Origin of the sequence: Sphaerotilus uruguayifluvii (assembly GCF_013294065.1) — a bacterium.
In the GTDB taxonomy this organism is placed as follows: domain Bacteria; phylum Pseudomonadota; class Gammaproteobacteria; order Burkholderiales; family Burkholderiaceae_C; genus Sphaerotilus; species Sphaerotilus uruguayifluvii.
Genome location: NZ_JABSNM010000003.1, coordinates 229,459 through 285,437, shown reverse-complemented (window position 1 = coordinate 285,437; position 55,979 = coordinate 229,459). Strand labels below are relative to the sequence as shown.

The 55,979-nt window shown below is 73.1% G+C and carries 47 protein-coding genes and 1 riboswitch (1 of these 48 running past the window's edge); of the genes, 27 read left to right on the top strand and 20 right to left on the bottom strand.

Going from position 1 to position 55,979, the window contains the following annotated elements; genetic code table 11:
- Positions 1–629, bottom strand: the 5' portion of a protein-coding gene (locus HNQ01_RS05265; RefSeq protein WP_173804318.1) for a LacI family DNA-binding transcriptional regulator. 400 nt of this gene lie to the left of the window's left edge; 629 of the gene's 1,029 nt are visible here — the first part of the coding sequence; its start codon is at positions 627–629; its stop codon lies beyond the left edge, outside the window.
- An 87-nt stretch (positions 630–716) separates the two neighbouring features.
- On the bottom strand, positions 717–1,451 hold the full coding sequence (locus tag HNQ01_RS05260) for a helix-turn-helix domain-containing protein (protein ID WP_173804317.1): 735 nt from the start codon (positions 1,449–1,451) through the stop codon (positions 717–719).
- A gap of 142 nt (positions 1,452–1,593) precedes the next feature.
- Between HNQ01_RS05260 and HNQ01_RS05255 the strand changes: the two genes are divergently transcribed.
- The 5 genes from HNQ01_RS05255 to HNQ01_RS05235 all read left to right on the top strand — a co-directional run bounded on the left by HNQ01_RS05255 (position 1,594) and on the right by HNQ01_RS05235 (position 6,572).
- Positions 1,594–2,085, top strand: a complete 492-nt coding sequence (locus HNQ01_RS05255) for a YiaA/YiaB family inner membrane protein (protein ID WP_173804316.1) — start codon at positions 1,594–1,596, stop codon at positions 2,083–2,085.
- A gap of 26 nt (positions 2,086–2,111) precedes the next feature.
- A complete protein-coding gene (locus HNQ01_RS05250) occupies positions 2,112–2,555 on the top strand; it encodes a hypothetical protein (RefSeq protein WP_173804315.1) in 444 nt (147 codons plus the stop codon).
- Positions 2,552–3,370: a DUF2145 domain-containing protein gene (locus tag HNQ01_RS05245; RefSeq protein ID WP_173804314.1), complete on the top strand. Its 819-nt coding sequence runs from the start codon at positions 2,552–2,554 to the stop codon at positions 3,368–3,370. Before HNQ01_RS05250 ends, HNQ01_RS05245 begins: the two co-directional genes overlap by 4 nt.
- 116 nt (positions 3,371–3,486) lie before the next feature.
- Entirely contained in the window at positions 3,487–5,436 is a 1,950-nt protein-coding gene (locus tag HNQ01_RS05240; protein WP_173804313.1) for an MFS transporter, read from the top strand.
- A complete protein-coding gene (locus HNQ01_RS05235) occupies positions 5,433–6,572 on the top strand; it encodes a GNAT family N-acetyltransferase (protein ID WP_173804312.1) in 1,140 nt (379 codons plus the stop codon). Before HNQ01_RS05240 ends, HNQ01_RS05235 begins: the two co-directional genes overlap by 4 nt.
- A 19-nt stretch (positions 6,573–6,591) precedes the next feature.
- Here the strand turns inward: HNQ01_RS05235 and HNQ01_RS05230 are convergent, their stop codons facing one another.
- Both HNQ01_RS05230 and HNQ01_RS05225 read right to left on the bottom strand, forming a co-directional pair.
- Positions 6,592–7,080, bottom strand: a complete 489-nt coding sequence (locus HNQ01_RS05230; protein ID WP_173804311.1) for a hypothetical protein — start codon at positions 7,078–7,080, stop codon at positions 6,592–6,594.
- Between the two features lie 28 nt (positions 7,081–7,108).
- Positions 7,109–10,846 (bottom strand): DUF748 domain-containing protein, encoded by a 3,738-nt coding sequence (locus tag HNQ01_RS05225; RefSeq protein WP_173804310.1) that lies wholly within the window; start codon positions 10,844–10,846, stop codon positions 7,109–7,111.
- A 140-nt stretch (positions 10,847–10,986) separates the two neighbouring features.
- Positions 10,987–11,129: riboswitch (TPP riboswitch) on the top strand.
- 98 nt (positions 11,130–11,227) lie between these two features.
- Between HNQ01_RS05225 and thiC the strand changes: the two genes are divergently transcribed.
- From thiC to HNQ01_RS05200, 5 genes are read left to right on the top strand one after another with little or no spacing between them, the layout of a single operon-like run.
- A complete protein-coding gene (gene thiC, locus HNQ01_RS05220) occupies positions 11,228–13,081 on the top strand; it encodes a phosphomethylpyrimidine synthase ThiC (protein ID WP_173804309.1) in 1,854 nt (617 codons plus the stop codon).
- Positions 13,082–13,084: 3 nt separating this feature from the next.
- The gene (locus HNQ01_RS05215) at positions 13,085–14,245 is read left to right on the top strand and encodes an FAD-dependent oxidoreductase (RefSeq protein WP_173804308.1); all 1,161 of its coding nucleotides are present in this window, start codon (positions 13,085–13,087) and stop codon (positions 14,243–14,245) included.
- Positions 14,242–14,442, top strand: coding sequence for a sulfur carrier protein ThiS (gene thiS / locus HNQ01_RS05210; RefSeq protein ID WP_173804307.1), 201 nt, complete (start codon positions 14,242–14,244; stop codon positions 14,440–14,442). The genes HNQ01_RS05215 and thiS overlap by 4 nt, the downstream gene beginning before the upstream one ends.
- 4 nt (positions 14,443–14,446) lie before the next feature.
- Positions 14,447–15,274, top strand: a complete 828-nt coding sequence (locus HNQ01_RS05205; protein WP_173804306.1) for a thiazole synthase — start codon at positions 14,447–14,449, stop codon at positions 15,272–15,274.
- Between the two features lie 8 nt (positions 15,275–15,282).
- Positions 15,283–16,977, top strand: a complete 1,695-nt coding sequence (locus HNQ01_RS05200; RefSeq protein WP_173804305.1) for a bifunctional hydroxymethylpyrimidine kinase/phosphomethylpyrimidine kinase — start codon at positions 15,283–15,285, stop codon at positions 16,975–16,977.
- Here the strand turns inward: HNQ01_RS05200 and HNQ01_RS05195 are convergent.
- Entirely contained in the window at positions 16,887–18,302 is a 1,416-nt protein-coding gene (locus tag HNQ01_RS05195; RefSeq protein WP_173804304.1) for an EAL domain-containing protein, read from the bottom strand. The two genes, HNQ01_RS05200 and HNQ01_RS05195, sit on opposite strands and share 91 nt — an antisense overlap.
- 254 nt (positions 18,303–18,556) lie before the next feature.
- Between HNQ01_RS05195 and HNQ01_RS05190 the strand changes: the two genes are divergently transcribed.
- Positions 18,557–19,564 carry a hypothetical protein gene (locus tag HNQ01_RS05190; protein ID WP_173804303.1) on the top strand — a complete coding sequence of 336 codons (1,008 nt, stop codon included), beginning with the start codon at positions 18,557–18,559 and terminating at the stop codon, positions 19,562–19,564.
- Here HNQ01_RS05190 and HNQ01_RS05185 read toward each other — a convergent pair whose 3' ends face one another.
- Both HNQ01_RS05185 and HNQ01_RS05180 read right to left on the bottom strand, forming a co-directional pair.
- Positions 19,565–22,339, bottom strand: coding sequence for a CHAT domain-containing protein (locus HNQ01_RS05185; protein ID WP_173804302.1), 2,775 nt, complete (start codon positions 22,337–22,339; stop codon positions 19,565–19,567).
- Positions 22,336–23,313, bottom strand: coding sequence for a caspase family protein (locus tag HNQ01_RS05180; RefSeq protein ID WP_173804301.1), 978 nt, complete (start codon positions 23,311–23,313; stop codon positions 22,336–22,338). Before HNQ01_RS05180 ends, HNQ01_RS05185 begins: the two co-directional genes overlap by 4 nt.
- Before the next feature lie 307 nt (positions 23,314–23,620).
- On the opposite strand from HNQ01_RS05180, the gene HNQ01_RS05175 reads away from it, so the two are divergent.
- Positions 23,621–24,598, top strand: coding sequence for a GMP reductase (locus HNQ01_RS05175; RefSeq protein WP_173804300.1), 978 nt, complete (start codon positions 23,621–23,623; stop codon positions 24,596–24,598).
- Positions 24,599–24,637: 39 nt separating this feature from the next.
- Here the strand turns inward: HNQ01_RS05175 and HNQ01_RS05170 are convergent, their stop codons facing one another.
- From HNQ01_RS05170 to HNQ01_RS05160, 3 genes are read right to left on the bottom strand one after another with little or no spacing between them, the layout of a single operon-like run.
- A complete protein-coding gene (locus tag HNQ01_RS05170) occupies positions 24,638–25,510 on the bottom strand; it encodes a hypothetical protein (protein WP_173804299.1) in 873 nt (290 codons plus the stop codon).
- Between the two features lie 28 nt (positions 25,511–25,538).
- Positions 25,539–26,393: a segregation and condensation protein A gene (locus tag HNQ01_RS05165; RefSeq protein WP_173804298.1), complete on the bottom strand. Its 855-nt coding sequence runs from the start codon at positions 26,391–26,393 to the stop codon at positions 25,539–25,541.
- A complete protein-coding gene (locus tag HNQ01_RS05160) occupies positions 26,393–26,593 on the bottom strand; it encodes a DUF3460 family protein (protein WP_173804297.1) in 201 nt (66 codons plus the stop codon). The genes HNQ01_RS05165 and HNQ01_RS05160 overlap by 1 nt, the downstream gene beginning before the upstream one ends.
- A gap of 72 nt (positions 26,594–26,665) precedes the next feature.
- On the opposite strand from HNQ01_RS05160, the gene HNQ01_RS05155 reads away from it, so the two are divergent.
- Positions 26,666–27,643: a CYTH domain-containing protein gene (locus HNQ01_RS05155; RefSeq protein ID WP_173804296.1), complete on the top strand. Its 978-nt coding sequence runs from the start codon at positions 26,666–26,668 to the stop codon at positions 27,641–27,643.
- On the opposite strand, the gene HNQ01_RS05150 is transcribed toward HNQ01_RS05155, so the two are convergent.
- Positions 27,603–29,387, bottom strand: a complete 1,785-nt coding sequence (locus HNQ01_RS05150; RefSeq protein ID WP_286180493.1) for a SulP family inorganic anion transporter — start codon at positions 29,385–29,387, stop codon at positions 27,603–27,605. The two genes, HNQ01_RS05155 and HNQ01_RS05150, sit on opposite strands and share 41 nt — an antisense overlap.
- A gap of 268 nt (positions 29,388–29,655) precedes the next feature.
- On the opposite strand from HNQ01_RS05150, the gene HNQ01_RS05145 reads away from it, so the two are divergent.
- Positions 29,656–29,856 (top strand): DUF2256 domain-containing protein, encoded by a 201-nt coding sequence (locus tag HNQ01_RS05145; protein WP_173804294.1) that lies wholly within the window; start codon positions 29,656–29,658, stop codon positions 29,854–29,856.
- A 12-nt stretch (positions 29,857–29,868) separates the two neighbouring features.
- Here HNQ01_RS05145 and otnI read toward each other — a convergent pair whose 3' ends face one another.
- A complete protein-coding gene (gene otnI, locus HNQ01_RS05140; protein ID WP_173804293.1) occupies positions 29,869–30,681 on the bottom strand; it encodes a 2-oxo-tetronate isomerase in 813 nt (270 codons plus the stop codon).
- A gap of 41 nt (positions 30,682–30,722) precedes the next feature.
- Here otnI and HNQ01_RS05135 point away from each other — a divergent pair, with 41 nt between their 5' ends.
- Positions 30,723–33,149, top strand: a complete 2,427-nt coding sequence (locus HNQ01_RS05135) for a fatty acid cis/trans isomerase (protein WP_173804292.1) — start codon at positions 30,723–30,725, stop codon at positions 33,147–33,149.
- A gap of 12 nt (positions 33,150–33,161) precedes the next feature.
- Here HNQ01_RS05135 and HNQ01_RS05130 read toward each other — a convergent pair whose 3' ends face one another.
- Positions 33,162–33,770: a PH domain-containing protein gene (locus HNQ01_RS05130; protein WP_173804291.1), complete on the bottom strand. Its 609-nt coding sequence runs from the start codon at positions 33,768–33,770 to the stop codon at positions 33,162–33,164.
- Positions 33,771–33,882: 112 nt separating this feature from the next.
- Between HNQ01_RS05130 and HNQ01_RS05125 the strand changes: the two genes are divergently transcribed.
- Positions 33,883–34,437: an isochorismatase family protein gene (locus tag HNQ01_RS05125; protein ID WP_173804290.1), complete on the top strand. Its 555-nt coding sequence runs from the start codon at positions 33,883–33,885 to the stop codon at positions 34,435–34,437.
- Positions 34,438–34,465: 28 nt separating this feature from the next.
- Here the strand turns inward: HNQ01_RS05125 and metG are convergent, their stop codons facing one another.
- Positions 34,466–36,535 carry a methionine--tRNA ligase gene (metG, locus tag HNQ01_RS05120; RefSeq protein ID WP_173804289.1) on the bottom strand — a complete coding sequence of 690 codons (2,070 nt, stop codon included), beginning with the start codon at positions 36,533–36,535 and terminating at the stop codon, positions 34,466–34,468.
- A 105-nt stretch (positions 36,536–36,640) separates the two neighbouring features.
- Between metG and HNQ01_RS05115 the strand changes: the two genes are divergently transcribed.
- From HNQ01_RS05115 to apbC, 3 genes are all read left to right on the top strand, one after another.
- Positions 36,641–36,922, top strand: a complete 282-nt coding sequence (locus HNQ01_RS05115) for a 2Fe-2S iron-sulfur cluster-binding protein (RefSeq protein ID WP_286180492.1) — start codon at positions 36,641–36,643, stop codon at positions 36,920–36,922.
- Positions 36,923–37,076: 154 nt separating this feature from the next.
- A complete protein-coding gene (locus HNQ01_RS05110; RefSeq protein WP_173804287.1) occupies positions 37,077–38,903 on the top strand; it encodes a sensor domain-containing diguanylate cyclase in 1,827 nt (608 codons plus the stop codon).
- A 58-nt stretch (positions 38,904–38,961) separates the two neighbouring features.
- Positions 38,962–40,056 (top strand): iron-sulfur cluster carrier protein ApbC, encoded by a 1,095-nt coding sequence (gene apbC / locus HNQ01_RS05105; protein WP_173804286.1) that lies wholly within the window; start codon positions 38,962–38,964, stop codon positions 40,054–40,056.
- 21 nt (positions 40,057–40,077) lie between these two features.
- Here apbC and HNQ01_RS05100 read toward each other — a convergent pair whose 3' ends face one another.
- Complete coding sequence (locus HNQ01_RS05100; RefSeq protein WP_217427407.1) at positions 40,078–40,593, bottom strand: hypothetical protein; 516 nt, start codon at positions 40,591–40,593, stop codon at positions 40,078–40,080.
- Positions 40,594–40,794: 201 nt separating this feature from the next.
- Here HNQ01_RS05100 and HNQ01_RS05095 point away from each other — a divergent pair, with 201 nt between their 5' ends.
- The 5 genes from HNQ01_RS05095 to HNQ01_RS05075 are packed head-to-tail and all read left to right on the top strand — an operon-like array spanning position 40,795 to position 47,128.
- Positions 40,795–41,799 (top strand): LysR family transcriptional regulator, encoded by a 1,005-nt coding sequence (locus tag HNQ01_RS05095; RefSeq protein WP_173804284.1) that lies wholly within the window; start codon positions 40,795–40,797, stop codon positions 41,797–41,799.
- A gap of 37 nt (positions 41,800–41,836) precedes the next feature.
- Complete coding sequence (locus HNQ01_RS05090) at positions 41,837–42,298, top strand: NAD(P)H-dependent oxidoreductase subunit E (protein WP_173804283.1); 462 nt, start codon at positions 41,837–41,839, stop codon at positions 42,296–42,298.
- Positions 42,295–43,917 carry an NADH-ubiquinone oxidoreductase-F iron-sulfur binding region domain-containing protein gene (locus HNQ01_RS05085; RefSeq protein WP_173804282.1) on the top strand — a complete coding sequence of 541 codons (1,623 nt, stop codon included), beginning with the start codon at positions 42,295–42,297 and terminating at the stop codon, positions 43,915–43,917. The genes HNQ01_RS05090 and HNQ01_RS05085 overlap by 4 nt, the downstream gene beginning before the upstream one ends.
- A complete protein-coding gene (gene fdhF / locus HNQ01_RS05080) occupies positions 43,914–46,844 on the top strand; it encodes a formate dehydrogenase subunit alpha (RefSeq protein WP_173804281.1) in 2,931 nt (976 codons plus the stop codon). Before HNQ01_RS05085 ends, fdhF begins: the two co-directional genes overlap by 4 nt.
- Positions 46,841–47,128 carry a formate dehydrogenase subunit delta gene (locus HNQ01_RS05075; RefSeq protein WP_173804280.1) on the top strand — a complete coding sequence of 96 codons (288 nt, stop codon included), beginning with the start codon at positions 46,841–46,843 and terminating at the stop codon, positions 47,126–47,128. Before fdhF ends, HNQ01_RS05075 begins: the two co-directional genes overlap by 4 nt.
- Here HNQ01_RS05075 and HNQ01_RS05070 read toward each other — a convergent pair.
- Together HNQ01_RS05070 and HNQ01_RS05065 are read right to left on the bottom strand one after the other, a co-directional pair.
- Positions 47,091–48,797, bottom strand: a complete 1,707-nt coding sequence (locus tag HNQ01_RS05070; RefSeq protein WP_173804279.1) for a S8 family peptidase — start codon at positions 48,795–48,797, stop codon at positions 47,091–47,093. The two genes, HNQ01_RS05075 and HNQ01_RS05070, sit on opposite strands and share 38 nt — an antisense overlap.
- Positions 48,798–48,947: 150 nt before the next feature.
- A complete protein-coding gene (locus tag HNQ01_RS05065) occupies positions 48,948–49,517 on the bottom strand; it encodes a dihydrofolate reductase family protein (RefSeq protein WP_173804278.1) in 570 nt (189 codons plus the stop codon).
- 131 nt (positions 49,518–49,648) lie between these two features.
- On the opposite strand from HNQ01_RS05065, the gene fdhD reads away from it, so the two are divergent.
- A complete protein-coding gene (gene fdhD, locus HNQ01_RS05060; RefSeq protein WP_173804277.1) occupies positions 49,649–50,533 on the top strand; it encodes a formate dehydrogenase accessory sulfurtransferase FdhD in 885 nt (294 codons plus the stop codon).
- On the opposite strand, the gene HNQ01_RS05055 is transcribed toward fdhD, so the two are convergent.
- Both HNQ01_RS05055 and HNQ01_RS05050 read right to left on the bottom strand, forming a co-directional pair.
- A complete protein-coding gene (locus HNQ01_RS05055; RefSeq protein WP_173804276.1) occupies positions 50,520–51,260 on the bottom strand; it encodes a response regulator transcription factor in 741 nt (246 codons plus the stop codon). The genes fdhD and HNQ01_RS05055 overlap by 14 nt on opposite strands.
- Complete coding sequence (locus HNQ01_RS05050) at positions 51,257–52,876, bottom strand: PAS domain-containing sensor histidine kinase (protein ID WP_173804275.1); 1,620 nt, start codon at positions 52,874–52,876, stop codon at positions 51,257–51,259. Before HNQ01_RS05050 ends, HNQ01_RS05055 begins: the two co-directional genes overlap by 4 nt.
- Positions 52,877–53,081: 205 nt before the next feature.
- On the opposite strand from HNQ01_RS05050, the gene HNQ01_RS05045 reads away from it, so the two are divergent.
- Both HNQ01_RS05045 and HNQ01_RS05040 read left to right on the top strand, forming a co-directional pair.
- Complete coding sequence (locus tag HNQ01_RS05045; RefSeq protein ID WP_173804274.1) at positions 53,082–54,722, top strand: acyl-CoA synthetase; 1,641 nt, start codon at positions 53,082–53,084, stop codon at positions 54,720–54,722.
- 37 nt (positions 54,723–54,759) lie between these two features.
- Entirely contained in the window at positions 54,760–55,221 is a 462-nt protein-coding gene (locus HNQ01_RS05040) for a MaoC family dehydratase (protein WP_173804273.1), read from the top strand.
- Between the two features lie 176 nt (positions 55,222–55,397).
- Here HNQ01_RS05040 and HNQ01_RS05035 read toward each other — a convergent pair.
- A partial coding sequence (locus HNQ01_RS05035) for a hypothetical protein (protein ID WP_217427406.1) occupies positions 55,398–55,979 on the bottom strand: 582 nt, incomplete at its 5' end.

Here is a 55,979-nt window from a genome sequence, read left to right as displayed (position 1 = left end):
CCGGCCGCGCCGAGCGTGTCGAGAAAGCCGTGCAGCCGCGCCTCGTTGTCGGGCGCATGGTGCGGGCCGCTGATGATGGCGACCTCGCGGTGCCCGGCCTCGAGCAGGCACTGCGCGGCCAGCCGGCCGCCGAGCTCGTGGTCGCTCGAGAAGCACACCGATTCCAGCCCGGGCACGATGCGGTTGAGCACCGCGATCTGCGGCATCTGCGCATGCAGCTGGCGGAGGTCGTCGTCGTGCAGCTCGTGGCTCATCAGCAGCAGGCCGTCGCATTCGCGCTGGCGCAGGAAGTCGATGCCGTCGAGCGCCTGCAGCCGCGCGTCGCCGCAGGCGCCGCCGCTGGCGGTGACCATGTGGCGGTCGACCTCGCGCAGCTCGCGCCCGATCGTCTCGAGCACCGCGCCGTGGAACAGGCCCTGGTACTGCGGCACGTACACGCCCAGCATGTCCAGGCTCTTGCGCGACAGCGCGCGCGCGATGCTCGAGGGCCGGAAGCCCAGCGTCTCGATGGCCTGCTGCACCCGTGCGGCCGTCTCCGGCGCGACCGGGCCCTTGCCCGAGATCACCCGCGAGGCAGTTCCGACACCCACGCCCGCCAGGCGGGCGACATCCTTGATCGTGCTGGCCATTGTGCTTGTCGTGCTCGTCGCTGCAGGAGTGGAGGGCAATGCAAGAGGAAAAGGGCCGATTCTGGCCTGCCCAGGGGCGCGCTGGCCTTACGGCCGACGCAGATCGCGGAACGGCCCGAACAGCCACGAGCGCATGCCCAGCACCATCGTGAAGGGCTGCTTCTGGTCCTCGGGCAGGCGCTGGTCGGCCAGGTGCTGGCGCGCGAAGTCGGCGCCGATGCGCGCCAGGCGCTCGTTGAAGACCGGCGCCAGCGCGCGGTTGATCTCGCCGTGCACCAGCATCAGCTGCTCGCCCTCGCCGTCGAAGCCGCCGCGGAAATAGTCCGGAACCACCTCGGCGCGGAAGAACTGCATCACCGGCCCGTGCGGACGCCAGCGGAAGGTCTTGCTGACCTTGAGCCGGTAGCGGTTGTGCTCGCGCAGCTCGATGATGCCCAGCCGGTCGAGCTGCAGCAGCAGCCCCACCAGCTCGGCCGGCTCGTAGCGGTAGCTGGCGAGCATCTGCTCGAAGGTCCACTGGCTCAGGCAGCAGATCGCCGCCAGCAGCAGGCGCCGGTCGGCCACGACGGCGCGCTCCTGCTCCTGCGTCAGCTCCATGCGCGCGGGCTGCTCGTCGGCGAGCCGGCGCGAGAGCTCGGCGAAGTCGGTGCGCAGCACCCGGCAGATCGCGTCGATGCGCGACAGCGGCATGTCGCCCTGCGCGAACATGCGCTTGACGCTGGATTCGGCCAGCCCGAGCTCCTGCCCGAGCTGCGCGTAGGTGATGCCGGCGCCGCGGAGCTCGGTCTTCAGGAGGCGGATCAGGTCGGCGGTGCTGCTCATCGTCGGGGTGGAGGGTGGTCGGGTATCGTCTGATGATACCCAAGGTGGATTGGGGCAGCCGATCGGGGCATGTCGTTGAACCCGGCGGGCCGTCGGCGCACCATGAGCCCATCTTCAACGCACGCACCGAAAGGTCCACGCCATGTCCTCCGCCACCGCGTCCGCCCCGTCCGCCCCGACCGCCGCCGACCTGCCGACCGAACTGCCCGCGGTCCGCTCTCGCCGCCTGTCGTCCGGCCGTCCGCAGCGCGACAGCCGCGCCTGGCGCGCCCAGGTCTGGATCTCCTTCGGCCTGGCGGTGGCGCTGTGTGCCGGCGGCCTGGCCGGCCTGCCGGGCCAGAGCCTGGACCGCGCCTTCATGGTGATGGGCTACCTGTTCTGCCTGTGCTCGGCCTTCGTGCTGTCGAAGTTCGTCCGCGACCGCGAGAGCCGCCCGGATGCCGACACGCCGATGTGGGCCTGGGTGGTGCGCGGCGGCTTCGCGATGGCGATGGGCCTGACCGCCTGGGGCCTGTGGCGCATGCAGGTCGACGACGTCTGGAAGGCCTACCTCGGCGTGAGCTGGCTCTACCTGATCTCGTCGGTGTTCACGCTGGCCAAGACGCTGCGCGACGCCTGGGAAGCCGAACGTTGAACCGTGATCCAGCAAGGAGAAGCAGGATGAAGACGAGCAGAACGCATCGGGCCGCGCAGGCCCTGACCCTGAGCCTGGCGCTGCTGCTGGGCGTGACCGGGCCGGCCGCGGCGCGCGGCGAATCGGAGGCGAGCGCGGCCTCGTCCGGGCTGTCGATCGGCGTGCCGGTGGCGGTGTCGGTGACGGCGCCCTCGGCGGTGCTGGCCGCCGGAGCGGTGCTGACGGTGGTCAGCGTGCAGGTGGTGGCCTCCGGCACGGTCTGGGTGCTCGAGCGGGCCTCGGACGGCGCGCGGGTGGTGCTGAACTTCAGCGCCGCCGGCGTCGAGGCGGCCTCGATGGTCGCCGGCACCGCGGTCCTCGTGACCGCGATCAGCGCCGGCTGGATCCTGTCGAGCGCTGGCCGGGCGCTGTGCTTCCTGCCCAGCGAGCGCGGCGCCGCGCTGCTGCACCATGAAAGGATCTCGCGATGAACGCCGCGCCTGCCCTGAATCCGGCCCTGGCCGTCCTGGTGGTGGCCGGTGCGCTGCTGGCGACGACGAGCCCGCCGGCGCAGGCCGGTCGCGGCTGCGAGACGAAGCCGGTCAGCACCGAGACGCTGGTGCGCTCGCTGGAACTGGCCGAGCGCACCGCGCGCTGGCTCGACACCAGCGGCGCCGGGGTGGTGCTGCTGGCGCGGCGCGGCCAGAACCTCGATGCCTACGGCGTGCAGTGGTCGCACCTGGGCTACGCCTACCGCGACGAGCGCGCCAGGGCCTGGCGGGTGGTGCACAAGCTCAACCACTGCGGCACCGCCGAGTCGGCGCTGTACCGCCAGGGGCTGGCGGAGTTCTTCTCGGACGATCTCTACCGCTTCGAGGCCGGCGTGCAGGTGCTGGCGCCGGCCGCGCAGAAGGCGCTGCGCCCGCTGCTGGAGGACAACGCCCGCGCGGCCACGCTGCACGAGCCGGCCTACAGCATGGTCGCCTTTCCGTGGGCGACCCGCTACCAGCAGAGCAACCAGTGGGCGCTGGAGACGCTGGCGCTGGCGATGGAGCCCTCCGCGACCGACCGCGCCCGCGCGCAGGCCTGGCTGCAGTTCAAGGGCTATGTGCCGACGACGCTGCGCATCGACGCGATGAAGCGCCTGGGCGCGCGCGTCGGCAGCGCGCACATCGCCTTCGACGATCACCCGAACGCGCAGCGCTTCGCCGACCGCATCGACACCGTGACCGTCGACTCCGTCTTCCGCTTCGTGCAGAGTGCGGGTCTGGCCAGTCCGGCGCAGACGCTGCCCTCGGTGCCCTGAGCGGCCGCCGGAACAGAACTGAACCGGCAAAACCGTTCTTTCCGCGCGCGGCTTTTTCCGGATTGCCGCGATCATCGGCACGGCACCCGCCGTGCGCCTGAAGCCCGATCGCGATGATGTCCTCCGACACCCCGTCAACGCCTGCCGCCGAGCCGAGCCAGTTCGCCCTGCTCGGCCAGCGCCGCTTCGCGCCCTTCTTCTGGACCCAGTTCCTGGGGGCGGCCAACGACAACCTGTTCAAGTTCGCCTTCACGGTGCTGGTGACCTACCAGGTGCAGCTGGCCTGGCTGCCGCCGGCGCTGGCCGGGCTGGCGATCGGGGCGCTGTTCATCCTGCCCTTCGTGCTGTTCTCGGCCACCGCCGGGCAGCTGGCCGACAAGCTCGACAAGGCGCTGCTGATGCGCTTCGTCAAGTCGCTCGAGATCGGCATCATGGCGCTGGCCGGCTGGGCCTTCGTGCAGGGCGACGACACGGTGCGGGTGGCCACGCTGCTGGCCTGCGTCTTCGGCATGGGGCTGCACTCGACGCTGTTCGGCCCGGTCAAGTTCGCCTACCTGCCGCAGCACCTGTCCGAGCGCGAGCTCACCGGCGGCAACGGCATGGTCGAGATGGGCACCTTCGTGGCCATCCTGCTCGGCAATGTCGCCGGCGGCCTGCTGATCGGCCTGTCCGGCACGGGGCCGGCGGCGGTGGCGGCGGCCTGCGTGGCGCTGGCGCTGCTGGGCCGGCTGGTCGCGCAGCAGGTGCCGCCGACGCCGGCGACCGATCCGGGCCTGCGCATCAACCTGAACCCGCTGACCGAGACCTGGCGCAACCTGAAGCTCGCGCACGGCAACATCGTCGTGTTCCGCTCGCTGCTGGGCATCTCGTGGATGTGGTTCTTCGGCGCGGTCTTCCTGAGCCAGTTCCCGTCCTTCGCCAAGGAGGTGCTGCACGGCGACGAGCGGGTGGCCTCGCTGCTGCTGGTGGTGTTCTCGCTGGGCATCGGCACGGGCTCGCTGCTGTGCGAGGTGCTGTCGCGCCGCCATGTCGAGATCGGCCTGGTGCCGCTGGGCGCGATCGGCATGACGGTGTTCGCGGTCGACCTGTACTTCGCGTCGAGCGGCCTGGCCGCGCCGGCCGCGCCCTGGGGCGTGGCGGGCTTCCTGGCGCAGCCGGCGCACTGGCGGGTGATGCTCGACCTGGCGCTGATGGCGCTGTCGGCCGGCCTCTACAGCGTGCCGATGTACGCGCTGATCCAGCTGCGCGCCCCGAAGAGCCACCGCGCGCGCATCATCGCCGCCAACAACATCCTCAACGCGCTGTTCATGATCGCCAGCTCCCTGCTGGCCGGCGCGATGCTGTCGGCCGGCGCCAGCGTGCCGCAGGTCTTCCTGGCCACCGGCCTGGCCAACGCGCTGGTGGCGGGCTACATCTTCCTGCTGGTGCCGGAATACCTGCTGCGCTTCGCCGCCTTCGTGCTGACCCATGTCGTCTACCGGCTGCGGGTGATCGGCGCCGAGCACATTCCGGCCGAGGGGCCGGCGGTCATCGCCGCCAACCATGTGAGCTTCGTCGATGCGCTGGTGCTGGCCGCGGCCAGCCCGCGACCGATCCGCTTCCTGATGGACCACCGCATCTTCGCCACCCCGGTGCTGGGCGCGCTGTTCCGGCTGGCCGGCGCGATCCCGGTGGCGCCGCAGAAGGAGGATCCGGCCGTCTACCAGCACGCCTTCGACGCGGCCTCGAAGGTGCTGAAGGAGGGCGACCTGCTGGGCATCTTCCCCGAGGGCGGCATCACCCGCGACGGCCGGCTGCAGCCCTTCCGCGGCGGCATCGCCAAGATCCTCGAGCGCGATCCGGTGCCGGTCGTGCCGGTGGCGCTGCTCGACCTGTGGGGCTCGAGCTTCTCGCGCATCGAGGGGGGCCGCGCGCTGGCGCGGCCGCTGCGCCGCGGCCTGTCCAGCCGCATCGGCGTGGCCGCGGCCGCGCCGGTGCCGCCCGCCGAGGTCACGCCGGAGCGGCTGCAGCAGCAGGTGCAGCGGCTGCTCGACACCCATTCCCTTTCCAGACCATCGACTCCATGAACGTCTCCGCTCCTGCCCCCCTGGCCTCCGCCACCGAACTGGCCGTCAGCGTCGTGCGCGACACCGACGGGCTGACCGCGCTGCGCACCGACTGGGAAATGCTCGAGCGCCGCGCGGTGCATGGCAGCCCCTTCGTGCGCTGGCGCCATGTGCAGCTGGCCGCGCGCCACCTGCTCGGCGCCGGCGACGAGCTGCATGTCATGACGGTGCGTGCCGACGACGAGCGCCTGGTCGGCGTGCTGCCGCTGCTGCGCACCAGCGAGCGCCACTACGGCATGACGCTGAAGGTGCTGCGCCAGATCGGCATCCTGGAGGGCGACCGCCCCGGCGTGCTCGCGCTCGACGACGCCGACGCGGTCTGGGCGGCGCTGTGGCGTCATCTGAAGGCGAACCGGGCCGACTGGCAGGTGCTGGACCTGCGCGAGCTCGAGCCGGACTGCTGGCCGCTGCGCGAGCTGGCCGAGCCGGGGGCGGGCTTCCATGCGGAGGTGCACGACGACGTGCTGTCGACCTTCCAGCGCCTGGACGGCAGCTGGAACGCGCACCTGACGCGCCGGCCCGAAACCCTGCGCGAGCAGCGCCTGCAGGCCCGCCAGCAGCTTGCCGCGGCGATGCCGCGGCTGTGCGTGGCGGTGGCCGACACGCCGCAGGACATCCTGGCCGCCTTCGATCGCTACCTCGCGCTCGAGGCCGGCCTGCGCGAGCAGGACAACGGCGTGACGATCGGCGGCGACGAGCGCCGCGTCGCCTTCTACCGCGACTGGCTGCCGCGCCTGGCGGCCGACGGCGATGCGGCGGTCTGGCTGCTCGGCAGCGTCGAGCAGGGCGAGGCCGCCGGCCTGCTGCGCCTGCGCAGCGGGCATGTCTGGATCGAGCGCCATGCCTGCTTCGACCCGGCGCGCGCGGCGCAGACGCCCAGCCTGCTGCTGCTGCTCGAGGCGCTGCAGCACGGCTTCGGCACCACCGCGACCGAGAGCCGGCTGGTCAACCTGCGCGAGCCGCAGCCGGCCGCCGCCTCGGTGATGTCCTGGTACGACGACTGCATCCAGACGCAGCGCCTGTCGGTCTGGAACCTGCACTCGAAGCTGGCGCCGGTGGCCTTCCTGAAGGGGCTGGGGCGGCGGCTGCGCGGCTGATCGGCCTCGTGCGGGGCGGTCAGTCGCGCAGCCAGCGCCGGGTGCGGCGCCGGAGCTGCCGGCGCATCGCCCGCGCGACGCGCCACGGCACCGAGGCGCGCAGCCGTGCCAGCACCATCGCCTTCCAGGCGATCCAGCGCGCGTGCAGCCGCGCGAACCAGGCCAGCTGCAGCAGCGCCGGCTGCACCAGCTGGTACAGCCGCGCCACCAGCGCGGTGCCGACCAGCTTGGCCGCGACGATCAGCGCGATGCCGGCCACCACATGGCCCTGCGCGACCAGCGCGACCGCGCCGAGCTTGACCGGCAGCAGCATCAGCCCCGGCAGCGCGAACACCGCCAGCGCCGCGTGCGGCGACAGCCCCGCGATCCGGGCCTCCAGCCGGCCCAGCAGCGGCAGCCGCGCGAGCCGGGCCGCCCACCGCGCCAGCGGCTCCCAGCCCCATTCCTCGAACAGCAGCACCAGGCCGACCGTCCAGTGCAGCAGCGCGCGCAAGCCTCTTGCCAGCATCGTCGTCTCCGGGGGGGGCGTGGCGCCTTCAGCGCGCCGACAGCGTCATGCCGACCTGCGGCGACCCGCCGGCCTGTCCCGCCAGCAGCTTCGGCGCGGCGACGAAGACCCGCTCGTTGGCCAGGCCGCGCTCGCGCAGCGCGTCGCGCACCGCCTCGGCGCGCGCGGTGGCCAGCTCGCGCCAGTCCTCGTCGTCGACCGGCTCGGCCGCGGCCAGCGCGGCGGTGGCGGTGCTGCCGGCGGGCACGCCGCCCTTGAGCCGCTGCGTCACCAGCAGCGCGAGCAGGCGCTGGCGCTCGGCATCGGTCATCGCTCGGGCGGTCTCGTCGGCGAGATCGGCGCGCGCGCCGGCGCGGGCCAGCTCGCGCCGGTGCAGCGCCTGCAGCCGGCGCTCCAGCGCCGCGGCCTGCCAGGCGGCGCGCTCGGCCTCGCGGTCGGCCTCGCCGGCCAGCGTCACCGTCAGGGCCGGCCGGTCCGCCAGCGAGCGCGCGACGCGGTCGAGCAGCGCCGGCGCGTCGGGCTGAAGCTGCGCCAGTCCGGGCAGGAAGGCCACCCGGCTCAGGTCCTCGCCGCTGCCGCCCGACAGCAGCGAGAACGGCGCGGTCAGCGCCTTGGTCAGCACGTTGCCGAGGACCTTGAGCACCAGGCCGAAGACGCTGAACTGCGGGTCGTTCAGCGAGCCGCCGATCGGCAGATCCAGGTCGATGACGCCGTGGCGGTCGCTCAGCAGCGCCACCGCCAGCCGCACCGGCAGCTTCGTCGCGTCGGGGCTGTCGACCGCCTCGCCGAAGGTGAGCTGGTTGAGCACCAGCCGGTTCGTCGCGTCGAGACGGCCGCTCTCGTCGATGCGGTAGGCCACGTCCATCGACAGCTTGCCGCGCTCGATGCCGTAGCCCGCGTACTTGCCGGAGTAGGGCGACAGCGGCGCCAGCTCGATGTCGCTGGCGCGTGCCTGGATGTCGAGCGCCGGCGGGCTGGCCAGCGGCTGCAGCCGACCCGACACCGACAGGTCGCCGGTGCGCGCGACCTTGCCGGCCAGCGTCAGCGTGGCCATCTCGCGCGAGCCGCTGCGCCAGGCCCCGAGCTGGCCGTGCAGGTCGTCGAGGTCGGCGCTGTAGTTCGGGCGGATGAAGCGGTCCTCGAAGTCGATGCGCGCGCGGCTCAGCCGGGTCGGGCCGATGTCGAGGTCGACTGGCAGCTCGGCCGGCGTGCCCGCCGCCGGGCGCGAGGCGGGTGCGGACGCCGCCGAGGCCGCCGCGGATGCCGCCGCCGGCGCGGACGTGACGGCGACCGGCCGCTCGCCGGCATCGCGCAGGTTGAAGCGGCCCTCCGGCGTGATCATCAGCCGCGCGAACAGGCCGTCGAGCGCGGTCTCGCGCAGGCGCACCTTCGGGCGCGCGCCCGGCTGCAGCGCCACGTCCAGGCCCTGCAGCGAGAGCGTCTGCCAGCTCAGCAGCTCGGCGCCGTCGTCGCCTTCGGTGCTGCCGCTGCTGGCGCTGCCGCCGCGCTGCCGGGTGTGCAGCTGCAGGTCGGCGAGCCGGCCGTCGCCGCGCAGCGCGAGCTGCAGGCCGGCGGCGGGCTGGCGCAGCGTCAGCTCGCCGTCCCAGCCCAGCCGCGCGCGCACCAGCTCGACGCCGGGCATCGGCGGCGCGTAGGGCGCGAGCAGGTGCAGCGGCAGCGCCTGCAGCTTCAGCCGTGCCGACACCGCCAGCGGCTCGAGCGCGAGCTGGCCGCGGGCGTCGATCACCGGCGCGGTCGGGCCGGCGCGGCGGGTGCCGCCTTCGCCGCGCAGGTCGGCGGCAAGCTGCCAGCGCAGCGGCGCGCCCAGCCGGTCGCCGCGCCACTGCAGGTCCTGCACGCCGAGCTGCAGCCGCTCGATCTCGAGCGCGACATCGTCCTCGGGCTGCAGGTCGCGCCAGCCCAGGCGGCCGTCCTCGAGCTGCAGCGTGCCGAGCCGCAGCGACCAGCCTGGCGTCGGCGGCTCGACGGCGGCCGGCGCCGACGCGGGCGTCGCAGGAGGCGCGGCCAGCCAGTCGGCCAGATTCAGGCGACCTTGCGCGTCGCGCTCCAGCCGGGTGCTCGGCTGCAGCAGCCGCAGCCGGCCGATCTCGACCTGGCGGGCGTTCAGGTCGATCTGGCCCGCCTCGATCTCCAGGCGTTCCAGCGCCGCCAGCGGCGGCGTGGCGGCCGGGGCGTCGGGCGTGCTCAGCTTCAGCGCGGTCAGCTCGCCGCGTTCGAGCGCAATGTTCAGCGCCGGCGCGTCGCCCGCCTGCCAGCGCAGCCGCGCCTGCGCCGCCAGCCGGCCGTCGAGCCGCGGCTTCAGCACCGGGCGCAGATAGGGCGCGAAGGCCTCCAGCCCGAGCGCGTCGATCTTCAGGGCCAGATCGGCCGCACCCGGATCGGCCTGGCCCTCGACGGCCAGCGTGCCGCGCGCCGGTGCGGCCAGCGCGGCCTCGAGCTTCAGCCGCGCGGGCTGCTGCATCGGCCAGGCCAGCGCGCCGGTCTCGAGCGACAGGCGCTCGAGCGCGAGGCGGGCGGCGGGCTGCGTCGTCGCGTCCTGCCAGCCGATGCGGGTGTCGTGCAGCGCCAGCGCCTCGACGCTGACCTGCCAGGCCGGCGCCTCAGGGGCGATGGCGGCGGAGGCGGCCGCGGATGCCTGCGGTGCCGGCGCGGCGGCCGGGGTCGGGCTGTCCGGCGCGGCCAGCCGGGCGAGATTCAGCCGCCCCTGCGCGTCGCGTGCCAGGTCCAGCGTCAGCCCGTCGAGCGTGATCGCGCCGAAGGCCAGGCGCCGCGCCAGCGGCTGCACGTCGCGCAGCGCGATGTCGAGGTCGTTCCAGCCCAGCAGCGCGTGGCCGTCGCGGTCGGCGAAGGCCAGCTCCTGCGCCTGCACCCGGCCGCTCAGGCGCACCACCGGCGTGGCGCCGGCGGGCGCGTCGAAGTCGAGCTTCAGCTCGGTGCCGATGCGCCCGCGCAGCAGCCGCACCGGCAGCGCCGCCGGCCAGTGCCCCAGCCACGGCGCCAGGTCGAGCTGCGGCAGCGAGAAGCTGGCCTGCGTGGTGCGGTGGGGCGCGAACGGCCGGCCCTGCGCCTGGCTGTCGAAGCGCGCGCCGTCCAGCACGAAGGCCAGCCGCGGCGCCACCTCGATCTCGACCTGCGAGGGCAGCGTCGACAGGAAGGGCAGCGTCAGCGTCAGCTCGCCGAGCTGGTGGACCTGACCGGTCGGCCGGTCGTCGAAGCGCACCGAACCGCCGCTCAGGCGCAGGTTGTGCAGCGCGAAGCGCGCCGGGCCGCGGTCGGGCTGCGGCGCGGGCGAGGGCGCCGCCAGCCGGGCGATCAGGTCGTCGATGTCGTAGCGGCCCTCGGCGGTGCGGGTCAGGCGCAGCGCCGGCGCCTCGATCTCCAGCGCGGCCACCACCGGCGCCAGCTGCCACAGCGAGGCCGCGTCGAGATCGGCATGCAGCCTCGCGACCTCCAGCAGCGGCTCGGCCGGGGTCGTGCCGGCTGCGGCGCCGATGCGCAGCCGCTCGATGGCCAGGTCCATCGCCCAGGGCCGGAAGCGGACCCGCTCGAGCGTGACCGGCCGCCCCAGCGCCTGGCTGGCCTGCGTCTCGACCAGCGACTTCAGCAGCGGCGGCAGCGCCAGCCAGGACAGCAGCCACAGCAGCAGCAGGCCGCCCAGCGCGATCGCGGCCGCACGCAGCAGCCGCCGGGCGCGGGCGGGCGGGGTCGGGGCAGGGCGGGTGTCTTCGGGGGCGTCGGAAGTCATCGGCGGCGGCGGGATCGTTCTTCGGGCGGTTCTGTTCGATGCAACGCGCGAGTGCGGTCGCGCGCGGACCGTGATCGTGACACGGTCCTGTTGCTGCATGACCCCGGCTTGACGCCTGGAAGACGTGTCACCACAATGCGCCCCACGCTCCGGGGTGCCCCGGGTCGGCAAAGCCTCGTCCGGGACGAGGTGCTGCGGATCCGACGTGCTGAGATGGTCGAAGACCGAACCCGCTGTACTTGACCCGGTTAATACCGGCGTAAGAAGAGCCTGCACCTCGGCCCCTGTCGGTCGTCGCCTCTCTCGCGGCGACGGGCATCGCGGCCCCGGGAGTCCCTTCGGAGCGTGCCTCGACCGCCTGAAACCGAAGGAACCCCGCCGATGAACGCCCCCGACAAGCTCCAGGAACTGCTCACGCTGACCCGCGAGCCGTTCCCCGCCTCGACCAAGGTCTATGCCGAGGGCAGCCGCCCGGACCTGCGTGTGCCGATGCGCGAGATCGCGCTGACCAGCGGCGAGCGCGTCACCGTCTACGACACCTCCGGCCCCTACACCGACCCGAGCGTGGCCATCGACGTGCGCAAGGGCCTGGCGCCGGTGCGCGCCGGCTGGATCGAGGCGCGCGGCGACACCGAGAGCTACACCGGCCGCCAGCGCGTGGCGCTGGACGACGGCGGCAAGCATGAAGAACGCGACGGCAGCCGCATCGAGGCCCTGCGCGCCGAGGCCGCCGGCCTGCAGCGCCAGCCGCGCCGCGCCAAGGCCGGCGCCAACGTCAGCCAGATGCACTACGCGCGTCAGGGCATCGTGACGCCCGAGATGGAATACATCGCCATCCGCGAGAACGGCAAGCGCGAGTGGATGCGCGAGTACCTGCAGGACGCCGAGCGCGAAGCCCGCCTGAAGGGCAACGCCATGGGCGCCCGCATCCCCGACATCATCACGCCCGAGTTCGTGCGCGACGAGGTGGCCCGCGGCCGCGCGGTGATTCCGGCCAACATCAACCACCCGGAAGTCGAGCCGATGATCATCGGCCGCAATTTCCTGGTGAAGATCAACTCGAACATCGGCAACTCGGCCGTCACGTCGAGCATCGAGGAAGAGGTCGAGAAGCTGGTCTGGTCGATCCGCTGGGGCGGCGACACGGTGATGGACCTGTCCACCGGCAAGAACATCCACACCACCCGCGACTGGATCCTGCGCAACTCGCCGGTGCCGATCGGCACGGTGCCGATCTACCAGGCGCTGGAGAAGGTCGGCGGCATCGCCGAGGATCTGACCTGGGAGATCTTCCGCGACACGCTGATCGAGCAGGCCGAGCAGGGGGTGGACTACTTCACCATCCACGCCGGCGTGCGCCTGCCCTTCATCCCGATGACCACGAAGCGTCGCACCGGCATCGTCAGCCGCGGCGGCTCGATCCTGGCCAAGTGGATGATCACGCACCACAAGGAGAACTTCCTCTACACGCACTTCGAGGAGATCTGCGAGATCATGAAGGCGTACGACGTCACCTTCTCGCTGGGTGACGGCCTGCGCCCGGGCTCGGGCGCGGACGCCAACGACGAGGCCCAGTTCGCCGAGCTGCGCACGCTGGGCGAGCTGACCGAGATCGCCTGGAAGCACGACGTGCAGACCATGATCGAGGGCCCGGGCCACGTGCCGATGCACATGATCCAGGCCAACATGGACGAGCAGCTCAAGCACTGCAAGGAAGCGCCGTTCTACACGCTCGGCCCGCTGACCATCGACATCGCGCCCGGCTACGACCACATCGCCTCGGCCATCGGTGCGGCCATGATCGGCTGGATGGGCACCGCGATGCTGTGCTACGTGACCCCGAAGGAGCACCTGGGCCTGCCCGACCGCGACGACGTCAAGGCCGGCATCATCGCCTACAAGATCGCCGCGCACGCTGCCGACGTGGCCAAGGGTCACCCGGGCCAGCGCGCCCGCGACGACGCGATGAGCAAGGCGCGCTTCGAGTTCCGCTGGCGCGACCAGTTCGCGCTCGGCCTGGACCCGCAGACGGCCGAGGCCTACCACGACGAGACGCTGCCGAAGGACTCGTCGAAGGAGGCGCACTTCTGCTCGATGTGCGGCCCGAAGTTCTGCTCGATGAAGATCACGCAGGACGTGCGCGACTATGCCGAGAAGGGCATGGCCGAGAAGTCGGCCGAGTTCAAGGCGGCGGGCGGCGAGTTCTACATCCCGATCCAGCCGGCGAAGGGCTGAGCCATGCTGCTGCGCATCGGCATCGCCGGCGCGGGCGTGCTGGGCCGCCTGCTGGCCTGGCAGCTCTCGCACGCCGGACACGCGGTCGAGGTCTTCGATCCGGCCGCGGGCCCGGAGCCGCGCGGCGACGGCCTGGGGCCGGCGGGCTTCACGGCCGCGGGCATGCTCAGCCCGCTGGCCGAGCTGGACGCGGCCGGGCCGGAGGTGGCGCTGCTGGGCCTGCGCTCGGTGCCGCTGTGGTCCGAGGTCGCGCAGCTGCTGGCCGTGCTGGATGGTGCGGGCGATGCGGCGCGCTACTTCCGCCAGCGCGGCAGCCTGATGCTGGCCCACGGGCCGGACCTGGGCGCGGCGCAGCGGGTGCTCGCGCGCCTGTCGACCGCACCGGCCGGCCTGGTCGAGCCGCGCCGGCTGACCCGCCCGGCGCTGCTCGAGCTGGAGCCCGCGCTGCTGCCCGGCCTGCACGCCTGGTTCCTCGACGGCGAGGGCCAGGTCATGCCGCAGGCGATGCTGCCGGCGCTGGTCGCCCACGCGCGTGACGTGCGCTGGCACTGGGGCCGCACGGTGGCGTCGACCGCGCCCGGCGCGATCACGCTGGACGACGGCTCGGTGCACGGCTTCGACCTGGTGTTCGACGTGCGCGGCCTGGGCGCCCGATCCCGCCCCCCCGCCGTCATTCCCGCGAAGGCGGGATCCCACGATGAAGCACCCGCGTCGCCTGCGTGGGTTCCCGCTTCCGCGGGAATGACGGGGGGGGCGGCGGCCCTGCGCGGCGTGCGCGGCGAGGTGATCTGGCTGCATGCGCCCGGCGTGCCGCTGTCGCGCCCCTTGCGGCTGCTGCATGCGCGCCACCGCGTCTACATCGTGCCGCGGCCGGACGACCGCATCGTCATCGGCGCCAGCGAGATCGAGAGCGAGGACCGCTCGCCGGTGAGCCTGCGCAGCGCGGTCGAGCTGATGGCCGCCGCGCACAGCGTGCTGCCGGCGCTGGCTGAGGCGCGCATCCTGCACATGGAAACCAATCTGCGTCCGGCGCTGCCGGACAACGCACCGCAACTCGACATCGAACCCGGCCGCGTCGCGATCAACGGCCTGTTCCGCCACGGCTGGCTGCTCGCGCCGGCCCTGATCGAGCAGGCGCTGCAACACCCCGCCTTGTCATCATGAAGATCCACGTCAACGGCGACCCCGTCGAGCTGCCCGAGGGCACGACGCTGGCCGAGCTGCTGCAGCGCCTGGGCCACACGCCCGAGGCGGTCGGCAGCGCGGTCGATGGCCGCCATGTGCCGCGCGCCGCCCGCGTCGCGCGGGTGCTGGCCGACGGCGAGTCGGTCACGCTGTTCCAACCCATCGTCGGAGGCTGAAGCCATGGACGCCGCCCTGCTGAACCCCACGCCGAACCCGTCCGCCTGGCACGCCTACGGCGTGACGCTGAACAGCCGCCTGCTGCTCGGCACCGCCGGCTACCCCTCGCCGCAGGCGCTGCACGAGGCCATCGTCGCCTCCGGCACCGAGGTGGTGACCGTCGGCCTGCGCCGCGTCCATGCGGGCGCCGGCGGCGGCGACAACGGCCACATCGCCGCGATCCGCTCGGCGCTGCGCGAGCAGGGCGCCCGGCTGCTGCCCAACACCGCCGGCTGCCGCACCGCCCGCGAGGCCATCGAGCTCTCGCACATGGCACGCGAGCTCTACGACACCGCCTGGATCAAGCTGGAGGTCGTCGGCGACGAGCAGACGCTGCAGCCCGACCCGTGGGAGCTGGTGCTGGCCGCCGAGGAGCTGGTGCGCGAGGGCTTCCAGGTCTTCCCGTACTGCACCGACGACCTCGTCACCTGCCAGCGCCTGCTCGACGTCGGCTGCGAGGTGCTGATGCCCTGGGGCGCGCCGATCGGCTCCGGCCAGGGGCTGATCAACCCGTGGGCGCTGCGCACGCTGCGCGAGCGGCTGCCGCATGTGCCCCTGATCGTCGACGCCGGCATCGGCGCGCCGGCGCACGCGGTGCAGGCGATGGAGCTGGGCTATGACGCGGTGCTGCTGAACTCGGCGGTGTCGCAGGCGCGCGACCCGGTGCGCATGGCCGCCGCCTTCGGGCGCGCGGTGCAGGCCGGGCGGCTCGGCTTCGAGGCCGGCGTGATGGCGCCGCAGGCGATGGCGGTGGCGACCACGCCGGTCAGCGGCCGGCCCTTCCTGCTGTGAGCGCCGGCATGGATCGACCGGTCGTCTGGAGCGTCGCCGGCAACGACAGCGGCGGCGGCGCCGGCCTGAGCGCCGACGCGCGCGCCGCCGAGGGCTGCGCGGTCCACCTCTGCCCGGTGGTCGCGTCGATCACGGCGCAGAACTCGCTGGGCGTCGCTCGCGTCGTGCCGGTGGCGGCGGATGTGCTCGACGCGCAGCTCGCCGCGCTGGCGGCCGACCTGCGCCCGAGCGTCATCAAGACCGGCCTGATCGGCAGCGCCGAGGGCGTGGCGGTGCTGATGCGCTGGCTGGATCGCTTCGACGCCGAGGGCGGACTGCGCGTGCGCCTGGTGGTCGATCCGGTGCTGGGCGCCAGCGCGGGTGGCGCGGCTTTCTGCGATGACGCGCTGCTGGCGGCCTACCGCGAACGGCTGCTGCCGCGCGCCGACCTGATCACGCCGAACCGGCGCGAGGCCGCGCGGCTGCTGGGCCTGCCCGAGGCCATGACCCTGGCCGAGGTGCCGGCGCAGGCCGCTGCGCTGCGCGCGCTCGGGGTCGGCGCGGTGGCGATCACCGGCGGCGACAGCGCGGACGGTGCCGCCGACCGCACCGATGCGCTCGACTGGATCGACACGCCGCTGGCCCGCGGCTGGCTCGCGCTGCCGCGCCTGGACGCGCGCCACACGCACGGCACCGGCTGCACCTTCGCGACCAGCGCCGCCGCGGCGATGGCGCGCGGCTTCGTCACCGCCGACGCGCTGGTGCTGGCCAAGATGGCGACCACCGCGGCGATCGCCGCCGGCCATGCGGCGGGCCAGGGCGCCGGGCCGGTCGGCTTCGATGCGGGCTTTGCGGGCGACGCACGCCGGCTGCCGCGCCTGGGCTGCGACGAGACGCCGCCGGGGCCGGTGCGCGTGCCGGCCGAGCCCTGGCCGAGCGGGCTCTACGCGATCAGCGACGCGTTCGCGCAGGCCGCGCCGCTGCTGGCGGCGGCCGCCGAGGTGCCGGGCCTGTGCGCGCTGCAGCTGCGCATCAAGCGCGCCGCGCACCGCGGCCTGGACGATGCGGCCTTCGCCGAGGCGCTGCAGGCGCAGATCGGCCAGGCGCAGGCGGCGATCGCGGCGCTGCCGGCCGCGCGCCGCCCGGTGCTGGTGATCAACGACCACCACGCGCTGGTGCTCGACGCCATCGAGGCCGGCCGGCTGGACGCGGCGTCGATCGCGCTGCACCTGGGCCAGGAGGACATGCTGGCGCTGGGCGCGGCCGGGCGCGCGCGGCTGGCCGCGGCCCAGGCGCGCGGGCTGCGGCTGGGCCTGAGCTCGCACAGCCTGTGGGAGCTGGCGCGGGCGACTGCGCTGCAGCCGGCCTATGTCGCCTGCGGCCCGGTCTGGGCGACGACGACCAAGGACATGCCGTGGACGCCGCAGGGCCTGCACAACCTCGGCTGGTGGGCACGCATGGCGCCGGTGCCGGTGGTCGGCATCGGCGGCGTGCTGGATGAGGCGCAGGTCGAGGCGGTCATGGCCGCCGGTGCCGCCGATGTCTGCCTGGTGCGGGCGCTGGCGGCGCAGCCGGGGGATGCCGATCCGGCCGCCGCGCAGCGCGAGCGGCTGGCGCGGATGGCCGCGGCCTGTCAGTGCGGGCGCGAGCGCTCGGGCAGCGCGGCCGCGCCGCTCTGGCCGCGGCCCAGCCTCGATCCGGCCGGCGCGCGCGCACCGGCCTGAGCGGCCGGGCCGGCCTCGCCGCGGCGTCCGGCGCACCAGGCCGGCACCTGATCGGCCGGCAGCTCGCGTCCGCAGGCCTGCCCGTGCGCGGCATCGCAGCCCAGCTCGGCCAGCCAGGCGCGGGTGACCAGATCGTCGACGCCGGTGGCGACCACCCGGGCCTGCCAGCCCTGCGCCAGCGCGACCAGCGCTCGCACCACCGCGGCGCGCTGCGCCTCGCTGCGCAGCAGGCCCAGCGCGCCGGCATCGAACTTCAGCTCGGCCACCGCCGCCGGCGCGGCCATCGCCAGATGCAGCGCCAGGCCGTCGCCCTCGTCGTCGATCGACAGCGGCACGCCGGCGGCGCTCAGCGCCTCGATCACCTCGGCGCCGCGCTGCATGATCGCGGCGCTGCGGGCCTCGACCGTCAGGTCGGGCGCCGGCCAGCGGTGGCGGTCGAGCAGCGCCAGCAGCGCCGGCGCGAGCGTCGGCTCGTCGAGCAGCCGCCCGGGCAGCGGCAGCGACAGCCGCACCGGCAGCCCCTGGCGGCGCCAGCCGCTGGCGGCCTCGAGCGCGCGGTCCAGCATGCGCAGCAGCCGGCGCAGCTGCGCGCAGCGGTCGCCGCGCGGGCCCGCGCCGATGGCGGTCGGCGCGAAGTCGGTGCCGCCGCCGCTCAGGCCGGTGACGATCTGCAGCCGCAGCAGGCCGCCTTCCTTCAGGTCGATCACCGGCACGAAGCCGGGCGCGGACAGGTCGTCCTCGCCGGTGGAGGGCGGCTCGCAGCGGGTCGCGGTGCCCAGGCCGCGCGGCTCGTACAGCGCGGTGATGACCTGCGCGCTGCGCGCCTGCTCCAGCGCGGCGCAGGCCTGCTGCAGCAGCACGCCCGCGTCGGCCGCATGGCGCGGGCACAGCGCCACGCCGATGTGCACCTGCAGCCGCCCGGCAAAGCCCGCGGCGATCTTCTGGCCCATGGCCATCAGGCCGGCGACCGACGGGTTGCCGGGAATCAGCGCCAGGAATTCGTCCGGCCCGCTGACCGCGAAGCTGTCGGTGTGGCGGCTCATCGCCAGCAGCTGGTGCGCGAACTCGTCGCGCAGCGCCTCGGCCGGCTCGCCGCGGCCCGGCCCGGGCGGGCCCGGCGGCACCGCGACGCCGATGCACATCAGCGCGAAGGCCGCACCGCCGCGGCTGACCGCGGCCGCCGCCTGTCCGAGGCGGTCGAGCAGCAGGTCGCGATGCGGCAGGCCGGTGCGCGGATCGATCAGGCCGAGCTGACGCAGCGTCGCGTCGTGGTCCTGCTCCTGCAGGGGGCCTTCTTCCATCACCACGATGCGCAGCTGGTTCATGGGTGTCTGTGAACCGGGGAGGGTTCGAGAAGCAGAACGATGTTGCAACGGTAGCACCCGGAAAAGGAAAAAACCTTGAGCAGCGCTTTCCCTCACCGGTCCCGCGACGGACGTGATCAGGTCCCGTTCACCTTGTGGCGTGATTTCTTTCGCAAGATCGAATCTGTTTCACATTGTTACTTTGTCGACAGGCCTGCGCAACCCGGGTCCTCACCGAGGCGGCCGGGCCGGGCGGCGAAGTCAAGGAGATCGAGGTGACGGAGCTGTTCGGACTGTTCGGGGTGATGTGGTGGCTGGACCTGCTGCTGGTGGGCGCGTGTGCGCTGCTGGCCGGCGCCGGCCTGGGGCGGCTGGTGATGCGCCGGCAGGTGGAGCGGGCGCTCGATGCGGTGCACCGGCGCTGCTGGCAGGCGCAGGACGACTGGCTGGCCGAGCATGAGGCGCGCCTGCACGGGCTCGGCGCCGAGGCGGACCGGCTGAAGGCGCTTGTCCAGGAGGCCGAGAGCCGCGAGGAGGCGCTGCGGCGCGAGATCGATGCGTCCCGTGCCAGCCACCGCCAGGCCGAGCAGGCGCTGTGCCAGCAGCTGCTCGGGCTCGACCGCCAGGTCGCCGCCGAGCGCGAGGCCCATCGCCGCGAGATCGGGGCGCTGCGCGACCAGACCGGCCTGATGCGGGCCGAGATCACCCAGCTGCTCGGCCTGATCGAGGAGGGCGACGGCGCGCGCGCGCTGCTGCAGAAGCAGCTCGCGCAGGCGCATGCCCAGGCCCAGCCCCGCGCGCTGCGGCGCGACGTCGAGGGCGCGCGTGCCGGCGTGGCCGCCCGCCCGCTGCTGCGCGGCACCGGCGTGACCGGCACCGGCGCGGCCTCGGAGCTCGACCGGCCCGAGGAGGCGGTCATCGTCGGCGAGGCGGCGATGCGCGCGCCCGCGGCGCTGCAGCGCGGCAGCGACAGCCCGCCGCCGGACGATCTGGAGCGCATTCACGGCATCGGTCCGGCGACGCAGACCTGGCTGAACCGGCGCGGCGTCTGGTATTTCCGCCAGATCGCCGAATGGCAGGCCGGCGAGCTGCGCTGGCTGGCGCGCCACCTGCCGCATGTCGGCCACCGTGCCGGCCGCCAGGACTGGATCGGCCAGGCGCGGGTGCTCGCCGGGCTGGCGCGGCCGCCGCAGGAGCGTCGGGTGCGGGTGGTGCCGCTGCCGCCCGGCGCGATCGACCGGCGGGTGGCGCCGGCGGGCGCCTGGCGCCGGGTGCGGGCCTGATCAGGCGGGCGCGCCCGGCGCCTCCGAAGCCTGCGTCGTCGCCTTCAGCATCCCCTGCAGCTGCCCGAGCTCGCGCGCCAGTGCGCGGGGGCGGTCGCCGGCGTCTGCCGGCAGCGCCAGCGCGCGGGCGATCCAGACCAGGTCCTCGAGCCGGGCCAGCGCGTCGGCGTGCTGCGCCAGCGACAGCGCGCGCTGCGTCAGCGCCTGATGCCAGAGCGCCTGCAGCGTCTCGATCGGCCGGGCCGGCGCGCCGCGGCCGGTCGGCGCCGGATGCGGCTGCAGCAGCCACTCGGCCAGCCGGGCCCGCGGCTCCCGCAGCGGATCGACCGGTGCGCCTGCCGGGCGGCCGGCCCGCCGCGCTGCCTGCAGCTGCCGGCGCCAGGTGGCGGCCTGCGGCGGCGTCTGCGGCGCGCGCAGCGCGGCCAGCGTGATGCGCTCGGTCAGCGCCTCGTCGCCGGCCAGCAGCGCGGCGCCCTGGTCGAGTGAAGCCTGCAGCCGGCGCAGCGCCGCAGCCTGCGCGGCGCCAGGGGGCGACGCGAGCAGCGCACGCGCCTGCAGCGCCGCCACGCCCAGCCGTGCCGCGGCCAGCGCCTGCTCGGCGCCGGCCGGCTCGCCGCGCTCGCGCCGCAGCAGCGCCAGCCGCTGCAGCCGGCGCAGCGCGGTGCGGGCCAGCGCGAGGTCGTCGTCGCGGCGTGCCAGCATCAGCTCGGCGCCGGCCAGCTGCTCGACGCCCTGCAGCGGCAGCGTCGCGCCGCGACAGGCCAGCGCACGGCGCAGCAGCGCCACCGCCGGCGCGGCCTGACCGAGCTCGGCCCAGGTGCGGCCGAGCTCGGCCTGCACCGTCGCCCGCTCCAGCCAGTCCGGCGGCACCTGATCGACCAGCGCCTGCAGCGCGGCGCGCGGCCGCTCGCCGTCCGGATCGCCCGGGTCCCGGCCGGCGCCGCGGCGCAGGTCGCGCAGCGCCTCGATCAGCTCGTCGGTGCCCAGCAGCTGCGGCTCCGTGGCGCCGGCACAGGCGCTGCGTGGCTCGGCGGCCGTCCGGCCGGCCCGCCAGGCCGGATCGCCATAGGCCTGGAAGGCGCCCCAGGTCGCGTCCCGGCCCTGGCCGGCCTCCCAGGTGGCCCGGCGCGCGGCGAAGACCGCCTCGCCGAAGGCCCGGCCTTCGCCCAGCAGCGCCTCGTAGAAGGTGCGGCCGAAGCAGCGTGCGCCCTCGTCGTCGACCGCCCAGCCGGCGGCGATGACGCAGCGCACGCCGATGCCGATCAGCGCCTGTGCCAGGCTGGCGGCCAGGCCGGGCGGCGTCACGCCCGGCGGCGCCGGCGCGTCGATGCGGCCCAGGTGGCAGCAGTTCAGGAAGACCAGCTCCGGCACCGGGTCCATCGCCGCCAGCTCGACGGCCGTCAGCACCAGCCCGCCGGAGAGCACGACGCCGGTGCGCCGCGAGCCGTCGGGCTGCGGCTCATCGACGACGCCGTGCGCGCTCAGGTGCACGAGGCGCAGCGGCTGGCGGTAGAGCTGGCGCAGCACCCGGTCGGCGCTGGCGTCGGCGCCGCTCAGCCGCACCGGCTCGTGGTCGCAGCGCTGCAGCACCTGCTCGATCTCGACGGCCTCCTGCTCGGCCCCGGGCAGGTCCGGCAGGTCGGCGCGGTCATGCCGCGGGTTGCCGACGACCAGCGCGGCGCGCCCGGCGCTGCGCCGCACCTGGCGGCGCCAGACCTCGCCGGCGAGCTGGCGCACCAGCGGCGCCTCCAGCGCGAGCGCGGGCGGCCGGGCCGGCCGGTCCGCCGGCGCGCCGCGGCAGCCGCCGTCCTCGTCGGCGAGCAGCATTTCCCAGGGAATGGCCGCGCTGCGCGCATCGACCACCAGCACCATCTGGCCGAGCTGGCGCGCCACGTCGCGCATTTCCGGCGGCACCAGCAGGTGGAAGAGCATCCGGCCGAGATCGTCGTCCCGGCCGCCGCCGGGCTGCAGCAGCGCGCCGAGCAGGCCGGGCTGCAGCGGTTGGCCCCGCGCCTCGGCGCGGGCGCGGGCGCCCAGGTGCAGGAAGTGCAGCTGGCCGCCCTCGAGGCCGACGAGCAGGCGCGGCCAGTAGCTCGCGCCGCGCGCCTCGCCCAGGCGCGGGCGGCGGCCCTCGCCCTCGACCAGCGTGGCGGCGCAGTCCAGCCGCAGGCCCTCGCGCCAGGCGGCGGTCCGCAGCGCCGTCTCGAGCCGCTGCAGCACCCGCGCGGCCGACAGCGCGATGTCGGTGTGCAGCTCGATCAGGTCGAGCCGCTCGATGCGGATCGCCGGGCCGGCCACCTCGGCGAAGCGCCGGCCGGCCTCGATCACGCCGCGAACCAGCGCCTCGACCACTGTCTCCAGGCTCAGCGTCGCCGAGGAGTTGTAGCCGATCAGCAGCGAGCCCAGCGCCAGCGCGCGCTCGCCCGGTCCGAACTGGTCGCGCACCTGCAGCAGCAGGCGCAGCGCGCCGGTGCGCACCGCCTCGGTCAGCTCGCGCGCGCCCAGCGTGCCGTCATACGGGCCCAGGCCGGTGACGACCGCGCCCTGCAGCCCGGCCCCCGGACGCGGCGGCGGCAGCACGACGGTGGCGCTGCCCAGCGCGCCGGCGTACAGCCCGAGCCGGTGGCGCTCGCCCAGCGCGCCGCCGAGCAGCTCGCGGTCGATCAGCGCCTGCGGCCCGGCGATCGGGTCATGCTCGTAGTGCCCGACCAGCAGCGGCACGCCGGCATCGCGCAGGTCGCCGGCGCAGACCCGCACCTGCAGCCGCGGGCTCACACCGTGAAGGGCTTCTGCGCCAGGAAGCTCGTGCAGGGGCCGAGCACGAACAGGTTGGGCGTCTGCGTCGGCGCCATGCCGGCGACGATGACGTTGCGGAACTGGGTGTAGTTGCCGCCGAAGCTGCCGCGGTTCCAGACCTGCAGCAGCCGGCCGGTGAAGGCGCCGTTGAACTCGCCGTCCATCGAGGTCTGGTTGTCCTGGCAGCCAGAGATCAGGATGACCGACGGCGCGAAGCCGGTCACGACGCCGGTCAGGCGCGGGCTGTCGACGCGCACCTGCGCCAGCGCGGCGTCCGGCTCGACGACGCCGCCGGCCCGGGCCGCCTCGGCGGCGACCTCCTTCTGCAGCCGGTCGTAGAAGTCGCGGTGGTCGCGGTAGGTCTTCTGCGCGATCTGCGGCGGCATCAGGCGCGGGCGCGGCAGGCCTGCCGGCGGCGCCGGCGGCGGCATCTCGCGGGTGACGCTGCCGCTGTGGCAGCTGTCGGACAGCACCAGCACGCGCACGCCGGCGGCGAAGCGGCTCAGCTCGAGGTAGAGCTCGTCGTCGATCAGCTGGCCGTCCCACAGGCACCAGGTCTCGTCCTGGCGGTCGGGCTCGTCGCCGCTGGTGTCGGGCACCTGGCCGCCGTGGCCGGAGTAGGTCAGCAGGAAGAAGTCGCCCGACTTCAGCGCCTTGGCCGCCGAGCGCAGCGCTGCCAGCACCGCCGCGCGGGTGGCCTGCGCCGTCAGCAGCACGGTCGGCCGCAGGCCCTTCGACACCGCGATCGCCTTCATGTCGTTCGCGTCGGCCTCGCAGGCGGCGAGCTCGCCGCTCCAGCCCGCATAGCTGGCCGGGCTGACGGCATTGAGGCCGATGTGCAGCGACAGCGCGGTGCGCCGGGCCGCGGCCGGCGCCGCCGCGGGGGTGGCGCGGGGGCTGGCGCCGGCGCTGGAGGTCTTCTTCGGGGCCGGGGTGGGAGCAGGGGCACTCATCGGTCACTTCCTTCCTGGAGTCTGGGGATCGATCCGGAAAATCCGGAAAATCGCGCGCTTGAAGCGAAGAGGAAGTGGAAAATTCCGGCGCTTTTCTGTCCATCGGGGCGTGGCGGGAATGCCCCTTCGTGGTGCCGAGGATGTCACGACCCCGCGTAGAATCGTTCATCGGGCCCAAATTCTGCGGCCCGGTGCCGGCGGCTTCCCCAGCCGCCTCCGACCGGTCCCCAGGTCAAGCGCTCGCAGTCCTGCGGCGGCACTGCGTTCACGTCGCCGCACCCCACCGACTCCGAGAGCCTTTCCCGTCATGGACATCTTCGACTACGACAACGTGCTGCTGCTGCCGCGCCAGTGCCGCGTGGACAGCCGCAGCGAGTGCGACACCTCCGTCGTCTTCGGCGGCCGCCGCTTCCACCTGCCGGTCGTGCCGGCCAACATGAAGACCGTGCTCGACGAGCCGCTGGCCGCCTGGCTGGCGGCGAACGGCTACTTCTACGTCATGCACCGCTTCGACCTCGATGCGGTCGCCTTCGCGCGGCGCATGCGCGAGCAGGGCCTGTTCGTGTCGATCAGCTCGGGCGTGAAGCCGCACGACTTCGCGGTGATCGACCGCCTCGCCGCCGAGGGCCTGGGCGCCGACTACATCACCATCGACATCGCGCACGGCCACGCCGAGTCGGTGCGCCGCACCATCGAGCACATCAAGGCGCGGCTGCCGCAGACCTTCGTCATCGCCGGCAACGTCGGCACGCCCGAGGCGGTGATCGACCTGGAGAACTGGGGCGCCGACGCCACCAAGGTCGGCATCGGCCCGGGCAAGGTCTGCATCACCCGGCTGAAGACCGGCTTCGGCACCGGCGGCTGGCAGCTCTCGGCGCTGAAGTGGTGCGCGCGCGTGGCGACCAAGCCGATCATCGCCGACGGCGGCATCCGCCACCACGGCGACATCGCAAAGAGCGTGCGCTTCGGTGCGGCCATGGTGATGATCGGCTCGCTCTTCGCCGGCCACGAGGAGTCGCCGGGCAAGACGGTCGAGGTCGACGGCCGGCTCTTCAAGGAGTACTACGGCTCGGCCAGCGACTTCAACAAGGGCGAGTACCGCCATGTCGAGGGCAAGCGCATCCTGGAGCCGGTCAAGGGCCGTGTCGCCGACACGCTGCGCGAGATGCAGGAGGACCTGCAGAGCTCGATCTCGTACGCCGGCGGCACCCGGCTGGCCGACATCCGCCGCGTCAACTACGTGATCCTGGGCGGCGACAACGCCGGCGAGCATCTGCTGATGTGAGCCGGCGCGGCCGGGCCGGGCCGCGCCGTCCGGCTCCGCTCAGCGCGCCCTGGCCGTCGGCGCCAGCGACCTCGGGCTCGACCAGGGGCCGTGGCCTCCGCCGGGCGGCAGCGGCCGGATGCGCAGGTGCAGCGGCCCTCGCAGCGTCGGCGGCGGGGGCGGCAGCTCGACCCGGTCGCCGGCGCGCGGCTCGTCGAGCAGCACCTCGAGGAAATCCTCGTCGGCGGCGATCTGCAGCTGCACCAGCGCCTCGGGCTCGACGCCGGTCCACTGCAGCCGCAGCCGTCCGTTCGCGGCCAGGCTCGGCTCGAGCAGCTCGGGCAGCGGCCAGGGAACGTTGAGCGTGCGGCTCGGGCCGAAGTCGCCGGTCTCCCGGCAGAGGTCGGCCGTGCAGGCCAGCGCGGCGATGCGCCACTGGTAGCGGCCGGGCGGCAGCGGCGGCGACTGCCACTGCGGCCGCTCGACATCGACCTGCTCGATCAGCGTCTGCGCCGAGAAGGCCGGCAGGCCGGACAGATCCGGCGCCCGCGCGAGCTGCAGCCGGAAGCGGTCGGCGCCTTCGGGGGCGCTCCACTGCAGCAGCGGTCGCCCCGAGGGCATCCAGCCTTCGTCAGGCGGCAGCAGCGGGCGCGGGGCCTCGATCGCCGCCGGAGCGTCGGCCCCGGTCCCGGTCGCCAAAGGCATCGGCATCGGCCGGATCAGCGGAACGAGCGGCTCGGCGGCGGGCCGCGGTGCCGACGGCGCGCGCTGCAGCCGCCTGGCGGGCGGGCGCCGGCCCGGCGGCCGGTGCGCCTGACGGCGAACGGACTCGCGCGCGCCGGGCGCGGCCGCGGGCGCATGCTCCGCGACGGCCGGTCGTGCCGGTCCCGCCGCCAGCAGGCCGGCCAGCAGCAGGGCCGCCAGGCACGACATGGGGGGGCGGGCAGGGCGCATCAGGGCGTCAGGCCGGCTGCCAGCTCAGCCGCACGTAGATCGGCGCGAAGGCCTCGGCCTGGGTGATCTCGAGCAGGCGCTCGCGCGCGAGCTCCAGCATCGCGACAAAGGTGACCACCAGCACCGGCAGGCCGCGCTCGATCTCGAACAGCTCGTGGAACTCGACGAAGCGCCGGCCCTGCAGCCGGCGCAGCACCAGCGTCATGTGCTCGCGCACCGAGAGCTGCTCGCGGCTGATGCGGTGGTGCTGGGTCAGCCTGGCGCGGCGCACGATGTCGGCCCAGGCCGCGCGCAGGTCGTCGGCATGGACATCGGGAAAGCGCACCGGCGTGCTCTGCTCGATGTGGACCTGCGCGACCAGGAAGTCGCGCCCGCGCAGCGGCAGCTCGTCGATCTGCATCGCGCCGAGCTTGATGCGCTCGTACTCCAGCAGCCGGCGCACCAGCTCGGCGCGCGGATCCTCGGGCTCGCCGCCGTCCTCGCTGACGCGCACGGGCAGCAGCAGCCGCGACTTGATCTCGATGAGCATCGCCGCCATCACCAGATAGTCGGCGGCGAGTTCGAGGTTGCTGCGGCGGATCTGCTCGACATAGCCCAGGTACTGCCGGGTGACCTCGGCCAGCGGGATGTCGAGGATGTTGAAGTTCTGGCGCCGGATCAGGTAGAGCAGCAGGTCCAGCGGGCCCTGGAAGGCCTCGAGGAAGACCTCCAGCGCCTCCGGCGGGATGTAGAGGTCCTGCGGCAGGTCGAGCAGCGGCTCGCCGTAGAGCAGTGCGCGCGCCGCGGGCGCGCCGGCGCTGTCGGGGGCGGCGCTGCCGTGGCCGTCACCGGCGGCCTCGCCGGCAACGGCTGGAGCGCTCATCAGGCCTTGGTCTGGTAGACGTAGGCCTGCTGGGCCACGCGGGCGTCGTTGAAGCCGGCCTGGGCGTCGCGGTCCTGCTCGCGGTCCCACAGCAGCGCGCGGCCTTCGCGCTGGCGCTGCTCGAGCTGCGGATCCTTCTTCTTCAGGCTCTCGATGAACTGGGTGGCGTCGGACTGATAGGGCTTCCAGAAGAGCGGCATGGCGGCGGTGAAGTGAAGGGGTGGACGAAGGGTTAGAGTAGCCCCCGATTCTACAAACCATCCTTGTCACTCATGCCATCCATGCAAGAGATCGAGCTGAAGTTCCAGATTCCGCCGCGCGGGCGCGACGCGCTGGCGAGCACCGTCGGCGAGGACGGCGCGGTGAGGGCGGTGCGGCTGCAGGCGCGCTACTTCGACACCGCGGCGCGCGACCTGGCCGGCGCGGCCTTCGCGCTGCGGCTGCGCCGCGAGGACGAGGGCTGGGTGCAGACGCTCAAGGGCCGCGGCGACGGCATGATGCGCCGGCTCGAGCACAACGCGCCGGTCGACCTGCCGCCGCGCGCCGGCGCCGATGCGGTGCCGGCCCTGTCGCTCGGGCGCCACGCCGGCACGCCCGCCGGCATCGCGCTGGCGGCGCTGCTGGCCGGCCGCGGCCTGGGCGAGGCCGATCTGGCGCTGCAGTTCTCCACCGACATCGAGCGCCTGAGCCGCGAGATCGAGGCCGAGGGCGCCCGCGTCGAGCTGGCGCTGGACATCGGCACGATCGAGGCGGGCAGCGCGACGCTGCCGGTGCACGAGATCGAGTTCGAGCTGCTGGAGGGCTCGGCGCACGGGCTGCTGGCGCAGTCCTACCTGTGGGTCGAGGCCTTCGGGCTGTGGCTGGACGTGCGCAGCAAGGCCGAGCGCGGCGACCGGCTGGCGCGCGGCCTGATGGTCGCGCCGATGCCGGAGTTCGTGGCGCCGGCCGAGGACGCGCCCTTCGGTGCGCGGGTGGCGGCGCTGCTGCGCCCGGTGCTGGCGCTGGCGGCCGAGGTGGCCGACGAGCAGGCCACGCCGGCGCACCAGGTCGCGCTGGCGCAGGGCATGAGCGCGCTGGCCGGCCTGCTGCGCGAGGCCGGCGCCGAGGCCTGGCTGACCGACACCGCCACGCTGCTGGCCGGCCTGGCCTTCGAGCCCGGCGCCTGGCGCCTGGCCGACACGCAGCGCCTGTGGCTGGCGCTGATCGGCTTCACGCTGCCGGACGAGGAGGAGGCGCCACCGGCGGCATGACCGCGGCGGCGGCCATCGCCGCGGCCAGCGTCGGCGCCAGGCCGTGCGGGCCCAGCAGCGCGACGAAGCCCGAGCGCTCCAGCAGCGAGCGCGGCTGCGCGTTGAGCGCCGCGACGATCAGGCGCACGCCGCGGCGCTGCAGCTGGCGGTGCAGCTGCACCAGCGCGTCGACGCCGGAGGTGTCGATCGAGATCAGCCGGTGCATCTCCAGCACCAGCACCCGGGTGTCGGGGCGCAGCCGCTCGGGCAGCGCCTCGACCTTGCCGATCGCGCCGAAGAAGAGCGTGCCGTAGAGGCTGTGCACCTCGACGCCGTCGGGCGCCCCGGGCAGCGTGTCCTGGAAGGTGGTGGTGTCGATCTCCGGCGCCGGCGCCAGGCGCTCGATCGCGAAGAGCTGGCTCATGCGCCAGATGAAGAAGCCGCAGGCCAGCAGCAGCCCGACCTCCACCGCCACCGTCAGGTCGAAGACCACCGTCAGGAAGAAGGTGCCCAGCAGCACCGAGCGGTAGGGCAGGCGGAAATGGCGCAGCCGCACGAACTCGTGCCACTCGCCCATGTTCCAGGCGACGAACAGCAGGATGCCGGCCAGCACCGCCAGCGGCACATGCAGCGCCAGCGGCGCGGCCGCCAGCATGATCAGCAGCAGGATGAGCGCGTGCAGCATGCCCGCCACCGGCGAGGTGGCGCCGGCGCGCACGTTGGTCACGGTGCGCGCGATCGTGCCGGTGGCCGGGATGCCGCCGAGGAAGGGCGCGACGAAGTTGGCCACGCCCTGCGCCATCAGCTCCTGGTTGGGGTCGTGGCGGGGGGCGTCGATCATGTTGTCGGCTACGCGCGCGCACAGCAGCGACTCGATCGCGCCCAGCAGCGCGATGGTCAGCGTGGGCATCAGCAGCTGCTTGGCGGTGGCCCAGTCGAAGTCGGGCGGATCGAAGGCCGGCAGCGACTGCGGAATGCCGCCGAAGCGCGAGCCGATCGTCGCCACCGGCAGCTCCAGCAGCCGGCTCAGCAGCGTCAGCGTCACCAGCGCGACGATGGGTCCCGGCACGCGTGAGATGACGCGCCCGCTGCGGCCCTCGACCAGCTCGCGCGGCAGCGGCGTGCCCGGCTTGAACAGGCGCGCCCAGACGAAGAGCCCGCCCAGGCAGCCCGCGCCCAGCGCGAAGGCCCAGGGATTGAAGCTCTCGCGGTGCAGCCACAGCGTGCGGATCTGCGCGAAGAAGTCGGCCGGCATCTTCGCGATGTCCAGCCCGAACAGGTCGCGCAGCTGCGACAGCGCGATCAGCACCGCGATGCCGTTGGTGAAGCCGATGACGATCGACACCGGGATGTAGCGCACCAGCCCGCCCAGCCTGAGCAGTCCCATCAGGAAGAGCAGCACGCCGGCGAGCATCGTGGCGATCAGCAGGTTGGCCAGGCCGTGGCGCTCGATGATGCCGTAGACGATGACGATGAAGGCGCCGGCCGGCCCGCCGATCTGCACGCTCGATCCGCCCAGCAGCGAGATCAGGAAGCCGGCGACGATGGCGGTGTAGAGACCCTGCTCGGGCTTGACGCCGCTGGCGATCGCGAAGGCCATCGCCAGCGGCAGCGCCACGATGCCCACCGTGGCGCCGGCGCCGAGGTCGGCCAGGAAGCGGCTGCGCTCGTAGCCGCGCAGGCTGTCGAGCAGCCGCGGATGAAAGGGATGGAGCCGCGCGGCCCAGGCGGGCAGCACGGCACGGAGATCGGACAGAGAGGACAGCGACACGGTCACTCCGGAAGGCCAGAGGGAATGCGGCGTCCGCAGGCGGGACGCCGGGCGGGGCTTCAGCGGGAGTGCGGCGCGGGCGGACCGCAGTGGTGCCTCAGCGCGATGAAGCGCCGCCGTCGGCTGATCGGGCGGATCCGGGTGCGCGCAGGTGTCGCGGTGGACATGGTGTCCTGATTGTGCATCGCGATGGCAGGGCGCAGGCTTGGTGAATTCGCGCGCCTGTCGCCGCGGGCGGCGGTGATCGCCGACGATGCGCGCCATGTCCTCGCGCACCTCGTCTTCCCGATCGTCGGCCCGGCCGGTCTCGCCGGACCGCTTCCGCGGCAACAAGTCCTTCCTGCCGAGCAAGCCCTGTGCCGCCTGCGGACGCACGATGAGCTGGCGCCGCGCCTGGGCGCGCTGCTGGGACGAGGTGAAGTTCTGCTCCGAGGCCTGCCGGCGCGGCGGGCCGCGGCGCTGAGGCGCGCCGGACTCAGCCGCGGCGCGCGCGCAGCCAGCCCAGGCCGGCCGAGGTGCCGCCGGCAACGGCGCCCCGCGCCGGCCGGTACTCGCAGCCGATCCAGCCCTGCCAGCCGCAGGTGGCCGCGACCTCGTCGATGAGGTCGAACAGGTAGGGGAAGTTCAGCTCGCCCAGGTCGGGCTCGTGGCGCATCGGCACGCCGGCGATCTGGAAGTGGCCGATGCGCCCGCCGGGCAGGTGCTCGCGGATGCGCGTGGCCAGGTCGCCCTCGACGATCTGGCAGTGGTAGAGGTCCATCTGCACCTTCAGGTTCGGTGCGCCCAGGGCCTGCACGATCCGGTGTGCCTCGTCCTGGCGGGTGAGGACGTAGCCGGGCATGTCGCGCGGGTTGATCGGCTCGATCAGCACGTCGCGGCCCGCGGCGGCGGCCTGGGCGGCGGCCCAGGCGAGGTTGGCCTCGTAGGTGGCCTGCAGCCGTGCCCGCTCGACGCCGGCCGGCGCCAGGCCCGCCATGACGTGCAGGCGCGTGCAGTCGAGCGCCTCGGCATAGTCCAGCGCCTGCAGGAAGCCGCTGCGGAACTCGTCCTCGCGCCCGGGCAGGGCGGCCAGGCCGCGCTCGCCGGCGTCCCAGTCGCCGGGCGGCGCGTTGAACAGCACCTGCGCGAGGCCGTGCCCGCGCAGCCGCGCGGCCAGGTCCGCCGGCGCGAACGCATAGGGAAACAGGAACTCGACGCCCTCGAAGCCGTCCGCGGCGGCGGCGGCGAAGCGGTCGAGAAAGGGATGCTCGCCATAGAGCATCGTCAGGTTGGCGGCGAAGCGGGGCATCGGGCGATTGTCGCAGGCGCCCGCCTAGAATGGGTCCCACCATGGTGCCTGCCGATCCTTCCGCCCGCGCGCTGCGCCGCCGGCTTGTCCTGGGCGCGATGCTGCTGCTGGCGGGCGCGCTGCTGTCGATGCTGCTGCTCGAGGGGCGCGCCGATCCGGTCATCCCGACCCGGCTCGACCAGGCGCCGGCGCCGCGCCCCGGCGCTCCCGTCTACGACCGCGACATCCGCCCGCTGCTCGAGCGCCGCTGCGTCGTCTGCCATGGCTGCTACGACGCGCCGTGCCAGCTCAAGCTCGGCAGCTGGGAGGGCCTGGCGCGCGGTCTGAGCAAGGCCGCCGTCTACGATCACCTGCGGCTGAAGGACGCGCCGACGACCCGGCTGGGCATCGACGCGCAGCGGGCCTCGCAGTGGCGCGAGCGCGGCTTCAGCCCGGTGCTCGACGAGCACGATCCGGCGGCGGGGCGTGCGCTGTCCGACAGCCTGCTGTGGCAGGTGCTGGCGCTGAAGGAGTCCGGTCCGCTGCCCGAGGGGCCGGTGCTCGACGGCGACGAGTTCGACTTCTCGCTGGACCGCGACAACGTCTGCCCGCGCCGCGACGAGTTCGACGAGCATGCGCGTCGCCATCCGCGCGCCGGCATGCCCTACGGGCTGCCGGCCCTGAGCGCGCCCGAGCGCCAGACGATCGCGCGCTGGCTGCAGGCGGGCGCGCCGGCCGAGCCCGAGCCTGCGCTGCCCGAGGCGCTGGCGCGCCAGGTGCGCACCTGGGAGGACTTCCTCAACGGCGCCGCGATCCGGCCCGACAGCCCGCAGGCGCGCCGCCGCCTGCTCGTCGGCCGCTATCTGTACGAGCACCTCTTCCTCGGCCATCTGGTGTTCGAGGGCGACGCGCAGCGCCAGAACTTCCGCCTGGTGCGCTCGGGCACGCCGCCGGGCGAGCCGGTGCGCATCCTGCCGACGCGGCGGCCCTACGACGATCCCGGCGTCGCGCGGCCCTGGTATCGGCTGGTGCCCGACCGCGAGACGGTGCTGGCCAAGACGCACATGCCCTATGTGCTGTCGCCGGCGCGGCTGGCGCGCTGGACACGCTGGTTCGTCGACGAGCCCTTCGCGGTCGATGCGCTGCCGGACTACCGGCCGGAGACCGCGTCCAACCCGTTCCGCACCTTCGTCGCGCTGCCGATGGCCTCGCGCTACCGCTTCCTGCTCGACGACGCGGGCTTCTTCGTCATGAACTTCATCAAGGGTCCGGTCTGCCGCGGCCCGGTGGCGCTGGACGTGATCCGCGACCGCTTCTGGGTCTTCTTCGTCGATCCGGCGCTCGGCGCCGACGACGACGCGGCGCAGGCGGTGGCGCGCGAGGGCGAGGTGATGCGGCTGCCGGCGGCCGAGGGGCCCGACGCCAGCCTGCTGGCCTGGCGCGACGTCGCCCGGGCCGAGGACCGGCTGCTGGCGACCAAGACGCAGGCGCTGTCCGAGCGCTTCGGCGGGCCGCACCGCATCACCGCCGACTTCGTCTGGCGCGGCGAGGGCGGCAACCGCAACGCCGCGCTGACGGTGATGCGCCACTTCGACAGCGCCACCGTCGTGCAGGGCCTGGTCGGCGAGCCGCCGCGCACCGCCTGGGTGATCGGCTATCCGCTGCTCGAGCGCATCTTCTACCTGCTGGTGGCCGGCTACGACGTCTACGGCAACACCGCGCACCAGCTGCAGACGCGCCTGGCGATGGACTTCCTGCGCATGGAGGGCGAGGCCAACTTCCTGATGCTGATGCCGCGCGCGGCGCGCCAGCCGCTGCGCGACGACTGGTACCGCGGCGTGGGCGACGAGGTGCGCCAGCGCATCCTCGGCGGCCCGTACCGCTTCGACGCCGAGACCGGCATTGCCTTCCCGCCCGGCGTCGATCCGAAGCTGCACCTGTTCGGGCTGCTGCAGCGCCGCCTGGAGGGCGCCGGTGCGCTCGAGCACCGCATGGACCTCGGCGCCGCGCAGGTGCCCGACGCGGCCGAGCGCCAGGGCCTGCAGCGGCTCGCGGCGGTGCGCGGAGCGAGCCTGCAGTGGTGGCCGGAGGCCGTGGTGCTGAGGATCGACGCGCCCGCGCAGCCGCCGGGCGCCGCGCCGCGCTACTACAGCGTGCTGCGCAACACCGCGCACCGCAACGTCAGCACGCTGCTGCGCGAGAAGGCGATGCTGGTGCCCGAGGAGAACACGCTGACGGTCGTGCCCGGCGTGCTCGGTGCCTATCCGAACGCGCTGCTGCGTCTGCGCGTCGACGAGCTGCCGGCGCTGGCCGCCACGCTGGCCGGACTGCGTTCCGAGGCCGACTACCGTGCGCTGGCCGACCGCTGGGCGGTGCGCCGCACCAGCGCGCGCTTCTGGGCCGAGAGCGACGCGCTGATGGACGCCTACGCGCGCACCGATCCGGACGAGGCCGGTCTGCTGGACTGGAGCCGGCTGGAGAATCGCTGAGCCAGGGGCGTGTCAGGCGTGGATGTAGCGCCCGAACACCTCGCCGAAGTCGCGCCGGGTGTGGCGCACATGGACCGCCTCGTTGAGGTTGTCGAGCAGCGCGTTGAACTGGTCGGGCAGGTCGCGCGGCAGGCCGACCTGGCCGATGCGGTACATCGACGACATCGCGCCGAGCACCTTGAAGGCGTTGCTGCGGCTCTCCTCGTCGCGCGCCTGCAGCCGGCCGATGGCGATCAGCGCCTTGTAGACGTCCTTGAGCTGCTCGAGGAACTGCTTGCGCACGTCGATGCTGAAGGCGGTGCCGCCGATCGAGAACTTCAGCTCCACGTCCATGTCGACGGTGCCGGCGGTCTCGATGGTGACGCGCTCGATGACCGAGTCGGCGTAGTCGTGGCGCTTGATGGTGCGCTTGGACGAGACGGCCGAGTCGCCGTCGACATGGATCAGCGCCAGGTTGGTGAAGCAGTACTCGTCCTTGCGCGACTTGATCAGGAAGAAGATCTTCTCGCCGTCCTCGTGGAAGAGGTAGTCGTCGGCGTCGACGCTGCCGTAGTCCCTGGGCTGGACGATGGTGCCGATGTCGCTCAGGCCGAGGGCCTCGGAGGCCAGCTTCTTGAACATGCTCAGTCTCCCGGAACTGGAGAAATCATTGGAGGAATCACGGATGGGCCGCAAGGGGCGCGGCAGCGCAGCATAGTCCGATCAGGGCAGGACAGCGCAAAGGACGGGAACGATGCAGACGACGATGGACGTGCGGCGCTCGCTGCTGCTGGTGGTCGACGTGCAGGCGCGGCTGGCGCCGGCGATCGACGAGGGCGCGGCGGCGGTGGAGAACAACCGCCGGCTGCTGCAGGCGGCGCAGCCTCTGCAGGTGCCGGTGCTCGTGACCGAGCACTATCCGCAGGGCCTGGGCGCGACGGTCGGGCCGCTGCAGGCGCCGATGGCCGCGGCGGGCGCGACGGTGATCGAGAAGATCCACTTCGGCGCGACCCGCGAGCCGGGCTTTCTCGAGCGGCTGCGCGGCTTCGGGCGCAGCCAGATCGTCCTGACCGGCATGGAGGCGCACATCTGCGTGCTGCAGACCGGCCTGGGCCTGCTCGAGGCGGGCTTCGCGCTGGCGGTGGTGGCCGACGCCAGCTCCTCGCGCACCCGGGCGAACCGGGAGGCGGGCCTGGCGCGGCTGGCCCGCCACGGCGCCGAGATCGTCACCACCGAGATGGTGATCTACGAGTGGCTGGAGCGCGCCGGCACCGCGGACTTCCGCGCGCTGCTGCCGCTGGTGCGCTGAGCGGCAGCGGCAGCAGCGCGGGCGTGCTTCAGCGCACGCGCATGCCCGGCTGCGCGCCGGGGAAGGGCTCCAGCACGAAGACGCCGGGGTTGGCCTTCTCGTCCGCATGGCTGGCGGCCAGCACCATGCCTTCGCTGACGCCGAACTTCATCTTGCGCGGGGCGAGATTGGCCACCATCACGGTCAGCTTGCCGGTCAGGTCTTCGGGCTTGTAGGCGCCGGCGATGCCGCTGAAGACGTTGCGCGTGCGGCCTTCGCCGACGTCGAGCGTCAGGCGCAGCAGCTTGGTCGAGCCGTCCACCGTCTCGGCCTTGACGATCTTGGCGATGCGCAGGTCGACCTTGGTGAAGTCGTCGATCTTGATCTCGGGGGCCAGTTCCTCGCCGCCGGGGATGAGCTTCTCGGGCTCGGGCGCGGCGAAGAGTTCTTCGAGCAGCTTCGGATCGACGCGCTGCATCAGGTGCTGATAGCTGCCGATGACGTGCGCGCCCAGCGCGCGCTCGGTGGCGTGGAAGTCCAGCGGCTCGACCTGCAGGAAGGCCTCGACCTGTGCAGCCAGCGCCGGCAGCACCGGCTTGAGGTAGATGGTCAGCAGGCGGAAGGCCTCGATGCAGACGGTGCAGACGTCCTGCAGCACCGCGTCCTGGCCGGCCTGCTTGGCGATCTCCCAGGGCTTGTTCTGGTCGACGTACTCGTTGACGCGATCGGCCAGCGCCATGATCTCGCGCAGCACCTTGCCGAACTCGCGCGCCTCGTAGAGGCCCGTGACCGTGTCGCGGTGCGCGCGCAGCGTGTCGAGCAGCACGCGGCCCTCGACGCCGACATCGGCGCTGAGCCGGCCGCCGAAGCGCTTGGCGATGAAGCCGGCCGCGCGCGAGGCGATGTTGACGTACTTGCCGATCAGGTCGGCATTGACGCGGGCGGTGAAGTCGTCGCGGTTGAAGTCGACGTCCTCGACATGCGAGTTGAGCTTGGCGGCGATGTAGTAGCGCAGCCACTCCGGGTTCATGCCCAGCGACAGGTACTTGAGCGGGTCCAGGCCGGTGCCGCGGCTCTTGCTCATCTTCTCGCCGTTGTTGACGGTCATGAAGCCGTGCACGAAGACGTTGGTCGGCGTTCTGCGGCCGCTGAAGTGCAGCGTCGCGGGCCAGAACAGCGTGTGGAAGTAGGTGATGTCCTTGCCGATGAAGTGGTACTGCTCGATGTCGGGCGAGGCCATGAACTCGGCGAAGCTGCGGGTGTCGCCGTACTTCGCGGCCGGGCCGCCCTTGTCGAACCAGTTCTTCAGCGAGGCCAGGTAGCCGATCGGCGCGTCCAGCCAGACATAGAAGAACTTGCCCGGCGCGTCCGGGATCTCGATGCCGAAGTAGGGTGCGTCGCGGCTGATGTCCCAGTCGCCCAGGCCGCCCTGACCCTCTTCATCCTTGGTGAACCATTCCTTGATCTTGTTGAGCACCTCGGGCTGGAGCTTGCCCGGCTCGGTGGTCCAGTTCTGCAGGAATTCGACGCAGCGCGGGTCCGACAGCCTGAAGAAGTAGTGGTCGCTGGTCTTGAGCACCGGCGTGGCGCCCGACAGCGCCGAGTACGGGTTCTTCAGCTCGGTGGGCGCGTAGACGGCGCCGCAGGACTCGCAGGAGTCGCCGTACTGGTCCTTGGCGCCGCACTTGGGGCATTCGCCCTTGATGAAGCGGTCGGGCAGGAACATGCCCTTGTCGGGATCGAAGAACTGCTCGATCGCGCGGACCTCGATCAGGCCGTTGTCGCGCAGGCCGCGGTAGATGTCCTGCGCGAGTTCGTGGTTCTCGACGCCGTCGGTCGAGTGCCAGTTGTCGAAGCTGATGTGGAAGCCGTCGAGGTATTCCTTGCGGCCGGCGGCGATGTCGGCCACGAACTGCTGCGGCGTCTTCCCGGCCTTCTCGGCGGCGATCATGATCGGCGCGCCGTGCGCGTCGTCGGCGCCGACGAAGTGGACCTGGTGGCCCCGCATGCGCTGGAACCGCACCCAGATGTCGGCCTGGATGTACTCCATGATGTGGCCGATGTGGAACTTGCCGTTGGCGTAGGGCAGGGCGGTGGTGACGAAGAGCTGGCGGGTCATGGTGGCTGTCCGGGGGGCGCTCGTGGCGGAGGAAAGCCGTCGATTCTAGGGCGCCGTCCCTGATATCGTCGCCGCATGACGCCTCCGACGACCTCTCCCGCACCGATGCTGACGCTGACCGCGCTGGGCCGGTGCGTGCCGGTGGCGCCGGGGCAGTCGCTGCTGGAGGCCGCGCGCGCCGCCGGCCTGCGGCTGCGCAGCTCCTGCCGCAACGGCACCTGCCGCGCCTGCCTGTGCCGGGTCACGGCCGGCCAGGATCACCTGCGCTACCGCGTCGACTGGCCCGGCCTGAGTCCGGAGGAGCGCGCCGAGGGCGGCTGGACGCTGCCCTGCGTCGCGCTGGCCGACGGCGACGTGGCGATCGACGCGCAGGCCGATCCGCGCTGAATCCGTCACGCCGTGCCGCGTCGCGTCCGCCGACGCCGCGCCGGACGGTTGATCCGGGCGCCCGGCGGCCGATTCACCGCGACAGGCCGGCATGGTGGTTGCCGCCGGTCGCGGGAAGGTGTCGATGACGGAGCAGGATCGATCGATCGGAGCAATGGGCGTGGGCGCCCCGGCGCTGCTGTGGCTGATGGTCACGCTGCTGCTGGGGCTGCTGGTGCTGCTGCTGCCCGGCCGTCTGGCCGCGGCCATGCCGTCGGGCGAGCCCTCGATGCGGGTGCTCGAGGATGCCGGGCAGCGGCTCGACGCCCGGCAGGCGCTGGCGTCGTCCGGCTGGACCGCGCTGCCGGCCGGCACGCCCAGCCTGGGCTATTCGGATTCGGCCTGGTGGTTCGACCTGCGCTGGGAGCCGGCGCCGGCGGGCGAGCGCTGGAGCCAGCTCGAGCTGGCCTATCCGGTGCTCGACGCGATCGAGGTCACGCTGCTCGACCGCACCGGCACGGCGCGTGCACGCTGGTCGCTCGGCGACAAGCTGCCCTTCGACGCCCGCCCGGTGGCTCACCGCCACTTCGTCGTGCCGCTGCCCGAGGCCGCGCCGGGCGAGGAGGTGGTGCGCGCGCTGGTGCGGGTGCACACCACCAGCGCGGTGCAGCTGCCGGCCCGGCTGTGGACCGCGCCGGCCTTTCTGGCCAGCGTGCAGGCCGACCATCTGCTCCAGGGCATCTACCTCGGCGTGATGCTGGGCATGCTGGCCTACAACTTCTTCCTGTGGCGGGTGATGCGCGAGCGCGTCTACCTCTGGTACGTGCTCTGGGTGGCGGCGATCGCCAGCTTCCAGGCCTCGATCGGCGGGCTGGCCTTCCAGTACCTGTGGCCCGAGGCCACCTGGTGGAACGATCGCGCGATCGTGGTCTTCCTGGCGATGGCGGTCGCCAGCGCGTCTTTCTTCATGATCGACTTCCTCGAGCTCGGCCGGCTGGGCGGGTGGATGCTGCGGCTGCCGCGCGCGACCGCCTGGGGCTGCATGGGCGCGCTGCTGGGGGCCTTCGCGCTGCCCTATGCGCAGGCCATCCATCTGGCGATCGTCTGCGCGGTGGTGGCGATGTGCGGCGCGCTGTGGGTGTCGGCGATGCGCTGGCGGCAGGGCTTCGCGCCGGCGCGCATCTTCCTGCTGGCCTGGTGCCTGGTGCTGGTGGGCGGGCTGGTGCTGGCGGCGAGCAAGTTCGGGCTGCTGCCGCGCAACATGCTGACCGAGCATGCCACCCAGGTCGGCACCGCGCTGGAGGTGATCCTGCTGTCGCTGTCGCTGGCCGGGCGGCTGCAGCACGAGCGCCGGCTGCGCGAGCGCGCGCAGGCCGAGGCGATGGCGACCCAGCGCCGAGCCAACGAGCGCCTGGAGCAGCGGGTGGCCGAGCGCACCCGCGACCTCGAGCAGCTCAACCGGCGCCTGGAGCAGGCCAGCCGCACCGACGCGCTGACCGGCGTGGCCAACCGGCGCCATTTCGACGAGCGTCATGCCGGCGCGGTGCAGCGCGCCCTGGCCCGGGGCCGGCCGCTGGGCGTGCTGCTGCTCGACCTCGACCATTTCAAGCGCATCAACGACACGCTCGGCCATCCGGCCGGCGACGACTGCCTGCGCGAGGTGGCGCGGCGCGCCGCGCTGCTGCTGGCCGACGAGGACGGCGCGCTGCTGGCGCGCTACGGCGGCGAGGAGTTCATCGCGCTGCTGCCCGACCTGCCCGTGCCGGAGGCGCTGGCGCGGGCCGAGCGGCTGCGCGAGGCGATCGCGCAGCAGCCGGTCGACAGCGTGGCCGGACCGGTCAGCGTCACCGCCAGCCTCGGGCTGTGCTGCCGGGTGCCGCAGGACGTGGCCGACGGCATCGCGATGCTGCGAGAGGCCGACGAGGCGCTCTATCAGGCCAAGCGCAGCGGGAGAAACCGGGTGACGATAGACTTGACCACCGCCGCCGCGAGCGCATCCTGAAGTCGCGCTTGCTTCCCCAACGACGTTTCCCCGACGTTTTTCCGAAGCCCTCCCCGTCATGTCCCTGAACGAGAACACCGTCCGCGCCGCGATCCAGACCGTGGTGGATCCGAACACCGGCAAGGACTTCGTCTCCGGCAAGCAGCTGCGCAACCTGAAGGTCGACGGCAGCGATGTCTCCTTCGACGTCGAGCTGGGCTACCCGGCGCGCACCCAGGTCGACGGCCTGCGCCGTGCGCTGATCGACGCGGTGCGTGCGCTGCCCGGTGCCGGCAATGTCAGCGCCAACGTGAGCTGGAAGGTCACCGCGCATGCGGTGCAGCGCGGCGTGCAGCTGCTGCCCGGCGTGAAGAACATCGTCGCCGTCGCCTCCGGCAAGGGCGGCGTCGGCAAGAGCACGACCGCCGTCAACCTCGCGCTGGCGCTGGCCGCCGAGGGCGCCACCGTCGGCATCGTCGACGCCGACATCTACGGCCCGAGCCAGCCGATGCTGCTGGGCATCACCGGCGCTCGCCCCGAGAGCTACGACGGCAAGACGATGGAGCCGCTGGTCGGCCACGGCATCCAGGTGATGTCGATCGGCTTCCTGGTCGACAACGACCAGGCCATGATCTGGCGCGGCCCGATGGCCACCCAGGCCCTGGAGCAGCTGCTGCGCCAGACGAACTGGAAGGACCTCGACTACCTGATCGTCGACATGCCCCCGGGCACCGGCGACATCCAGCTGACGCTGGCGCAGAAGGTGCCGGTCACCGGCGCGGTCATCGTCACCACGCCGCAGGACATCGCGCTGCTCGATGCGAAGAAGGGCCTGAAGATGTTCGAGAAGGTCAGCGTGCCGATCCTGGGCGTGGTCGAGAACATGGCGGTCTACTGCTGCCCGAACTGCGGCCACGTCGAGCACATCTTCGGCGCCGACGGCGGCAAGCGCATGGCGGCCGAATACGGCATCGACCACCTCGGCAGCCTGCCGCTGAACCTGTCGATCCGCCAGCAGGCCGACGCCGGCTGCCCGACGGTGGCGGCCGAGCCCGACAGCGAGATCGCCGCGCTCTACCGCAGCGTCGCCCGCCGCGTGGCGATCAAGATCGCCGACAAGGCCAAGGACTACTCGTCGAAGTTCCCGACGATCACCGTGTCGAAGTCGACCTGAGCGGCCGCGGCCGGAGCGTGCTCACAGCGGCCGCGTCGGCACGATGCGGATGCGCTGCCAGAAGGCGCGGTCGATGATGGCCATCACGCAGGGCCGGGCGCTGCGCACGTCGATGCCCTCGATCGGGCGCTGGCGCACCGGCCAGTACAGCACGCCGCCGGTCAGCCGGATCATCGGCGAGGGCGACTCCAGCCGCACCGGCACCGCCTGCCGGCCCTGCATGTCGACGGCGTAGAGCAGCACGCGCTCGTGGTTCCAGCGCACCTTGCGGCCCAGCGCCGCCACCTCGCCCTGCTGCTCGATCACGTCGTCCCACTCGCCGGGCGAGTCGATGCTGGCGACCCGGGCCGCCCGCCCGGGCACCGGGCAATGCATGTGGCTGCGGGTGGCCAGCACCCGCAGCAGCGTCGAGCCGCTGCCCGCACGCGAGGCCGCGGCCGGTTCGGCGGCCTGGGCACCTTGGGCGGCCAGACCGGCCGCCAGCAGCATCAGGCCGCCGAGCAGGCGACCCCGCCGGCGGCCGGCGGTCTTCCGCACGAGGCGGATCTCGTCATGCTTCATGGTCTCCCGATGTTCCTGTCCTGAAATATTCGTCACGTTTCTTGTGCCGCCGACTATAACGGCGCGTACCGCCGACGGGGCGACGGCGGATGACCGGGCGCAAGCCAGGGCTCAGAATCCGTGGCGGGCCCGCGACCGTCGCCCGTTCCCCGTCCATGCCAGCCCGAGACCTGCCGGATGAACCTGCTCGACGCGATGCGCTACCTCAGCGCGCTGGCGCAGGCGCGCCACTTCGGCCGCGCCGCCGAGGCCTGCCACATCACCCAGCCGGCCCTGTCGAACGCGATCCGTGCGCTCGAGCAGGAGTTCGGCGTGACCATCGTGCGCCGCGGCCGCCAGTACGAGGGCCTGACGCCCGAGGGCGAGCGGGTGCTGGCCAGCGCGCACCGCATGCTGCACGAGCGCGAGGCGCTGCGCCAGGAGCTCGGCCAGGCGCGCGCCGCGCCCGGCGGGCCGCTGCTGCTGGCCTGCGTGCCGACCGCGCTGCCGGTGGCCGCGCGGCTGGTGGCGCGGCTGCGTGCGGCGCATCCGGCGCTGCGCCCGACGCTGCGCTCGCTCAGCTCGCCCGAGATCGAGACCGGACTGGAGGAGCTGTCGATCGATCTGGCGCTGGGCTATGCCGATCGCATCGAGGCGCGCGGCGTGCGTGCGCGGGTGGCGGCGTCCTACCGCGAGCGCCATGTGCTGCTGCGCCGGCGTGATCTGCCGGGCCGCGGCCGCGCCCGGCGGGTGGCGCCGCTGCGCTGGAGCGAGGCCGCCGCGCTGCCGCTGGGCCTGCTGACGCCGGAGATGCACAACCGCCACATCGTCGATGCGGCCTTCGCGCAGGCCGGCGTGGCGGTGCGGCCGGTCTTCGAGACCAACTCGGTGCTGGCGCTGCTGCTGGCGGTGACCGAGGGCGCGGTGGCCGCCAGCATCATGCCCGGCGTGCTGGCCGGCCAGGCCCGGCGCGATGCGCAGCTGGAGATCGTGCCGCTGGTCGAACCGGAGGTCACGGTGACGATGGGCCTGCTGGTGCCGCAGGACGGCCGGCTGTCGCTGGCGCAGCAGGCGGCGCTGGGCTGCGTGGCCGACGCCGGCTGGTGGCGCGAGACGGTCGACCTCGGCAGCGCCGAGACGGCGGATGCGGTCGATGCTGCGGTGCATCATTCATCGCTGCTATCGGACGGTTCACCGACGTGATTGGACAGCGCCGGGGCGCCCGCCCGATGATCGGCGCATGGAGACAAGACCCCCCCTCGACGCGCTGCAGCAGACGGCGCTGGACCAGGTGCTGGCCGCACATGCCGGCCAGGCTGGCGCCCTGCTGCCGATCCTGCATGCGCTGCAGGACCGGCTCGGCTTCGTGCCGCCGGCGGCGCTGCCGCCCATCGCGCGCGCGCTGAACCTCTCGCGCGCCGAGGTGCACGGCGTCGTCAGCTTCTATCACCACTTCCGCACCGCGCCGCCGCGTGGCCGGGTGCTGCAGATCTGCCGCGCCGAGGCCTGCCGCGCGATGGGCGCCGAGGCGCTGTGGGCGCATGCGCAGGCGGCCGTCGAGGCGCAGGGCTGCGACACGCTCGAGCCGGCCTACTGCCTGGGCCTGTGTGCGCAGTCGCCGGCCGGCATGCTCGGCGAGCGGCTCCATGCACGGCTGACGCCGGCGCGGCTCGATGCACTGCTGGCCCAGGAGCAGCCATGAGCGCGAACGACAACGCGACCCCGATGCTGCGCCTGTGGGTGCCGCGCGACAGCGCCGCGCTGGCGGTCGGCGCCGACGCGGTGGCCGATGCGCTGCAGTCGCTGGCGGCCCTGCAGGGCGTGCCGCTGGCGCTGGTGCGCAACGGCTCGCGCGGGCTGCTGTGGCTGGAGACGCTGGTCGAGGTCGACACGCCGCGCGGGCGCGTCGCCTTCGGGCCGGTGATGCCCGAGGACGTGGCGGCGCTGTGGCCGGCGCTGTGCGCCGAGGCGCGCGGCGAGACGAGCGCGCATCCGCTGCGCCACGGCATCGCTGCGCAGATGCCCTCTCTGGCGCTGCAGGAGCGGCTCACCTTCGCGCGGGTCGGCCTGACCGATCCGCTCTCGCTCGACGACTACGCCGCGCACGGCGGCTGGGCCGGGCTGAAGGCCGCGGCCGCGATGGCGCCGGCCGACATCCTGCATCAGGTCACGCATTCGGGGCTGCGCGGGCGCGGCGGCGCGGCCTTTCCGGCCGGCATCAAGTGGCGCACCGTCGCGCACGCCGCCGGAGAGACCAAATACATCGTCTGCAACGCCGACGAGGGCGACTCGGGCACCTTCGCCGACCGCATGCTGATGGAGGGCGACCCCTGCCTGCTGATCGAGGGCATGGCGATCGCCGCGCTGGCGGTCGGCGCGACCGAGGGCTACGTCTACGTGCGCTCCGAGTACCCCCACGCGGTGGCGACGCTGCGCGAGGCGGTGGCGCGGGCCGAGGCCGCCGGCTGGCTGGGCGCGGACGTGGCGGGCTCGGGGCGCGCGTTCCGGCTCCAGGTGCGCATGGGCGCCGGCTCCTACGTCTGCGGCGAGGAGACGGCGATGCTCGAGAGCCTGGAGGGCCGGCGCGGCATCGTGCGCGCCAAGCCGCCGCTGCCGGCGGTCCACGGCCTGTTCGGCTGCCCGACCGTCATCAACAATGTCCTGACCTTCGCCGCGGTGCCGACCATCCTGGCGCGCGGCGCCGACTTCTACCGTGGCTACGGCGTCGGGCGCTCGCACGGCACGCTGCCCTTCCAGCTCGGCGGCAACATCCGCCACGGCGGGCTGGTCGAGAAGGCCTTCGGCCTGACCTTGCGCGAGCTGGTCTTCGGCTTCGGCGGCGGCACCGCCAGCGGCCGGCCGGTCAAGGCGATCCAGGTCGGCGGGCCGCTCGGCGCCTATGTGCCCGAGTCGCAGTGGGACGTGCCGCTGGACTACGAGGCCTATGCGGCCATCGGCGCGGTGGTCGGCCACGGCGGCGTGGTGGTGCATGACGACACCGCGGACATGGCGCAGCTGGCGCGCTACGCATTTGCGTTCTGCGCGCTGGAGTCCTGCGGCAAGTGCACGCCCTGCCGCATCGGCTCGACCCGCGGCGTCGAGGTGATCGACCGCATCGTGCTGCACAGGACGAATCCCGTCGTGCGACATCAGCAGCTCGAGCTGCTGCGCGATCTCTGCGACACCATGCTGGCGGGCAGCCTGTGCGCGATGGGCGGCATGACGCCCTATCCGGTGCTGTCGGCGCTGGACCACTATCCGGCCGACTTCGGCCTCGATGCGGCGCCGCTTGCCGCTCCCGCCGAGGAGGCGACGCGATGAATCACCCCGTCATCCCGATCCAGGCGATCTCTACGATCAGGACGCTGGACGCCTGCCGCCAGCCCGAGATCGACCGCGGCACGCCGGCGAGCCTCGCGACCGAGACGGTCACGCTCACCATCGACGGCTTCCAGGTCACCGTGCCGCAGGGCACCTCGCTGATGCGCGCGGCCATCGACGCCGGCATCCAGGTGCCCAAGCTCTGCGCCACCGACATGCTCGAACCGTTCGGCTCGTGCCGGCTCTGCCTGGTCGAGATCGAGGGCCGGCGCGGCACGCCGGCGTCCTGCACCACGCCGGCCGAGGCCGGCATGACGGTGCGCACCCAGAGCCCGCGGCTGCAGAAGCTGCGCCAGGGCGTGATGGAGCTCTACCTCAGCGACCACCCGCTCGACTGCCTGACCTGCGCCGCCAACGGCGACTGCGAGCTGCAGACCCAGGCCGGCGTGGTCGGCGTGCGCAATGTGCGCTATGGCGTCGGCGACCGCGCGGTGGCCGGCATCACCGGCCGCCACCATCTGGCGCACGCCAAGGACGAATCGAACCCGTACTTCACCTATGACCCGAGCAAGTGCATCGTCTGCAACCGCTGCGTGCGCGCCTGCGAGGAGGTGCAAGGGACGTTTGCGCTGACGATCTCGGGCCGCGGCTTCGAGTCGCGGGTGTCGCCGGGCATGGACGAGCCCTTCATGCAGAGCGAGTGCGTCTCCTGCGGCGCCTGCGTGCAGGCCTGCCCGACCGCGACGCTGACCGAGAAGACCGTCATCGAGCTGGGCCAGCCGGAGCACAGCGTCATCACCACCTGCGCCTACTGCGGCGTGGGCTGCTCGTTCAAGGCCGAGATGAAGGGCACGCAGGTCGTGCGCATGGTGCCGTGGAAGGACGGCAAGGCCAACGAGGGCCACAGCTGCATCAAGGGCCGCTTCGCCTGGGGCTACGCGACGCACAGGGACCGCATCACGAAGCCGATGATCCGCGCCCGCATCACCGACCCCTGGCGCGAGGTGAGCTGGGACGAGGCCTTGAACCACGCCGCCGGCGAGTTCCGGCGCATCCAGGCCACGCACGGCCGGGATGCGGTCGGCGGCATCACGTCCAGCCGCTGCACCAACGAGGAAACCTACCTCGTGCAGAAGCTGATCCGCGCCGCGTTCGGCAACAACAACGTCGACACCTGCGCCCGCGTCTGCCACAGCCCGACCGGCTACGGCCTCGGCCAGACCTACGGCACCTCGGCCGGCACGCAGACCTTCCGGTCGGTCGAGCACACCGACGTGGTGATGGTCATCGGCGCCAATCCGAGCGAAGGCCACCCGGTGTTCGCCTCGCGGCTGAAGAAGCGGCTGCGCCAGGGGGCGCGGCTGATCGTCGTCGATCCGCGCCGCATCGACCTCGTGGACGCGCCGCACGTCAAGGCCGACTTCCACCTGCAGCTGAAACCCGGCACCAACGTCGCCGTCATCACCGCGCTGGCGCATGTGATCGTCACCGAAGGGCTGGTGAACGAGGCGTACGTCGCCGAGCGCTGCGACCCGAAGAGCTTCCAGCAGTGGCGCGAGTTCGTGTCGCGGCCGGAGAACTCGCCCGAGGCGTTCGAGGCGGTCAGCGGCGTGCCGGCCGACGTCCTGCGCGGCGCGGCGCGGCTCTACGCGAAGGGTGGGGCCGGCGGCAACAGCGCGATCTTCTACGGCCTCGGCGTCACCGAACACGCGCAGGGCTCCACGATGGTCATCGGCATCGCCAACCTCGCGATGGCCTGCGGCATGGTCGGACGCGAGGGCGTCGGCGTGAACCCGCTGCGGGGCCAGAACAACGTGCAGGGCTCCTGCGACATGGGCAGCTTCCCGCACGAGCTGCCCGGCTACCGCCACATCAGCGACTCCACGGTGCGCGCGCAGTTCGACGCCGCCTGGGGCGTGACGTTGAACCCCGAGCCGGGCCTGCGCATCCCGAACATGCTGGATGCGGCGCTCGAAGGCAGCTTCAAGGCGCTGTACGTGCAGGGCGAAGACCCCGCGCAGTCCGACCCGAACACGCAGCATGTCGCGGCGGCGCTCTCCAGCATGGAATGCGTGGTCGTGCAGGACATCTTCCTGAACGAGACCGCCAAGTACGCGCATGTCTTCCTGCCCGGCGCCTCGTTCCTGGAGAAGGACGGCACCTTCACCAACGCCGAGCGCCGCATCAGCCGCGTGCGCCAGGTGATGCCGCCGCTCTCGGGCAAGGCGGACTGGGAGGTGACGCAGGCCTTCGCCAACGCGCTGGGCTATCCGATGCACTACAGTCACCCGTCGCAGATCATGGACGAGATCGCGGCGCTGACGCCCAGCTTCGCCGGCGTGAGCTTCGAGAAGATCGAGCGGCTGGGCAGCGTGCAGTGGCCTTGCAACGAGACGACGGACGAGGCCGGCACGGCGATCATGCACGTCGGCGGCTTCGTGCGCGGGCGCGGGCGCTTCCTGCCGACGCAGTATGTGGCCACCGACGAGAAGGTCACGCGCCGCCTGCCGCTGATCCTGACCACCGGCCGCGTGCTCAGCCAGTACAACGTCGGCGCCCAGACCCGGCGCACCGAGAACAGCCGCTGGCACGAGGAGGACCGGCTGGAGATCCACCCGCATGACGCCGAGGAGCGCGGCCTGAAGGACGGCGACTGGGTCGGCATCACGAGCCGCGCCGGCGAGACGGTGCTGCGCGCCACCGTCACCGAGCGGGTGCAGCCCGGCGTGGTCTACACCACCTTCCACTTCCCCGAGTCCGGCGCCAACGTCATCACCACCGATTCGAGCGACTGGGCGACCAACTGCCCCGAATACAAGGTGACCGCGGTGCAGGTGGCGCGGGTCACGCAGCCGGCGCGCTGGCAGCGCGATTTCGCTGACTTCGACCGCCTGCAGCACGGTCTGCTGCCGGAGCACGCCCGATGAGCCCCACCGTCGACGCCGCCGCCACGCTGGTGCGGCTGGCCAACCGCATCGGCGAGTTCTTCGCCGCCTTTCCCGAGCGCGAGGAGGCGCTGGACGGCATCGCCCAGCACCTGGCGAAGTTCTGGGAGCCGCGCATGCGCCGCGCGCTCTATGCCCACCTCGACGGCGCTGCGCAGGGCGAGGGGCTGGCGCCGCTGGTGCGCGAGGCCGTGCTGACGCGGCGCGGGCGGCTCGATCCGGCGCTGCTCAGCGCGGATCCAGCGCCTTCGGCCGCTTCAGCGTGATCGTGCTGGCGACGTTGCGCTCGCTGCGGTAGATGGCGGCGCTGCCTTCGAGCGCGCGCACGGCCAGCGTCAGGGCGGCCGTGCCGGCGGGCTGAGCGCTCGAGACGAGCGTGCACATGCCGCTGGCGGCGGTGGTGCAGCTCAGCGGGGTGCGCGCGTTGCCGAACAGGCCGGTGACCTTGATGCCGGCGATGTTCTGGCCGCTGCGGTTGACGACCCGCACGCTGACCCGTGCGGTCCACTGCGCGCGCGCGACCGCGGTCTCGCCGTTGACCAGGCCGACATGGATGTCCTGGACCACCGGAAAGGGCAGCTGGGGGGCCGCGCCGGTGAACAGCAGCCGGTTCGGGCTGCTGGCCACGCTGGCGATGCGGCCGCTGGTCGACTGCGACAGCAGCTGCTGCACCAGCTGCGCCGGGCTCAGGCCCGGGCGGCTCTCGAGCTGGAGCGCCATCGCGCCGGCGGCGTGCGGCGCGGCCATCGAGGTGCCGCTGAGCAGGCGCTCGCCCTCGGTGCCGCGCCAGTCGGCCGACATGATCTGCTCGCCCGGCGCGAACAGGTCGACGCAGCTGCCGAAGTTCGAGAAGGACGAGCGCTGGTCGAGGCCGTTGCTCGCGCCGACCGTCAGCGCGCCCGGCACCCGCGCCGGCGAGCGCAGGCAGGCGCTGACATTGTCGTTGCCGGCCGAGACCGCCACATGCAGCCCGGCCTGCAGCGCGGTCAGCACCGCCTCGTCGATGACCTCCGAGGCGTAGGCGCCCAGGCTCATGTTGATGACGGCTGGCCGAGCGGCATGCTCGATCACCCACTCGATGCCCAGCAGCAGGCGCTGGATCGAGCTGATGCCGTCGCAGTCCAGCACCCGCACCGGCACCAGCGTCGCGCCGGGCGCCACGCCGGCGACGGAGCCGGCGATCGAGCCGGCGACATGGGTGCCGTGGCCGCGGCAGTCGGCGCTGCCGTGGCCGTCGCCGACGAAGTCGACGCCGGCGGCCAGGCGGGTGTCGAACTGGCGGTGAGGCGAGATGCCGGAGTCGATCACGTAGACCGACACGCCGCGCCCCGAGCCCACCGGCGCGTAGCTTCGGTCCAGCGGCAGCTTGCGCTGGTCGACGCGGTCGACGCCCCAGTGCGCGGTGTCGACCGAGCGGGCCTTGACCACCTGGGCCGAGCGCACCAGGCCGTCGGGCTCGACCGACAGCACCGCAGGATCGGCGCGCAGCCGCTGCAGCAGCGCCTCGGCCTGCGCCGGCGCGACGCTGAACGAGAAGCCCTGGATCGCGCGGGCATAGTGACGGCGCGGTCGCGCCGCGCCGTCGGCGAGCAGGCGACGGCTCTGGCCGTGCACGGCGGCCTCGATCGTGGCGGCGGGCGGCGCGGCTGCCAGCGCACGCGCGCTGGCGACGCCGGTCGCGCCGGCCGCCAGCGCCGCCGGATGCAGCCGCACGATGAAGCGCAGTTCGTCGGCCCGGCCGCCGGGTGCGTCGGTGGCGGCCAGCGCGTGGCGCTCGCTCTCGTCGGCGGCCTGCAGCGCGGAGCCGTCGCCCGCGCTGTCCACGCCGTCCGCACCATCCGTGCCTCCGCAGGCGGTGAGCGCGAGCAGCGCCAGCAGGGCCGGCAGCCGCCGGGCCGCGGCCCGGACGGGGGGCCGGCAGGGCAGTGAATGCATCGGATCTCTCCGGAAACGGACAGCACGGAGCGGCACGGGCGTGCCGCGGGACGGTCTGTCCGTTTTCGATCGATCGAACAGGAAGTGAATTCCCGTCTTTTCCAGATGCGGTCCTGCCGGACCTTGCGGTTCAGGCCGGCGTGAGCCTGTTCACGCTCGGCGCGCTGGCGCGTCCTGGTGTTCGATGCGGTAGCGCTGCTGCACGAAGCCGAAGCCGTAGGCGCGGGTCGACACCAGCGCGAGCTTCAGGTCGGCCTGCAGCGGCCCGCCCAGCGGCCGGCCCTGGCCGATCAGCACCGGCACCACCGTCAGCGTGATCTCGTCGACCAGGCGCTCGGCGAGGAAGGCGCCCAGCAGCCGCGCGCCGTCGACATAGACATGGCGCGCGCCGAGCCGGCCGAGCTCGTCGAGCACCGCTGCCGGTGCGGCCGCGCTGGCCTGCACGGTGGCTCGCAGCGCCTCGGGAATGGCCAGCGGCCGGCGGCTCATCACCCGCACCGGCCGGCTGCCGTAGGGCCAGACGCCGTCGCCCAGCAGCAGCTCGAAGGTGCCTCGGCCCATCACCACCGCGTCGACGGTGGACAGGAAGTCGGCGGTGCCGCAGTCCTCGCCGGGCGGAATGCACCGGTTGGCCTCGTCGAGCCAGTCGATGCGTCCGTCGGGGCGGCTGATGTAGCCGTCGAGCGTGGTGGCGAGGAACAGGGAGCAGCGGGGTTTCATGCGTCAGGCCGGACTTCGGAGCATCGATCTTGCGAACCCGCGATCATCCTCCATTCGCGGGGTTTTGCCGGATCTGGCCGCACATCTCCGCGTCCGCACCGTGACACGATGCCGGTGCCAGAATCGCTTCCATGCATGAAGACGATCACGAATCCCTGCCCGATCCGACCGGAACCCGGCCGGTCGAGCGCCTGCAGGCCGGCCGGCGCGAGCCGCATGTCGAGACGCTGGCCGAGGAGCTGCCGGTCGCGCTGGTCTACAACGGCATCTCGCATGCGGTGATGCTGGCCTCGCCGGCCGACCTGGAGGACTTCGCGCTGGGCTTCTCGCTGTCGGAGGGCATCATCGATTCGCCCGACGACCTGCTCGACGTCGAGATCCTGCCCGCCGACCTGGGCGGGAGCGTCGCGCTGGCCGGCACCACCGAGCGCGGCCTGTCGGTCGAGCTGAAGGTGACGCTGCGCTGCTTCATGCGGCTGAAGGAGCGCCGGCGCACGCTGGCCGGGCGCACCGGCTGCGGCCTGTGCGGCACCGAGAGCCTGGCCGAGGCGGTGCGCCCGGTGGGCCGCGAGGCGGCCTGCATCGAGATCGAGGCCCGCGCGCTCGAGCGGGCGATGGCGGCGCTGCCGAGCCACCAGCATCTGCAGAAGGCCACCGGCGCGGCCCACGCCGCCGCCTGGTGCGCGCCCGACGGCGAGGTGCTGACGCTGCGCGAGGATGTCGGCCGCCACAACGCGCTCGACAAGCTGATCGGCGCGCTGGCCCGCGCCGGCACCGATCCGGCCACGGGCTTCGTCGTCGTCACCAGCCGTGCCAGCTACGAGATGGTCTACAAGGCCGCGCATGCCGGCTTCGGCCTGCTCGCGGCCGTGTCGGCGCCGACCGGGCTGGCGGTGCGCACCGCCGAGGCCGCCGGCCTGGTGCTGGCCGGCTTCGTGCGCGGCGACCGGGCGGTGGCCTACAGCCACACGCGCCGGCTGCTCGCGTCGGCGCCGGCCCCGGTCAGTTCCAGCTGACCTCGCTGGCGAAGAGGTAGCCCGCGCCGTAGACGGTGCGGATCATCTTCGGGTTGTGCGGATCGGTCTCGATCTTGCGGCGCAGCCGCGAGATGCGCACGTCGATGCTGCGGTCCAGCGGCGAGAGATCGGGGTCGCCGCAGATCTGCTCGCGCGCGAGGATGCGGTTGGGCCGCTGCAGGAAGGTCGCCAGCAGCCGCGCCTCGCCCGAGCTCAGCGTCCATTCCTGGCCGCTGGCGCTGCGCAGCAGGTTGGTGTCGGGCTGGAAGGTCCAGCCGTTGCCGAAGCGCGCCAGCTGCGGGCCGCGCTCGTCGCCGCCCTGGCCGCGCCGGCGCAGGATGCTGCGCACCCGCGCGACCAGCTCGCGCGGCTCGAAGGGCTTGGTCACGTAGTCGTCGGCGCCCAGCTCCAGGCCCATGACCCGGTCGCCGATCCAGGCGCGGCCGCTCAGGATCAGCAGGCCGCAGTCGTGGCGACGCTGGATCTCCTGCATCAGCTCCATGCCGTCGCCGTCGGGCAGGCCGAGGTCGAGAATGCACAGGTCGGGCACCTGCTGCGCGAGCTGCTGGCGGGTCTCGGCGGCGCTGCGGCAGGGGCAGGCCTCGAAGCCGAAGTCGCGCAGCACCGTCTGCAGCAGGCGGGCCACCTCGGCATCGTCCTCGACGATCAGGATGCGGGCGCCGTCTCCGGGCGACCGGTTGGGACTTGGCGAGCTCTTCGGGCTCATTTCAGTGTCTCCTCGAGGGTGGATCTCAGTTCTTCGGGCGTGAACGGCTTGCGCAGCAGCGGCCAGGGGTCGCTCGCCTGGCCGGGCTGCTCGTCCGAGTATCCGCTGATCATCAGCATGCGCAGGCCGGGGCGGGTGCGCGCGGCGTGGCGGCACAGCGCGCGCCCGTCGGTGCTCCCGGGCATGACGATGTCGGTGATCAGCAGGCCGATGCCGGGCACCGCGTCGAGGATCTCGCGGGCCTCGTCGCCGTCGCCGGCCTCGATGACCGGATGGCCGAGCGCGACGAGCTCGCGGCGCACGATGCGGCGCAGCTCGACCTGGTCGTCGACCAGCAGCACCAGAGGCCGGCCCGGACGCGGCGGCATGCCCCCGGCCTGCGCGCCCTCGGCCGGGGCGAGGTCCGCGGCCGCACCCGGGGCGGCGGCCGGCACGGTGGCCGCGGCCGGCATCTCGGCCGGCTGCAGCAGCAGCGTCACCCGGGTGCCGGCACCGGGGCGGCTGTGCAGCAGCACGCCGCCGCCGCACTGGCGCACGAAGCCGTAGACCATCGGCAGGCCCAGGCCGCTGCCCTGGCCGAAGCGCTTGGTGGTGAAGAAGGGCTCGAAGACCCGCGCCCGCGTCGCCTCGTCCATGCCGATGCCGGTGTCGGTGACGCTGATGCGCACATGGCGCCCGGGCAGCACCTCGGCCTCGGCCGCCTCGGCCGCGTCGAGCAGGCACTCGTCGGTCTCGATGCGCAGCTCGCCGCCCTCGGGCATCGCGTCGCGGGCATTGATCGCCAGGTTCAGGATCGCGCTCTCGAGCTGATGCGCGTCGGTGCGCGCGATCAGGCGCCGGTGCGGCGCCTCCAGCGAGGTCAGCAGCCGCACCGAGTCCGGCAGCGAGCGCACCAGCAGCTGCGCGGCATCGGCCACCACCTCGCCGACATCGACCGCGCGCGGCGCCAGCGGCTGCTGGCGCGCGAAGGTCAGCAGCCGGCGGATCAGGTCGGCGCCGCTGTGCGCGGCCTTCAGTGCCGGCGTCAGGAACTCGGCCAGCTCCGGATCGCCCGGATGGCGGTCGCGCAGCGCGGCGAGGTTGCCGATCATCACCGCCAGCATGTTGTTGAGGTCGTGCGCGATGCCGCCGGTGAGCTGGCCGACCGCCTCCATCTTCTGCGCCTGCGCGATGGCCACCTGCGCCTGCTTGACCTCGCTGACATCGACCGACAGCACGAAGCAGCCCAGCACCTCGCCGTCGGGCCCGAACTCCGGGACCAGCTCGGTGCGGGCGTTGACGATGCTGCCGTCGTCGCGCGCCATCTCGTACTCGTAGCGCTGGCGGCTGCCCTTGAGCGCCAGCACCACATGCGGGATCACCACCGCGTAGACCTCGGGCGGCAGCACGTCGACGATCGGCCGCCCGGCGGCGATGTCGCGCCCGCGCCCGAACCAGTCGGTGTAGCCCTTGTTGGCGTACTGGTAGACGTGGTTGCGGTCGAAGTAGCCGATCAGCGCCGGCACGTTGTCGAAGATCAGGCGCAGCCGCGCCTCGCTCAGGCGCAGTTCGGCCAGCAGCGCCTCGCGTGGCGCGGACGCGGGATCGGGCTCGGTGTGCGGAAGGATCGGGTCCATCGAGCCGATTCTAGGCAGCGAGCTGACCTCGGCCTTGTGCCGCGCCGGCCGGCCGGCCGCGCCGGGGCTGCGCTGACGCAAACATTCGATACATTCGATCCGAGGTGATGCAAGGTTCGCTCGGGATCATCGCTGCTCCGCAGGACGCCTCGAGACGGCGCGACAGCCGTGCGGGCGCCCCCACATGTTCTCCGGAGACAGCCGAATGGGTCATTCCGCCTACGACCAGGGCCTCGAGCGCAACCGCGCGAACTTCGCCGCCCTGACGCCCCTGACCTTCCTGGAGCGCACCGCGCGCATCCATCCCGAGCGCATCGCGCTGATCCACGGCGAGCTGCGCCAGACCTGGCTCGAGACGGCCCGGCGCTGCCGCCGCCTGGCCAGCGCGCTGCGCGGACGCGGCATCCGTGCCGGCGACACCGTCGCGGCGATGCTGCCCAACACGCCGGCGATGTACGAGTGCCACTTCGGCGTGCCGATGGCCGGCGCGGTGCTCAACACGCTCAACACCCGGCTCGACCCGGAGGCGATCGCCTTCCAGCTCGACCACGGCGAGGCCAAGGTGCTGCTGACCGATCGCGAGTTCTCGTCGATCATCCGCCGCGCGCTCGACATGGTGAAGGGCCCGCGCCCGCTGGTCATCGACGTCGACGACGCGCTGTTCGAGGGCGGCGTGCTGCTCGGCGAGAAGGACTACGAGGCCTTCCTGGCCGAGGGGGACCCGGACTTCGCCTGGCAGCCGCCGGCCGACGAGTGGGACGCGATCGCGCTGAACTACACCAGCGGCACCACCGGCAACCCGAAGGGCGTGGTCACACACCACCGCGGCGCCTACCTGAACGCCACCTCGAACGTCGTCACCTGGGAGATGCCGCGCCACGCCGTCTACCTGTGGACGCTGCCGATGTTCCACTGCAACGGCTGGTGCTTCCCGTGGACGATGGCGCTGCAGGCCGGCACCAGCGTGTGCCTGCGCCGGGTCGATCCGACGCTGATCTTCCCGCTGATCCGCGAGCACCGCGTGACCCACATGTGCGGCGCGCCGATCGTCTACGGCCTGCTGATCAACGCCTCCGAGCAGCTGCGCGCCGGCATCGAGCACTCGATCCACGGCCTGATCGCGGGCGCGGCGCCGCCGGCGGCGATCATCGAGGGCTGCGAGCGCATCGGCATCGACATCACCCACGTCTACGGCCTGACCGAGGTCTACGGTCCGGCGGCGGTCTGCGTCAAGCAGGAAGGCTGGGAGAAGCTCTCCATCGGCGAGCGCGCCGAGCTCAACGCCCGCCAGGGCGTGGCCTACCCGATGCAGGACGCCATCGCGGTGCTCGACCCCGAGACGCTCGAGCCGGTGCCGGCCGACGGCCAGACCATGGGCGAGATCTTCTTCCGCGGCAACCTGGTGATGAAGGGCTACCTGAAGAACCCCGAGGCGACCGCCGAGGCCTTCCGCGGCGGCTGGTTCCACACCGGCGACCTGGCGGTGATGCATCCGGACGGCTATGTCAAGATCAAGGACCGCAGCAAGGACATCATCATCTCGGGCGGCGAGAACATCTCCAGCGTCGAGGTCGAGGAAGTGCTCTACCGCCACCCGGCGGTGATGGTGGCGGCGATCGTCGCCGCGCCGGACCCGAAGTGGGGCGAGGTGCCGTGCGCCTTCGTCGAGCTGCGCGAGGGCGCCGAGGCGACCGAGGAGGAGATCGTCGAGTACTGCCGCCTGCACATGGCGCGCTACAAGGTGCCCAAGCGCGTGATCTTCGGCGCGGTGCCCAAGACCTCGACCGGCAAGATCCAGAAGTTCATGCTGCGCCAGCAGATGAAGTCGGCCACGGCCATCGGCTGAGCGCCGCACGCGGCAAGACAGGACGGGGGAAACGACGATGAACGATCTTCAAGGCCACGACATCGAGGACCTGCGCGTCGGCATGACCGCGACCTTCTCGAAGACCATCACCGAGGCGGACATCGTGCTGTTCGCCGGCGTGTCCGGCGACGGCAACGCGGTGCACACCAACGAGGAGTTCGCGCAGGGCACGCCGTTCAAGGGCCGCATCGCCCACGGCTTCCTGACCGCCAGCGTCATCTCGGCCGCGGTGGCCAACAAGCTGCCCGGCCCGGGCTCGATCTACCTCGACCAGCGCATGAGCTTCAAGGCGCCGGTGCGCCCGGGCGACACGGTGCACGCGACGGTGCGGGTCAAGGAGGTCCAGCCCGAGCGCTGCCGCGTGCTGCTCGAGACGGTCTGCACCGTCAAGGGCACGGTGGTGATCGACGGCGAGGCGCTGATCAAGGTGGGGTCGAGCGCGAAGCGGCAGGCGAGGGCGGCCGCCACGCCGGCCTGACCGGCGTCTCCCGGCTTTTCGCTCTCCCGTCATCCTCGCGAACGCGAGGATCTACCCCTGCCGCAGACCCGACCGCCCCGCACACCGTGGCTGCCCGCCTTCGCGGGCATGACGGGAGCGGCGGCGCGGTCCCGTCCCGGCTCCGGCATGCCCGATCCGGCGTCCACGGCTGCCTCTCAGCCTGCTCCGCCCGTCAACTGCTCCAGCAGTCCGGCCATCTGCGGATCGAGCGTGCCGCCGCGTTGCTGCCAGCCGTGCAGCAACGCCACCAGCTCTCCGAGCAATGCCTGCACTTCCTCCTGCCGGTCAAGCTGAAGCGCGTACATCCCGCCCAGATACAGCCCGACCGCCAGCGTCCGCACGAAGAAATAGCTCTCCCCCTGCCGCGCCACCAGTCCGCGATGGATGTCGACAGCGCGCAATTGCTGCGCCAGCCCACGCTCTCGATCGGCGGGGTTGTCGCTTTGTGACGCCATGCCCGCCAGCCGCTCCAGCGAAATCGCCAGATCGCGAGCGGCCTGAGCGGAGTCGGGGTTGGCGCGCAGCAGGTCTTCGCGGACCTGGAGGCTGCGCTGGAAGTAGCGCAGGGCCTGCTCGGCGTCGCCGGCTTGGCCGCGAGCGCGGAGGAAGTCGGCGAGCTTGTTCAAGCTGACGGAGACATCGCGAGCGGCCTGAGCGGAGTCGGGGTTGGCGCGCAGCAGGTCTTCGCGGACCTGGAGGCTGCGCTGGAAGTAGCGCAGGGCCTGCTCGGCGTCCGC

Bases quoted from the DNA above. Each gene is read 5' to 3' on its own strand.
- HNQ01_RS05200 (WP_173804305.1), top strand. From the start codon at position 15,283: ATGGATCGACCGGTCGTCTGGAGCGTCGCCGGCAACGACAGCGGCGGC.
- HNQ01_RS05050 (WP_173804275.1), bottom strand. From the start codon at position 52,876: ATGGACCCGATCCTTCCGCACACCGAGCCCGATCCCGCGTCCGCGCCA.
- HNQ01_RS05145 (WP_173804294.1), top strand. From the start codon at position 29,656: ATGTCCTCGCGCACCTCGTCTTCCCGATCGTCGGCCCGGCCGGTCTCG.
- HNQ01_RS05205 (WP_173804306.1), top strand. From the start codon at position 14,447: ATGGACGCCGCCCTGCTGAACCCCACGCCGAACCCGTCCGCCTGGCAC.
- HNQ01_RS05045 (WP_173804274.1), top strand. From the start codon at position 53,082: ATGGGTCATTCCGCCTACGACCAGGGCCTCGAGCGCAACCGCGCGAAC.
- apbC (WP_173804286.1), top strand. From the start codon at position 38,962: ATGTCCCTGAACGAGAACACCGTCCGCGCCGCGATCCAGACCGTGGTG.
- thiS (WP_173804307.1), top strand. From the start codon at position 14,242: ATGAAGATCCACGTCAACGGCGACCCCGTCGAGCTGCCCGAGGGCACG.
- HNQ01_RS05095 (WP_173804284.1), top strand. From the start codon at position 40,795: ATGAACCTGCTCGACGCGATGCGCTACCTCAGCGCGCTGGCGCAGGCG.
- HNQ01_RS05065 (WP_173804278.1), bottom strand. From the start codon at position 49,517: ATGAAACCCCGCTGCTCCCTGTTCCTCGCCACCACGCTCGACGGCTAC.
- HNQ01_RS05040 (WP_173804273.1), top strand. From the start codon at position 54,760: ATGAACGATCTTCAAGGCCACGACATCGAGGACCTGCGCGTCGGCATG.
- fdhD (WP_173804277.1), top strand. From the start codon at position 49,649: ATGCATGAAGACGATCACGAATCCCTGCCCGATCCGACCGGAACCCGG.
- HNQ01_RS05235 (WP_173804312.1), top strand. From the start codon at position 5,433: ATGAACGTCTCCGCTCCTGCCCCCCTGGCCTCCGCCACCGAACTGGCC.
- HNQ01_RS05165 (WP_173804298.1), bottom strand. From the start codon at position 26,393: ATGAGCGCTCCAGCCGTTGCCGGCGAGGCCGCCGGTGACGGCCACGGC.
- thiC (WP_173804309.1), top strand. From the start codon at position 11,228: ATGAACGCCCCCGACAAGCTCCAGGAACTGCTCACGCTGACCCGCGAG.
- HNQ01_RS05215 (WP_173804308.1), top strand. From the start codon at position 13,085: ATGCTGCTGCGCATCGGCATCGCCGGCGCGGGCGTGCTGGGCCGCCTG.
- otnI (WP_173804293.1), bottom strand. From the start codon at position 30,681: ATGCCCCGCTTCGCCGCCAACCTGACGATGCTCTATGGCGAGCATCCC.
- HNQ01_RS05115 (WP_286180492.1), top strand. From the start codon at position 36,641: ATGCTGACGCTGACCGCGCTGGGCCGGTGCGTGCCGGTGGCGCCGGGG.
- HNQ01_RS05225 (WP_173804310.1), bottom strand. From the start codon at position 10,846: ATGACTTCCGACGCCCCCGAAGACACCCGCCCTGCCCCGACCCCGCCC.
- HNQ01_RS05240 (WP_173804313.1), top strand. From the start codon at position 3,487: ATGTCCTCCGACACCCCGTCAACGCCTGCCGCCGAGCCGAGCCAGTTC.
- HNQ01_RS05170 (WP_173804299.1), bottom strand. From the start codon at position 25,510: ATGTCGTGCCTGGCGGCCCTGCTGCTGGCCGGCCTGCTGGCGGCGGGA.
- HNQ01_RS05110 (WP_173804287.1), top strand. From the start codon at position 37,077: ATGGGCGTGGGCGCCCCGGCGCTGCTGTGGCTGATGGTCACGCTGCTG.
- HNQ01_RS05195 (WP_173804304.1), bottom strand. From the start codon at position 18,302: ATGAACCAGCTGCGCATCGTGGTGATGGAAGAAGGCCCCCTGCAGGAG.
- HNQ01_RS05125 (WP_173804290.1), top strand. From the start codon at position 33,883: ATGCAGACGACGATGGACGTGCGGCGCTCGCTGCTGCTGGTGGTCGAC.
- HNQ01_RS05070 (WP_173804279.1), bottom strand. From the start codon at position 48,797: ATGCATTCACTGCCCTGCCGGCCCCCCGTCCGGGCCGCGGCCCGGCGG.
- HNQ01_RS05085 (WP_173804282.1), top strand. From the start codon at position 42,295: ATGAGCGCGAACGACAACGCGACCCCGATGCTGCGCCTGTGGGTGCCG.
- HNQ01_RS05175 (WP_173804300.1), top strand. From the start codon at position 23,621: ATGGACATCTTCGACTACGACAACGTGCTGCTGCTGCCGCGCCAGTGC.
- HNQ01_RS05130 (WP_173804291.1), bottom strand. From the start codon at position 33,770: ATGTTCAAGAAGCTGGCCTCCGAGGCCCTCGGCCTGAGCGACATCGGC.
- HNQ01_RS05180 (WP_173804301.1), bottom strand. From the start codon at position 23,313: ATGAGTGCCCCTGCTCCCACCCCGGCCCCGAAGAAGACCTCCAGCGCC.
- HNQ01_RS05260 (WP_173804317.1), bottom strand. From the start codon at position 1,451: ATGAGCAGCACCGCCGACCTGATCCGCCTCCTGAAGACCGAGCTCCGC.
- fdhF (WP_173804281.1), top strand. From the start codon at position 43,914: ATGAATCACCCCGTCATCCCGATCCAGGCGATCTCTACGATCAGGACG.
- HNQ01_RS05075 (WP_173804280.1), top strand. From the start codon at position 46,841: ATGAGCCCCACCGTCGACGCCGCCGCCACGCTGGTGCGGCTGGCCAAC.
- HNQ01_RS05230 (WP_173804311.1), bottom strand. From the start codon at position 7,080: ATGCTGGCAAGAGGCTTGCGCGCGCTGCTGCACTGGACGGTCGGCCTG.
- HNQ01_RS05090 (WP_173804283.1), top strand. From the start codon at position 41,837: ATGGAGACAAGACCCCCCCTCGACGCGCTGCAGCAGACGGCGCTGGAC.
- HNQ01_RS05255 (WP_173804316.1), top strand. From the start codon at position 1,594: ATGTCCTCCGCCACCGCGTCCGCCCCGTCCGCCCCGACCGCCGCCGAC.
- HNQ01_RS05155 (WP_173804296.1), top strand. From the start codon at position 26,666: ATGCCATCCATGCAAGAGATCGAGCTGAAGTTCCAGATTCCGCCGCGC.
- HNQ01_RS05250 (WP_173804315.1), top strand. From the start codon at position 2,112: ATGAAGACGAGCAGAACGCATCGGGCCGCGCAGGCCCTGACCCTGAGC.
- HNQ01_RS05135 (WP_173804292.1), top strand. From the start codon at position 30,723: ATGGTGCCTGCCGATCCTTCCGCCCGCGCGCTGCGCCGCCGGCTTGTC.
- metG (WP_173804289.1), bottom strand. From the start codon at position 36,535: ATGACCCGCCAGCTCTTCGTCACCACCGCCCTGCCCTACGCCAACGGC.
- HNQ01_RS05055 (WP_173804276.1), bottom strand. From the start codon at position 51,260: ATGAGCCCGAAGAGCTCGCCAAGTCCCAACCGGTCGCCCGGAGACGGC.
- HNQ01_RS05160 (WP_173804297.1), bottom strand. From the start codon at position 26,593: ATGCCGCTCTTCTGGAAGCCCTATCAGTCCGACGCCACCCAGTTCATC.
- HNQ01_RS05245 (WP_173804314.1), top strand. From the start codon at position 2,552: ATGAACGCCGCGCCTGCCCTGAATCCGGCCCTGGCCGTCCTGGTGGTG.